The sequence below is a fragment of the Pseudomonas sp. GV105 genome (assembly GCF_003058185.1).
Taxonomy (GTDB): domain Bacteria; phylum Pseudomonadota; class Gammaproteobacteria; order Pseudomonadales; family Pseudomonadaceae; genus Aquipseudomonas; species Aquipseudomonas veronii.
The window spans coordinates 247,648-304,973 of the sequence record NZ_QBUF01000005.1; the positions used below are offsets into that span (position 1 = coordinate 247,648).

The 57,326-nt window shown below is 62.1% G+C and carries 49 protein-coding genes and 1 riboswitch (2 of these 50 only partly in view); of the genes, 18 read left to right on the forward strand and 31 right to left on the reverse strand.

Annotated elements, in window-relative coordinates; all coding sequences use genetic code 11:
• The 5 genes from C8K66_RS11810 to ahcY form a co-directional block, all read right to left on the reverse strand.
• Positions 1-1,895: the 5' portion of a DEAD/DEAH box helicase gene (locus C8K66_RS11810; protein ID WP_108524887.1), read on the reverse strand. 7 nt of this gene lie to the left of the window's left edge; only the first 1,895 of its 1,902 coding nucleotides appear in the window; it begins with the start codon at positions 1,893-1,895; its stop codon lies off the left edge, out of view.
• Positions 1,896-2,117: 222 nt separating this feature from the next.
• Positions 2,118-2,921 (reverse strand): ABC transporter substrate-binding protein, encoded by an 804-nt coding sequence (locus tag C8K66_RS11815; protein ID WP_017844970.1) that lies wholly within the window; start codon positions 2,919-2,921, stop codon positions 2,118-2,120.
• A 63-nt stretch (positions 2,922-2,984) separates the two neighbouring features.
• Positions 2,985-4,067, reverse strand: coding sequence for a hypothetical protein (locus C8K66_RS11820; RefSeq protein WP_108524889.1), 1,083 nt, complete (start codon positions 4,065-4,067; stop codon positions 2,985-2,987).
• Positions 4,068-4,145: 78 nt separating this feature from the next.
• Positions 4,146-4,991 (reverse strand): methylenetetrahydrofolate reductase [NAD(P)H], encoded by an 846-nt coding sequence (gene metF / locus C8K66_RS11825; RefSeq protein ID WP_017844969.1) that lies wholly within the window; start codon positions 4,989-4,991, stop codon positions 4,146-4,148.
• Positions 4,992-5,163: 172 nt separating this feature from the next.
• Positions 5,164-6,573: an adenosylhomocysteinase gene (ahcY, locus tag C8K66_RS11830; RefSeq protein WP_108524891.1), complete on the reverse strand. Its 1,410-nt coding sequence runs from the start codon at positions 6,571-6,573 to the stop codon at positions 5,164-5,166.
• Between the two features lie 21 nt (positions 6,574-6,594).
• Positions 6,595-6,701, reverse strand: a riboswitch (S-adenosyl-L-homocysteine riboswitch).
• Positions 6,702-6,899: 198 nt separating this feature from the next.
• Between ahcY and C8K66_RS11835 the strand changes: the two genes are divergently transcribed.
• From C8K66_RS11835 to C8K66_RS11850, 4 genes are all read left to right on the forward strand, one after another.
• Positions 6,900-7,304, forward strand: a complete 405-nt coding sequence (locus tag C8K66_RS11835; RefSeq protein WP_017844967.1) for an acyl-CoA thioesterase — start codon at positions 6,900-6,902, stop codon at positions 7,302-7,304.
• Positions 7,305-7,402: 98 nt separating this feature from the next.
• Positions 7,403-9,334, forward strand: coding sequence for a patatin-like phospholipase family protein (locus tag C8K66_RS11840; protein WP_108524893.1), 1,932 nt, complete (start codon positions 7,403-7,405; stop codon positions 9,332-9,334).
• Between the two features lie 71 nt (positions 9,335-9,405).
• A complete protein-coding gene (locus C8K66_RS11845) occupies positions 9,406-10,293 on the forward strand; it encodes a formate/nitrite transporter family protein (protein WP_017844965.1) in 888 nt (295 codons plus the stop codon).
• A gap of 180 nt (positions 10,294-10,473) precedes the next feature.
• Positions 10,474-10,860 (forward strand): MAPEG family protein, encoded by a 387-nt coding sequence (locus C8K66_RS11850; protein ID WP_046381781.1) that lies wholly within the window; start codon positions 10,474-10,476, stop codon positions 10,858-10,860.
• A gap of 52 nt (positions 10,861-10,912) precedes the next feature.
• Here C8K66_RS11850 and C8K66_RS11855 read toward each other — a convergent pair whose 3' ends face one another.
• Positions 10,913-12,097, reverse strand: a complete 1,185-nt coding sequence (locus C8K66_RS11855; RefSeq protein ID WP_046381782.1) for a murein transglycosylase A — start codon at positions 12,095-12,097, stop codon at positions 10,913-10,915.
• 129 nt (positions 12,098-12,226) lie between these two features.
• Here C8K66_RS11855 and C8K66_RS11860 point away from each other — a divergent pair, with 129 nt between their 5' ends.
• Positions 12,227-12,676: a cytochrome c gene (locus C8K66_RS11860; RefSeq protein WP_017844962.1), complete on the forward strand. Its 450-nt coding sequence runs from the start codon at positions 12,227-12,229 to the stop codon at positions 12,674-12,676.
• A gap of 5 nt (positions 12,677-12,681) precedes the next feature.
• Here C8K66_RS11860 and C8K66_RS11865 read toward each other — a convergent pair whose 3' ends face one another.
• The 5 genes from C8K66_RS11865 to C8K66_RS11885 all read right to left on the reverse strand — a co-directional run bounded on the left by C8K66_RS11865 (position 12,682) and on the right by C8K66_RS11885 (position 17,653).
• On the reverse strand, positions 12,682-13,077 hold the full coding sequence (locus C8K66_RS11865) for a DUF1090 domain-containing protein (RefSeq protein WP_046381783.1): 396 nt from the start codon (positions 13,075-13,077) through the stop codon (positions 12,682-12,684).
• Positions 13,078-13,116: 39 nt separating this feature from the next.
• Complete coding sequence (gene ligB / locus C8K66_RS11870; RefSeq protein WP_108524895.1) at positions 13,117-14,778, reverse strand: NAD-dependent DNA ligase LigB; 1,662 nt, start codon at positions 14,776-14,778, stop codon at positions 13,117-13,119.
• Positions 14,779-14,877: 99 nt separating this feature from the next.
• Positions 14,878-15,228, reverse strand: coding sequence for a DUF1090 family protein (locus C8K66_RS11875; protein ID WP_046487951.1), 351 nt, complete (start codon positions 15,226-15,228; stop codon positions 14,878-14,880).
• A gap of 219 nt (positions 15,229-15,447) precedes the next feature.
• Positions 15,448-16,638 carry a methionine adenosyltransferase gene (gene metK / locus C8K66_RS11880; RefSeq protein WP_017844958.1) on the reverse strand — a complete coding sequence of 397 codons (1,191 nt, stop codon included), beginning with the start codon at positions 16,636-16,638 and terminating at the stop codon, positions 15,448-15,450.
• A 19-nt stretch (positions 16,639-16,657) separates the two neighbouring features.
• Positions 16,658-17,653, reverse strand: a complete 996-nt coding sequence (locus C8K66_RS11885) for a metalloregulator ArsR/SmtB family transcription factor (protein WP_026139787.1) — start codon at positions 17,651-17,653, stop codon at positions 16,658-16,660.
• A 259-nt stretch (positions 17,654-17,912) separates the two neighbouring features.
• Between C8K66_RS11885 and tkt the strand changes: the two genes are divergently transcribed.
• From tkt to fba, 6 genes are all read left to right on the forward strand, one after another.
• The gene (tkt, locus tag C8K66_RS11890; protein WP_017844956.1) at positions 17,913-19,910 is read left to right on the forward strand and encodes a transketolase; all 1,998 of its coding nucleotides are present in this window, start codon (positions 17,913-17,915) and stop codon (positions 19,908-19,910) included.
• A gap of 209 nt (positions 19,911-20,119) precedes the next feature.
• Positions 20,120-21,169 carry an erythrose-4-phosphate dehydrogenase gene (gene epd / locus C8K66_RS11900; protein ID WP_017844955.1) on the forward strand — a complete coding sequence of 350 codons (1,050 nt, stop codon included), beginning with the start codon at positions 20,120-20,122 and terminating at the stop codon, positions 21,167-21,169.
• Positions 21,170-21,187: 18 nt separating this feature from the next.
• Positions 21,188-22,351 (forward strand): phosphoglycerate kinase, encoded by a 1,164-nt coding sequence (locus C8K66_RS11905; protein WP_017844954.1) that lies wholly within the window; start codon positions 21,188-21,190, stop codon positions 22,349-22,351.
• A gap of 26 nt (positions 22,352-22,377) precedes the next feature.
• A complete protein-coding gene (locus C8K66_RS11910) occupies positions 22,378-22,605 on the forward strand; it encodes a hypothetical protein (RefSeq protein WP_017844953.1) in 228 nt (75 codons plus the stop codon).
• Between the two features lie 60 nt (positions 22,606-22,665).
• Positions 22,666-22,998 carry an MliC family protein gene (locus C8K66_RS11915; RefSeq protein ID WP_046381786.1) on the forward strand — a complete coding sequence of 111 codons (333 nt, stop codon included), beginning with the start codon at positions 22,666-22,668 and terminating at the stop codon, positions 22,996-22,998.
• A 281-nt stretch (positions 22,999-23,279) separates the two neighbouring features.
• The gene (gene fba / locus C8K66_RS11920; protein ID WP_003177554.1) at positions 23,280-24,344 is read left to right on the forward strand and encodes a class II fructose-bisphosphate aldolase; all 1,065 of its coding nucleotides are present in this window, start codon (positions 23,280-23,282) and stop codon (positions 24,342-24,344) included.
• Positions 24,345-24,493: 149 nt separating this feature from the next.
• Here fba and C8K66_RS11925 read toward each other — a convergent pair whose 3' ends face one another.
• Positions 24,494-25,159 (reverse strand): polysaccharide lyase family 7 protein, encoded by a 666-nt coding sequence (locus C8K66_RS11925; RefSeq protein ID WP_046381787.1) that lies wholly within the window; start codon positions 25,157-25,159, stop codon positions 24,494-24,496.
• Positions 25,160-25,471: 312 nt separating this feature from the next.
• Between C8K66_RS11925 and C8K66_RS11930 the strand changes: the two genes are divergently transcribed.
• The 3 genes from C8K66_RS11930 to C8K66_RS11940 are packed head-to-tail and all read left to right on the forward strand — an operon-like array spanning position 25,472 to position 28,437.
• Complete coding sequence (locus C8K66_RS11930) at positions 25,472-27,577, forward strand: bifunctional diguanylate cyclase/phosphodiesterase (RefSeq protein WP_108524897.1); 2,106 nt, start codon at positions 25,472-25,474, stop codon at positions 27,575-27,577.
• Between the two features lie 43 nt (positions 27,578-27,620).
• Positions 27,621-28,121: a M48 family metallopeptidase gene (locus C8K66_RS11935; RefSeq protein WP_010207148.1), complete on the forward strand. Its 501-nt coding sequence runs from the start codon at positions 27,621-27,623 to the stop codon at positions 28,119-28,121.
• A gap of 19 nt (positions 28,122-28,140) precedes the next feature.
• Positions 28,141-28,437 (forward strand): helix-turn-helix domain-containing protein, encoded by a 297-nt coding sequence (locus C8K66_RS11940; RefSeq protein ID WP_017844949.1) that lies wholly within the window; start codon positions 28,141-28,143, stop codon positions 28,435-28,437.
• A 35-nt stretch (positions 28,438-28,472) separates the two neighbouring features.
• Here C8K66_RS11940 and C8K66_RS11945 read toward each other — a convergent pair whose 3' ends face one another.
• On the reverse strand, positions 28,473-28,925 hold the full coding sequence (locus tag C8K66_RS11945) for a GNAT family N-acetyltransferase (protein WP_017844948.1): 453 nt from the start codon (positions 28,923-28,925) through the stop codon (positions 28,473-28,475).
• A gap of 202 nt (positions 28,926-29,127) precedes the next feature.
• Here C8K66_RS11945 and C8K66_RS11950 point away from each other — a divergent pair, with 202 nt between their 5' ends.
• Entirely contained in the window at positions 29,128-29,865 is a 738-nt protein-coding gene (locus C8K66_RS11950; RefSeq protein WP_046381789.1) for an ABC transporter substrate-binding protein, read from the forward strand.
• Positions 29,866-29,869: 4 nt separating this feature from the next.
• Here C8K66_RS11950 and yccS read toward each other — a convergent pair whose 3' ends face one another.
• The 10 genes from yccS to betI all read right to left on the reverse strand — a co-directional run bounded on the left by yccS (position 29,870) and on the right by betI (position 44,587).
• Entirely contained in the window at positions 29,870-32,053 is a 2,184-nt protein-coding gene (yccS, locus tag C8K66_RS11955; RefSeq protein ID WP_108524899.1) for a YccS family putative transporter, read from the reverse strand.
• A gap of 161 nt (positions 32,054-32,214) precedes the next feature.
• Complete coding sequence (locus tag C8K66_RS11960; protein WP_108524901.1) at positions 32,215-33,393, reverse strand: NAD(P)/FAD-dependent oxidoreductase; 1,179 nt, start codon at positions 33,391-33,393, stop codon at positions 32,215-32,217.
• 150 nt (positions 33,394-33,543) lie between these two features.
• Complete coding sequence (gene dbpA / locus C8K66_RS11965) at positions 33,544-34,881, reverse strand: ATP-dependent RNA helicase DbpA (RefSeq protein WP_232566626.1); 1,338 nt, start codon at positions 34,879-34,881, stop codon at positions 33,544-33,546.
• Between the two features lie 131 nt (positions 34,882-35,012).
• The gene (mdtD, locus tag C8K66_RS11970; RefSeq protein ID WP_017844943.1) at positions 35,013-36,440 is read right to left on the reverse strand and encodes a multidrug transporter subunit MdtD; all 1,428 of its coding nucleotides are present in this window, start codon (positions 36,438-36,440) and stop codon (positions 35,013-35,015) included.
• Between the two features lie 35 nt (positions 36,441-36,475).
• Positions 36,476-37,366, reverse strand: a complete 891-nt coding sequence (locus C8K66_RS11975; RefSeq protein WP_017844942.1) for an alpha/beta fold hydrolase — start codon at positions 37,364-37,366, stop codon at positions 36,476-36,478.
• Between the two features lie 236 nt (positions 37,367-37,602).
• Positions 37,603-38,919, reverse strand: coding sequence for a TldD/PmbA family protein (locus C8K66_RS11980; RefSeq protein ID WP_108524903.1), 1,317 nt, complete (start codon positions 38,917-38,919; stop codon positions 37,603-37,605).
• Positions 38,919-40,361, reverse strand: coding sequence for a TldD/PmbA family protein (locus C8K66_RS11985; RefSeq protein ID WP_046381792.1), 1,443 nt, complete (start codon positions 40,359-40,361; stop codon positions 38,919-38,921). Before C8K66_RS11985 ends, C8K66_RS11980 begins: the two co-directional genes overlap by 1 nt.
• A 204-nt stretch (positions 40,362-40,565) precedes the next feature.
• Complete coding sequence (betA, locus tag C8K66_RS11990) at positions 40,566-42,269, reverse strand: choline dehydrogenase (RefSeq protein ID WP_057003932.1); 1,704 nt, start codon at positions 42,267-42,269, stop codon at positions 40,566-40,568.
• Positions 42,270-42,410: 141 nt separating this feature from the next.
• Positions 42,411-43,883, reverse strand: coding sequence for a betaine-aldehyde dehydrogenase (betB, locus tag C8K66_RS11995; protein ID WP_017844938.1), 1,473 nt, complete (start codon positions 43,881-43,883; stop codon positions 42,411-42,413).
• 110 nt (positions 43,884-43,993) lie between these two features.
• Positions 43,994-44,587: a transcriptional regulator BetI gene (betI, locus tag C8K66_RS12000; RefSeq protein ID WP_017844937.1), complete on the reverse strand. Its 594-nt coding sequence runs from the start codon at positions 44,585-44,587 to the stop codon at positions 43,994-43,996.
• 390 nt (positions 44,588-44,977) lie between these two features.
• Between betI and C8K66_RS12005 the strand changes: the two genes are divergently transcribed.
• The gene (locus C8K66_RS12005) at positions 44,978-46,912 is read left to right on the forward strand and encodes a BCCT family transporter (protein ID WP_256590918.1); all 1,935 of its coding nucleotides are present in this window, start codon (positions 44,978-44,980) and stop codon (positions 46,910-46,912) included.
• A 174-nt stretch (positions 46,913-47,086) separates the two neighbouring features.
• Here the strand turns inward: C8K66_RS12005 and choV are convergent, their stop codons facing one another.
• The 3 genes from choV to C8K66_RS12020 all read right to left on the reverse strand — a co-directional run bounded on the left by choV (position 47,087) and on the right by C8K66_RS12020 (position 50,124).
• On the reverse strand, positions 47,087-48,265 hold the full coding sequence (gene choV / locus C8K66_RS12010) for a choline ABC transporter ATP-binding protein (protein ID WP_046381796.1): 1,179 nt from the start codon (positions 48,263-48,265) through the stop codon (positions 47,087-47,089).
• Positions 48,262-49,107 (reverse strand): choline ABC transporter permease subunit, encoded by an 846-nt coding sequence (gene choW, locus C8K66_RS12015; RefSeq protein ID WP_015886271.1) that lies wholly within the window; start codon positions 49,105-49,107, stop codon positions 48,262-48,264. Before choW ends, choV begins: the two co-directional genes overlap by 4 nt.
• 69 nt (positions 49,108-49,176) lie before the next feature.
• Positions 49,177-50,124, reverse strand: a complete 948-nt coding sequence (locus C8K66_RS12020; RefSeq protein ID WP_017844933.1) for a choline ABC transporter substrate-binding protein — start codon at positions 50,122-50,124, stop codon at positions 49,177-49,179.
• 415 nt (positions 50,125-50,539) lie between these two features.
• Between C8K66_RS12020 and C8K66_RS12025 the strand changes: the two genes are divergently transcribed.
• Together C8K66_RS12025 and C8K66_RS12030 are read left to right on the forward strand one after the other, a co-directional pair.
• Entirely contained in the window at positions 50,540-51,916 is a 1,377-nt protein-coding gene (locus C8K66_RS12025) for an L-serine ammonia-lyase (protein WP_017844932.1), read from the forward strand.
• A gap of 516 nt (positions 51,917-52,432) precedes the next feature.
• Positions 52,433-53,536: a GlxA family transcriptional regulator gene (locus C8K66_RS12030; RefSeq protein WP_017844931.1), complete on the forward strand. Its 1,104-nt coding sequence runs from the start codon at positions 52,433-52,435 to the stop codon at positions 53,534-53,536.
• A gap of 94 nt (positions 53,537-53,630) precedes the next feature.
• Here the strand turns inward: C8K66_RS12030 and C8K66_RS12035 are convergent, their stop codons facing one another.
• The 5 genes from C8K66_RS12035 to C8K66_RS12055 form a co-directional block, all read right to left on the reverse strand.
• A complete protein-coding gene (locus C8K66_RS12035) occupies positions 53,631-53,894 on the reverse strand; it encodes a hypothetical protein (protein WP_108524907.1) in 264 nt (87 codons plus the stop codon).
• Positions 53,895-53,991: 97 nt separating this feature from the next.
• The gene (locus C8K66_RS12040; RefSeq protein ID WP_108524909.1) at positions 53,992-54,489 is read right to left on the reverse strand and encodes a thioesterase family protein; all 498 of its coding nucleotides are present in this window, start codon (positions 54,487-54,489) and stop codon (positions 53,992-53,994) included.
• A gap of 13 nt (positions 54,490-54,502) precedes the next feature.
• Positions 54,503-55,468, reverse strand: coding sequence for an L-carnitine dehydrogenase (locus C8K66_RS12045; RefSeq protein WP_108524911.1), 966 nt, complete (start codon positions 55,466-55,468; stop codon positions 54,503-54,505).
• A 147-nt stretch (positions 55,469-55,615) separates the two neighbouring features.
• Complete coding sequence (locus C8K66_RS12050) at positions 55,616-56,503, reverse strand: 3-keto-5-aminohexanoate cleavage protein (protein WP_108524913.1); 888 nt, start codon at positions 56,501-56,503, stop codon at positions 55,616-55,618.
• Between the two features lie 87 nt (positions 56,504-56,590).
• Positions 56,591-57,326, reverse strand: the 3' portion of a protein-coding gene (locus tag C8K66_RS12055; RefSeq protein WP_017844926.1) for a choline ABC transporter substrate-binding protein. It continues 209 nt past the right edge of the window; 736 of the gene's 945 nt are visible here — the last part of the coding sequence; its start codon lies beyond the right edge, outside the window — the gene reads right to left on this strand; its stop codon occupies positions 56,591-56,593.

Below are 57,326 nucleotides of genomic sequence, written 5' to 3' on the forward strand. Positions count from 1 at the left end.
TCGCGGTTGCGGGTCAGCAGCGCTGGTTTTTCACCACGAGGACGGCCTGGCAACTGATCCAGTTGCTCCGGTGTCGGGAAGCGGTCGGCTTTCGACTCCTTGTGGATGATCTTCGGCGCGGGGCCGCCGCGCGGGTTCTGCACCGCTGGCTCGGACAAGCGTGGCTGGTCGTCACGGGCCGGGCGGCGGTTGTTGCTGCGCGAGTCTTCGCGACGCGCCTGGCCATCACGCGGTGCGCCGTTACGCGGGCCGCTGCGCTTGGCCGGTGGCGTACCGGTGGTGCCGCCGCTGCTGTTGCGCGGGCCGTTCTGACGCGCGCCCTGTGGCTGGCCGCCACGCGGTGCGCCAGTGCCAGCGCCCGGAGCCGGAGCGCCTGGACGACGGCCACGGCCCTGGGCCGGTTTGGCCTGGGGCACGTAGTCGACGCGGTTACCGAAGTTATCCACATCGTCGTCGAGGAACTCGTCCGGCGCGCGGTCGGCGCTGGCGCGTGGCGGCTGGCTTGGCTGGCTCGGCTGACGCTGTTCGCGGGCCGGGGTGCCTTCGCGGGGCTTCTGCTCGCGGGCCGGGCGTTCGCCGCGGCCGTTGGTCGACGCTTTTTCCTTGCCGCCCTTGTCCTTGCCCTTGTCGCGACGACCGCCACCACCACCGCCGCCGTTCGGGCCATCGCCCTTCGGACCGCGTGGGTTGCGTGGGTTACGCACGTCCGGACGTTCGCGCACCTCAGGCTTCTCGGCCTCAACGGTGCTGGCATCGAAGCCCATCAGGTCGCCGTCGGCGATTTTCTGCTTGGTCATGCGCTCGATGCTTTTCAGCAGTTTTTCTTCGTCCGGCGCAACCAGGGAGATGGCTTCGCCCGAACGACCGGCACGGCCGGTACGGCCGATACGGTGTACGTAGTCTTCGTCGACGTTAGGCAGCTCGAAGTTGACCACGTGCGGCAGTTGGTCGATATCCAGGCCGCGTGCGGCGATATCGGTGGCCACCAGGATGCGTACTTCACCGGCCTTGAAGTCGGCCAGCGCTTTGGTGCGCGCGTTCTGGCTCTTGTTGCCGTGGATGGCGACGGCGGTGAGGCCGTGCTTGTCCAGGTACTCGGCCAGGCGGTTGGCGCCGTGCTTGGTGCGGGTGAACACCAGCACCTGTTCCCACGCGCCGTGGGTGATCAGGTGCGCCAGCAACGAACGCTTGTGGCTGGCGGCCAGGCGGAACACGCGTTGTTCGATACGCTCGACCGTGGTGTTCGGCGGCGTGACCTCGATGCGCTCCGGGTTGTGCAGCAACTTGCCGGCCAGGGCGGTGATGTCGTTGGAGAACGTTGCCGAGAACAGCAGGTTCTGACGTTTGGCCGGCAGGCGGGCGAGGACCTTTTTCACGTCATGGACAAAGCCCATGTCGAGCATGCGGTCGGCTTCGTCGAGCACGAGGATTTCCACGTGGGACAAATCGACGCTGCCTTGGCCGCACAGGTCGAGCAGGCGACCCGGGCAGGCGACGAGGACGTCAACGCCACGGGACATGGCCTGAACCTGTGGGTTCATGCCGACGCCGCCGAAGATGCAGGCGCTGACGAACTTCAGGTCGCGGGCATACAGCTTGAAGCTGTCGTGCACTTGGGCGGCGAGTTCGCGGGTAGGGGTCAGGACCAGTACGCGCGGTTGGCGCGGGCCATGACGCTGGGACTTGTCCGGGTGACCATTGGGGAACAACCGCTCCAGAATCGGGAGGGCGAAGCCGCCGGTTTTACCAGTACCTGTCTGAGCCGCAACCATCAGGTCGCGACCTTGCAACACGGCGGGAATAGCCCGCTGTTGCACCGGAGTAGGCTCGGTATAGCCCGCTGCCTCGATGGCGCGGACTAAAGCCTCGGAGAGACCGAGGGAAGCAAAGGACATGAGTAATCCTGTTTTAGTTAGGGCTTGGCCCAAAGGGATAATCTTGCCGGGCGTGAATGGCGCTTAGGGGAGCGCAACCCCGTCCGGTCCTGCTGCGTCTGGCGGACACTCCAATGGCTCGCGCGGGCCGCAAAGCTGCGCAGTAGCTGGGTTGGGTGTCTTTTTCAAGACCTCAGCGGCCGGGCGTAAGCCTGGCGGGAAGGCCCGAGTATAACAGAGCAATCACCGCGCGCTGCTTTCCTGCTGCTCAACGGTGTGTTCGTGCAGTGTAATCGGCGCCGCTGCGCTTTGAATACCACCATATTTGGCACTCAAGGCGGCGTAGGCCGGCTCTTGTTTGAAGCGCTTGAGTTCGGCGGCAAAGCGCTGCACCAGCAGGTCCATGCCCGCGCCACGGCGCACGGCGAGGAACTGCTGCTGGCGGCGGATCACGGCGGGCGCCTGGCTGACCTGGCCTTCCAGGCCCAAGGCCGCGATCACATGCTGGCCGACCCTGCGGTCAGTCACCAGCAGATCGATGCGGCCAAGCAGCAATTTGCCGAAGTTCGCTTCATGACTCGGCGCCGGCTCGCGTTGGAACACGCTGGACTCACTGAATTCGGCGCCGTACAGGTAACCCGGCGAGGTGCCCACGGTCAGCCCGCGCAACTCGTCGAGGGTCTGGACCGGGTGGGGCCGCTCATTGGCGTAGAACAGCACGAACTCCACTTCCGACAGCGGTTCGCTGGGGTACAGCAGCAGGGCATCGCGTTCATGGCTGTGGAAAATGTCCAGCGCGCCGTCGGCGTGGCCTTGTTCGAGCATCGCCAGGCAGCGTTTCCACGGCAGGAATTGCCACTGCACATCGACGCCCAGGCGCTGGAACACGATCACCGTGGTTTCATAGTCCAGCCCGCGCATCGTGCCGTTGTCGTCATACACGTAAGGCGCCCACGGTTCGGTGACGATGCGCAATTTCTCGCCGTGAGCGGCCAGGCTCAGGCAAGTAAAAAGAGTCGCAGTCAACAGCTTCAGAAGGGCGGACATGGCCTGAGGTTACGATGCTCCTGAATGAAAGAGAAGCTCTGGCGCGCGCATCTGCAAGGATCGTTATTTGGCGGGCGAGGTTATCAAGTGTTCGTAGATCGCGCTGCGCCGCTCGCCCAGAATCAGCCTGACCACCGGGTTGGCGAACCAGTGCTCCAGTTGGTGGGCGTCGAGCGGACGTTGCTGGCGCTCTTCCTGATTCTGCCGCGCCTTGTCCCACCACACCGGGCCGCACGCCTGGTCGAACTCGTTCTCGTGCTCGTAGCAACCGTAGAGAACTTCGCGGATGAACTGCTGCTGGTGCTTGGGCAAGAGCAGGGTGATCAGTTTGTACATCAGGCGCTGCAAGCGCGGCGGGCGCGGCAGGTGCGAGGAAACCTGACGCGTGTCGGCCAGGGCCTGCGCGCTGGTGGGGGCGGCCGCATGCTTGGCGATCCACGCTTTGACCTTGGCGCGGAACAGCTGCTTGCGGCTCCAGTAATGGTGGATCAGGTCCGGGCACTCGCGCACATTCACGGTGCGGTAGGCGGCGATCGACAGGCAGAACTCTTCCAGGGTGTAGGCGCCCTGGGCGTGGGGGAACAGTTCGTCCATCAACTCGATGGAGCGATCGAGGATGTGCGCGTCCTGTTGCGTCAGGCCGATGACGCCGGAGTTGAGGGTCATCATGTCATCGTCGGCCACGCCCATGTCCAGCAGGCGCTGGTGCAAGGCGCTATAGAGGATGCTTTCGTGATTGTCGCCGTACTTGGTGTAGAAGGCGTTGCACAGCAGAGTGCCGGGTTGCACGCGCTCGAACAGGGCTGTGGGCGAATGGTGGAAGAAGGTGTCGGTGTCGATCAGCAGGGCTGTCGACGACTCTTCCAGCACCTGGCGCAGCGCCACGTGTTTGGTGCGGAAGTGATAGCCATGGGGCTCGCTCCAGCGTTTGCGGGTGGCGTCGTCCAGCGGGCGCACGCGTACCGGCAGCAGGCGATAGGGTTCGGGGTTGTCGCTGAATACCTGGATGTCCACGACGGCGTCCGGGGTGTCCTGCAGAAAAGCCAAGGCGCTGGCGATACTGAAGACGGCTTCCTGATGGTAGGTCTGGGCACCGAAAACCAGATACACCAGTTGCGGGCGGGAAGTCGTGGGGACTGTATTCATGGACTGCTGGGTTCCGTGGGCATGTAAAACGACAAAGGCCCTCGTAGAAACGAGGGCCTTGGCACAGCCGGGCAAACTTCAGCGTGGCAGCTTGAGGTTGTTCCAGATGGCAAGGCTAGGTTCAGCCTGGTTCAGGGTATAGAAATGCAGCCCTGGCGCACCACCTTGCAACAATTGTTCACACATCTCACTGATTACCTGTTCGCCGAATGCCTGGATGCTTTTGACGTCGTCGCCATAGGCTTCCAGTTGCTTACGCACCCAGCGTGGGATCTCAGCACCGCAGGCGTCGGAGAAGCGCGCCAGCTTGCTGTAGTTGGTGATCGGCATGATGCCCGGCACGATCGGGATGTTCACACCCATGGCCCGTACACGCTCGACGAAGTAGAAGTAGCTGTCGGCGTTGAAGAAGTACTGGGTGATCGCACTGTCGGCGCCGGCGTTGGCCTTGCGCACGAAATTCTGCAGATCGTCTTCGAAGTTGCGCGCCTGTGGATGCATCTCCGGGTAAGCGGCCACTTCGATGTGGAAGTGATCGCCGCTTTCTTCGCGGATGAAGCTCACCAGGTCGTTGGCGTAGCGCAGCTCACCGCTGGCCATGCCCATGCCGGATGGCAGGTCACCGCGCAGGGCGACGATGCGCTTGATGCCGGCGCCTTTGTATTGGGTCAGCAGGGCGCGCAGGTCGGCCTTGCTGTCGCCCACGCACGACAAGTGCGGCGCGGCGGGAATTTTGACTTCGCTTTCCAGCTGCAACACGGTGTTGATCGTGCGGTCACGGGTCGAGCCGCCAGCGCCGTAGGTGCAGGAGAAGAAGTCGGGGTGGTAGCTGGCCAACTGCTTGGCAGTCGCCATCAGTTTTTCATGCCCAGCATCGGTCTTGGTCGGAAAGAACTCGAAGCTGTAGCGACGGTCTTGGGACATGGTAATACCCTTGGAAACTCAGAAGCCGACTGTGCAACCCACCTGCACTGTAGGAGCGAGCTTGCTCGCGAAGAACGTCAACGATAACGCGTCAAACAGGCTGTACGCGGTGCCGTTGGGTTTTTCGCGAGCAAGCTCGCTCCTACAGGTTAGAGCAGGTGGAGCTGGTTACTTAGTAGCGGTAAGCGTGCGGCTTGAACGGACCTTCGACGGTCACGCCGATGTAGTCGGCCTGGGTCTTGGTCAGTTGAGTCACCACGCCGCCGAAGCCGCGGACCATTTCCAGGGCCACTTCTTCGTCGAGTTTCTTCGGCAGCACTTCCACGGTCAGACGCTCGGCTTTCTGGGCCGGCGACAGGTCGGCGTACTTCTGGCCGAACAGGAAGATCTGCGCCAGTACCTGGTTGGCGAACGAACCGTCCATGATGCGGCTTGGGTGGCCAGTGGCGTTACCCAGGTTTACCAGGCGGCCTTCGGCCAGCAGGATCAGGTAGTCGTCGTTCTGCGGGTCGAAATCGCCCGAGCCGGTACGGTGAACCTTGTGTACCTGTGGCTTCACTTCTTCCCATGCCCAGTTCTTGCGCATGAAAGCGGTGTCGATTTCATTGTCGAAGTGACCGATGTTGCACACCACGGCGCGCTTCTTCAGGGCCTTGAGCATGTTGGCATCGCAGACATTCACGTTACCGGTGGTGGTGACGATCAGGTCGATCTTGCCCAGCAGGGCCTTGTCGATGCTCGCTTCGCTGCCATCGTTGATGCCATCGATGAACGGCGAAACCACTTCGAAACCGTCCATGCAGGCTTGCATGGCGCAGATCGGGTCGACTTCGGAGACCTTGACGATCATGCCTTCCTGGCGCAGGGACTGGGACGAACCCTTGCCCACGTCACCGTAGCCGATCACCAGGGCTTGCTTGCCCGACAGCAGGTGGTCGGTGCCGCGCTTGATCGCATCGTTCAGGCTGTGACGGCAGCCGTACTTGTTGTCATTCTTGCTCTTGGTCACCGAGTCGTTGACGTTGATGGCCGGGATTTTCAGCTCGCCCTTGGCCAGCATGTCCAGCAGGCGGTGTACGCCGGTGGTGGTTTCTTCGGTCACGCCGTGGACGCGGTCGAGGATCTGCGGGTACTTCTTGTGCAGCAGCTCGGTCAGGTCGCCGCCGTCGTCGAGGACCATGTTGGCATCCCAAGGCGCGCCATCTTTCAGGATGGTTTGCTCCAGGCACCATTCGTACTCTGTTTCGGTCTCGCCTTTCCAGGCGAATACCGGGATACCGGCAGCAGCGATGGCGGCGGCGGCCTGGTCTTGTGTCGAGAAGATGTTGCAGGACGACCAACGCACTTCGGCACCCAGGGCAACCAGGGTTTCGATCAGCACGGCAGTCTGGATGGTCATGTGGATGCAGCCGAGAATCTTCGCGCCCTTGAGCGGTTGCTCAGCGGCGTACTTGCGACGCAGGCCCATCAGGGCAGGCATTTCGGATTCGGCGATAAAGGTTTCGCGACGGCCCCAGGCAGCGAGGGACATGTCGGCGACTTTGTAGTCGTTGAAATCTGCAGGCGTAATTACAGCGCTCATGAAGAGCCTCCATTCGTAGTGTGCGAATGGGCGCCGTTGTGCGTTTAGTATCAGGCCAGGACAACCAGGCCGGACAACGCCCCATCCGAGCCTGACAGGTCTAACCTGCTGCAGCGCCCCTCGGACAGGTGGCGGGAGAACGGTATCAACTGAAGATGACCGTTTTGAAGCGGGTGCGATTATAGCTGTGTACGCGGCACTTCCCAAGCCTTTCTGTCGGCGATATGAAGATCCCGCATGGGGGCGATAGGCAATGGCGCATAGAGCTTGCGCCCAGGCTCTGCCATGATATTGCCCATCATTCGGCAAGACGCTTTGGAGTGACCATGAACTTCCACACCCGCAAATGGGTAAAACCTGAAGACCTCAACCCCAACGGCACCCTGTTCGGTGGCAGCCTGCTGCGTTGGATCGACGAGGAAGCAGCCATCTACGCGATTGTCCAATTGGGCAACCAGCGCGTGGTGACCAAGTACATTTCCGAAATCAACTTCGTCAGCGCCTCGCGCCAGGGCGACATCATCGAGCTGGGCATCACCGCCACCGATTTCGGCCGCACCTCCATCACCCTGACCTGTGAAGTGCGCAACAAGATCACCCGCAAAAGCATCCTCACCGTGGAAAAAATGGTCTTCGTCAACCTCGGCGAAGACGGTTTGCCCGCGCCTCACGGCCGGACCGAGATCAAATACGTGAAAGACCAGTTCAAGGAAGACAGCCCTCCTGCGTAACCGCACAGCGGTTTGATTGCTTTACCAAATCATTCCGCGTGGATCTTTCCCAGGCTTTCTCACGACTCAGGACTACGTTCTGTATCGAGAGCCTATGTATGAAAGTGTCGTCCAATCCGGCTGAGCAGATGCAGCCGCTTTCGCTCCAGTCATCGCAAGCCCCCCTCAGCCAAGACGTGAAAACCACGTTGGTTGAGGCCGCGGGACCGCGCAAACTGAGTCTTTCCCGCAATATTGACGGCCAGGTGGAGGTGGTGTTGTCGCCGCCACCGCCCAGCCATCTGGTGCTCAGCGGCGGAGGTGCCAAAGGCATTGCCTATCCGGGAATGGTGCAGGCGCTGGAGGACAGTGGGAAGCTGCAAGGTATCCAGGTTATTTCCGGCTCATCCGCCGGCGCGATTTCTGCCTCGTTGCTCGCCAGCGGCATGAACGCCGAGGTCTTCGGCAAGCTATCGAACCGCATCGACCTGCCGAGCCTGTTGAACAGCGACGACCCGTTGACGGCCTGGCTACAAGAGGCCAGTGCTCGCCTGGGCAAACTCACCAAGCGCTTGCCAGGCCCGGCGGGCAATATCTCTCAATTGTTGCTGACCATGATGCCGCGCCTGCAAACCGAGGCGCGTCCCTTGGAGCAATTGCTGCGCAATGAGTCGCGCCAATCGGTCCTTGCCCATATCGCCGCTACGCCAAGGGCCACCCGGCCTGGTGAAGTCATGAAAATCGCCGACCGGCTCAGCGCCGGCGAGGCTCCGACGTTTCGCGATCTTGAGGTGTTGAACCGACATATCCCGGCGATCAAACCGCTCAATATCACCGGCACAGGGATGTTCGACGGCCGCCCGCAACTGGTGACGTTCAACGCCAGCCTGACCCCGGACATGGACATCGCCCGCGCCGCACACATTTCGGCGTCGTTGCCGGTGCTTTTCAAGCGCCCTGCCGAGCAGGGGCATGCCTTCCAGGAAACCGCCGAAGCCACTGCCTTCCAGGACGGCGGCCTGCTGCTCAACACGCCGGCCCCCGGGGTGATCGAGCCCTCGTTTGCAGAAAGCCCGTTGAGCCAGCACGAGTCTCTGATCGTCAAGTTTGAAGCCGAAGACGCAGCGACGCCGAAAAAAAGCGGCGGTTTCTTCAGCAGCCTCGTCGACAAGCTGACCGGAACGCCCCATGCGTCCGCCGAAGCCTATCAAAATGAGCGGCTCAAGGCGTTTGCCGAGCAGACCGTGGTCCTGCCGCTGAAGACGGATAAGGGGGACTTTCGCGGCACGCTCAACGGCACCGTGAATTTCACCATGAGCGCGCAAGACAAGCAGCATCTGCAGGCACAGGCGCGCAAAACCGTGGCGGCGCACTTGGAACAACGCGACACGGTGCGCGAGCATCACACGTTCGCCTCGTTGGATGACGCGGTGCTGGCAATGGACGATGCGATGCTGGCCAGTGCGCAGGCAACCTTGCAGAAAGACCCGGCCGCCGCCGCGGTGTTGATGTTCAGACAGAACGCACAACAAGCGCTGCAAACCCTGGACAGTGCCATTGCCAAGGTGAACCAGGCCCACGACACCCTGATCTTCACACCTGAGCTGTCTGCCGCGCTGCGTAACCTGGATGCGCTCGCCAGTCGGCCTGAGCACGTCGAGTGGCTGGGGCGTCGATTGAATGCCGCGGGGCAGCGCAATTTTCAGCAGTTGTTGCAGGTGGCGGCCAAGCAGACTTCGGGCGCCTCGCCGATGTCCAGCGTCATGGCCAGTGCGGTCGCCGAAATGAAACGGCGCGACATCGCGGTAAAGGCCGAAAACTTCACCCGCGAGGTCATCTACCCATCGCTGTACCGGCCAGGCCAGACCGACGCCAATGTCGACCTGCTGCAACGCGCTGCGGCGGATTTGGCCAAGGCGACCACCCCCGCGGCGTTCAACCGGGTGCTCGACGAGATCATTCGGCACTACGGCGCGCGCAACAAGCCCTGGTCAAAACCGTTCAGCTCGACCACGGTGGAGATGGCCAAGGCCTGGCGCATTCCGGTTTAGTTGCCAGGCCACTGAACAGCCATCGCTCCAGCCTGTCGTAGCTACAGGTACCCCTTGGACTCTGGAGCATCATGGCCACGCACGACGACGGCAAGACCCCCAACCTGTCGAAGGAAGAGCAGCACGACGTCGACAAGAACCAGCCACCCCGCGCGGCGGTGCTGCATGAAATCATCCGCACCCAGGGCGACCAGGAACTGGAGCGCACGGTGGCGGCATTGTGGTGGTCGGCGCTGGCGGCCGGCCTGACCATGGGCCTGTCACTGATGGGCATGGGCCTGCTCAACTCGCGCCTGCCGGACGGTGAAGGGTTCAAAGTCATTGCCAGTTTCGGTTACTGCGCGGGCTTTTTGGCGGTGATTCTCGCGCGTCAGCAGTTGTTCACCGAAAACACCCTGACCGCAGTGCTGCCGGTGATGAGCAAACCGACCCTGGCCAATGCCGGGCGCTTGCTGCGGCTGTGGACGGTGGTGCTGGTGGGTAACCTGTGCGGCACCTTGCTGGTGGCTTATGTGATGCTGCACCTGCCGATCTTCGATACCAAGACCGACCAGGCCTTCCTTGAGATCGGACGCAAAGTCATGGAAAACGCCCCCGGCCAGATGTTTGCCAAGGGCATCGTTTCCGGCTGGATGATCGCCACCATGGTGTGGATGATTCCGTCGATGGAAAGCGCCAAGCTCTGGATCATCATTCTGATCACCTACTTGATGGCGCTGGGGGATTTCACCCACATCGTGGTCGGCTCGGCGGAAGTGTCTTACCTGGTATTTGCCGGTGAACTGCCGTGGAAGGATTTCTGGCTGATATTCGCCGGGCCGACCCTGGCCGGCAATATCATTGGCGGCAGCTGTATCTTTGCGCTGATCAGTCATGCGCAGATCCGTAGCGAAAGCAGCTTGCCGGGTAAGGTTGCAGCGGACCCGAGGCATCCGCAGCGGATCAATAAGGATCAGTGAGCGGCAGAATCAACGCGCTGCCGACACGGAACCCATGGCGGTTGGGGGTGTGCGTTTTGATGAGCTACGCTTGGGTGCTTTGGGCCATGCGGTTGGACGCAGAGCCTGTGGCTGGATGCGGGTCGGCATGTTCGTGATAAAGCGTTGATCGCCTTGATAAAACCAAAAAAGGAATGAGTGATGACTGTCGCTTTCTGGTGTGTATTGATTGCAATCTTTCTGCCGTACCTGTGTACCGGCGTGGCCAAATTCAGTGGCGGCAAGTTCGGGCCACGGCAGAACCATGACCCGCGTGCCTTCCTCGATACCCTGGAAGGCTTCGCCAAACGCGCCCATAACGCGCAACTCAACAGCTTTGAAGTGACCCCGGCGTTTGCTGCCGCAGTGATCATCGCGCACCTGGCCGGCACCGCCGAACTGGTCACGATCAATGTCCTCGCGGTGCTGTTTATCACCAGCCGCCTGCTGTACATCATCTGCTACCTGGCGGACTGGGCCATCCTGCGCTCGTTGGTGTGGGCGGTGGGCATGGCGCTGATTGCGAGTTTCTTCTTCGTCTCGATCTAACGCTTGCCGCAGTGTGGGGGCTGGCTCGCCCCACACTGTCGATCAGCGTCTGTCAGGTGCCGGCCGGGGCATCCGGTACCTGGGGTAATGCGGCGCCCTTCGGCCACAACATCCAGATCTGCCCCTGCTGCTTCATATTCCCTGCCAGTTCGCCTGCGGCCGCCCCTGTGCCCCAGAACAAGTCTGCGCGCACTTCGCCGGTGATTGCGCCGCCGGTATCCTGCGCGGCGACGGGGCGCACGATCGGCGCACCGTCCGGGCGTGTGGTCGACAGCCACAGCAGGCTGCCCAGCGGAATCACCTTGCGATCCACCGCCACGCTGTAGCCGGCGGTCAGCGGCACGTTCAGCGAGCCGCGAGGGCCTTCGTTGCTGTCGGGGCGGGCGCTGAAGAATACGTAGCTGGGGTTGCTCGCCAGCAGTTCCGGAATGCGCTGCGGATGCGCCTTGGCCCAGGCGCCGATGGCCCCCATGGTCACGTCTTCTTTCTTCAGCTCGCCTTGCTCCACCAGCCAGCGGCCGATGGGGCGGTAGGGGTAGCCGTTCTGGTCGCCATAGCCGATGCGCAATTGGCGCCCGCCTGCCAGTTGAATCCGCCCCGAACCCTGGATCTGCAGGAACTGCAGGTCCATCGGGTCAGTCAGCCATGCGATCGGCTTGGCGGTGGAGCCTTGGCCGTTGATCGTGCTGGCGTCGTCATACGGCTTGAGTACACGACCTTCCAGGCGGCCGCGCAGGCGCTTGCCCTTGAGTTCCGGGTAGATGCTTTCGAGGTTGACGATGATCAGGTCGTCCGGCACGCCGTACACCGGCACATGGGCGGTGGGGGTTTCGGTCAGGCTGCCGGGGTAGACGGGTTCGTAGTAGCCGGTGATCAGGCCGTTCGGTGTGTTGTCGGCCGAGCGCAGGCCGAATACGTCCAGGCGTTCCTTGAGAAAACCGCGAACCGCCGCGGCATCGCCTGGCACCGCCGTTGCCGCCGCGCAGGTCGCGCCCCACACCGGGTCAGCCTTGAGGCGTTGGCAGGCGCTGCGCCAGGACTCAAACCCGGCCAGCAGTTCGCTGTCGGACACCGCCGGCAGGGCTTCCCACGGTGCGTTCACATAGGTGGCCACCGCATGGGGTTTGATTGTTTCATCTTTGTGCGTGTCCTTGCCCGCATCGCAGCCGGCCAGCACCGCGATCATCGGTAGAGCCCACGCCAGACGGCGGCTCCAGGGTTTCAAAGCGATATTCATACAAGCAATTCCTGAAGCGATTGCCCGTGCGTCGACGCGTTTGGGCAACCCTTATCGTTAATAGGGCTATTGGTCTTTGCGGGTGGGGCGAGGATACTGGCCGCCGTTTCCCGTGACCTCGAAGCCACCATGACTTTTAAAAAACTGACTGTTGTACTGCTGGCCTGCCTGGCGCTGTCCGCCTGTGGCGGCGTTGATCCGAATTCGCCCCTGGGCCAGCGCAAAGCGATCTTCAAGCAAATGCTCAAGACCGGCGAAGACCTGGGTGGCATGTTGCGTGGGCGCATCCCGTTCGACGGCGCGAAGTTCGCCGAAGGCGCGGTCAAGCTCGATGCGTTGTCCCATGAGCCATGGAAGCATTTTCCGAGCGTGCGTGAGGAAGACCACACCAGCGCCAAGGACGACGTCTGGCAAAAACAGGCGCAATTCCAGCAAATGGCCCGCGACCTCGAAGCGGCCACCGGTGAATTGGTGATTGCAAGCCAGGTGCAGCCTTACAAGGCCAGTAACCTTTCGCCTGCAGTGCAGAAAGTCGAAGATGCCTGCAGCGCCTGTCATAAGCAGTTCCGGGACCACTGACCGGTTTACTGGTCGAGTTCTTCCACCGCATCCTGCAGTGCTTTGCGCGACTCGGCCAGTTTGTCCTTGCGTTTGTTGATCTTGTCCGCGTCGCCTTTTTTCATCGCCTTGTCGAGGTCGGCCTGACGGCGGCTGACGTCATGCTTGGCGTCGAGCACCTTGTTTTCGCGTTCCTTTTTCAACGCCGCGTCGTTGCAGTTGGCCGTGACTTCACTCAGGGCTTTCTCCAGGCCGGCTTGTTGTGCGCTGTCGCCATGGGCCTTGGCCTGTTCGATCTGGGTGCTGATGGCCTGGCGCTTGGCGGCGCAGCCGGTCAGCGGGGTTGCTTCTTCGGCTGCCAGCAGCGGCGTCGCCATGAAGCATGCGACGGTCAGCAGGGCAAAAGGGGCTAAAAATTTCATATGGAGCTCCAAAGTCGCAATCTGATGGCCGGGTCGGGTTCAAAACCCGTCTATTCCGGCCACGCGTAGTGTCTCAGCCAAAGCCTGTATCTGCGGGTCGCGAAAAAAAGCGCTGAGTTGCGCCGCGCGGCCCGGGCCGATGCCATCCAGGGCCAGCCAGGCTTGGGTGTCCTTGGCAACCAGCGCCCGCCAGCCGCCTTCCAGGTTATTGCGTGCCGCAGGCGGTACACCCAGGGCTTTGAGCCATTGAGCGAAAGGCCGTTGCCGCGCGCTTTGGATACTGTCGAGCACCCGCGCACGGCTGCGATCGCCGAAGCCCTCAATGTTAGCAAGCTCTGCCGCATCGAGGGTCAACCAATCGAGGAAGCCTGCGATTAGACCGGCCTGGATCAATACGTTCCACGTCTCCCGGCCCATATGCGGCAGGCCCAGGCCCTGGTTGCCGCTCAACCAGGTCAGGCGCGACAGCAACTGTTCTTCGCAGCCAGGGTCCAGTTGCCAGCAACTCAGGGCGTGAAAGTCCCGGGCGTTGGGGACTTGGATGTCCACTCGGGTCTCGTTGCGCAGGACCACCTCGTCCAGTCGCGGGATGACCTGGCCGGCGAGGCTGATGGCGACCTGGTCGCCGGGGCGGATATCCAGGGTTTTCCAGCGTTGCAGGGAGCCGGTGCTGACGCGGCTGATCTGCCGGTCGTCCAGACGCACCGGTTCGAGTTCCAGGATAGGGGTGATGCGCCCGGTGCGGCCGATGTTGAACTGCACCTTGCGTACCAGTGCGAGAGCCTTGGCGGCGGGGTATTTCCAGGCGACTGCCCAGTAAGGCGCACTGACCTGCCAGCGCTTGGCGGGTGCGCGCGTGGCCTGGTGCAGCACGACGCCATCACTGGCAAATGGCAGTGGATGGTTGTACCAGTAGGTGCGCCAGCGGGCGGCGCCGACGATGTCCTGGATGGGCCGGCTGTAGCGTTGGCTGTCGATGAAGCCCCAACCTGCCAGGGTGGCCAGGCGCTCGGTGAAGTCCGCCGGGCCATCGGGCCAGGCCCAGACAAACAGACCGATCCCGGCGGCCTCGGCGTCGCTCAACTGTCGACGGTTCATCAAACCGGCCACCTTGCTGCGCGCATTGAGCCCGCCCAGGCTTGATTGCACATGGTCGTCCAGACGCCAATAGAGCTCACCTTGCAGCACCAGGTCGATGGGCTCCGGCAGTTGCTGGACGATACCGGGGATTTTTTTTGCGCAGGCCGACCAGTCCTGGCCGAGCAAGCCGTCGCCCCGGCTGATCACTTGGTGCAGGCGCCCCTGGCGGTACACCAGGCTCACGGCGACACCGTCGACCTTGGGCTGGACCCACACATCTTGGCGAACCTGGAGCCATTCGCCGACGGCGTGTTCGTCGAGCAATTTGTCCAGGCCCGTATGGGCCACCGGGTGCGGCGAGGTGCCCCGTGAGCTGGCCAGAGGCTTGTCGGCCACCGCCGCCGGTTGCGGGAAACACCGTTGCCAGTGAGCCAGGCGCTGGCGGGCCTGGTCGTAGAGTTCGTCGCTGATGGGCGAATGGCCGAGCCGGTGGTAACTGTCGTCCCAGAGGCTGATTTGCCGAGCCAGCGGGCCGATTTGTGCCCGTGCGTCATCGGGGCACTCTTCAGCCCTGGCCAACCCGGTTAGAACACTGAGTAAAAGAACGATCAGCAAGCGCATCGGGAGCATCCTTGCTCGGTAAGGGGCGTTCAGCCTAAGGGATCTTCGCGCCCACAAAAAAGCCCCGACAGAGCGGGGCTTTTTACCGGGTGTTTCTGCTTACTTGAACAGACCACCCAGGGCTTTCACGGCATCGTTGTTTTCTGCCTTGGCCTGCTGCTTTTGCTGCTTGGCATCGACGTTGGCCTGGGACTCGGCGAGTTTGTTACAGCCTTTGTTGACCTGCTCCAGCGCGGCTTCGAAGGCCTTCACTTTCAACGCGTCGTTCTTGGCATTGGCCGCGTCGATCTTGGTTTGCAGGTCTTTGGCATGCTGCTGGCAGTCGCCGGAGTTGCCGCCACCGAGCTGGGAGCTCAGTGCGCCACTCAGTGCGCTCAGGTCGGCGGCGTTCACCGGCAGGGCAAACAGGCTGAGCAGCAGGGCGGCAGGGGCGAGCTTGGAAATATGCATGAAAACCTCAATGTCCGATTGCCTGCGCGCTGATGAGTCCCGGGCCGGCGCAGTGCAATATCCAGAATAAGGTGGAGGGCCCGAGAGGGCGCGGATTCTAGTGGGCCATTATTTAGCCTGCAAGGTTTGGATCCAAAAAATGTGAACACCGACGCGAATCGCCCGACAATAAAAAGCCCCGCCGGGCGAACCCGGCAGGGCTTTGGGTAGCGCAAGCGATTACAGGCCGGCAGCGATACGCAGGTCGTTGGCGCGGTCGGTTTTTTCCCAGGTGAAGGTGGTGAAGGTGTCGTCGCCGACCGTCTTCTGCGCCGGGGTACGGCCGAAGTGGCCGTAGGCCGCGGTTTCCTGGTACATCGGGTGCAGCAGGTCGAGCATGGTGGTGATCGCGTAAGGGCGCAGGTCGAAGATCTCGCGCACCAGTTTGACGATCTTGTCATCGCTGATCTTGCCGGTGCCGAAGGTGTTCAGCGAGATCGACGTAGGCTGGGCCACGCCGATGGCGTAGGACACCTGAATCTCGCAACGCTCGGCCAGGCCAGCGGCGACGATGTTCTTGGCCACGTAGCGGCCGGCGTAGGCCGCCGAACGGTCAACCTTGGATGGGTCTTTGCCGGAGAACGCGCCACCGCCGTGACGGGCCATGCCGCCATAGCTGTCGACGATGATCTTGCGCCCGGTCAGGCCGCAGTCGCCCACCGGGCCACCGATGATGAACTTGCCGGTCGGGTTGATGTGGAACTGGGTGTCCTTGTTCAGCAGTTCAGCCGGCAGCACGTGCTTGACGATCAGCTCCATCACGCCTTCGCGCAAGTCGGCGTAGGAAACGTCCGGGTTGTGCTGGGTCGACAGCACGACAGCATCGATACCGACCACTTTGCCGCCTTCATAACGGCACGTCACTTGGGACTTGGCGTCCGGACGCAGCCACGGCAGCAGGCCGGATTTACGGGCTTCGGCCTGGCGCTGCACCAGTTGGTGCGAGAAGGTGATCGGCGCTGGCATCAGCACGTCGGTTTCGTTGCTGGCGTAGCCGAACATCAGGCCCTGGTCGCCGGCGCCCTGGTCTTCTGGCTTGGCGCGGTCGACACCCTGGTTGATGTCCGGGGACTGCTTGCCGATGATGTTCATCACGCCGCAGGTCGCGCCGTCGAAGCCGACGTTGGAGCTGTTATAGCCGATGTTGGTGATCACCTCGCGGACGATATGCTCCAGGTCGACCCAGGCCGTGGTGGTGACTTCGCCGGCGATGATCGCCACGCCCGTTTTCACCAGAGTCTCGCACGCCACACGGGCGAACTTGTCTTCAGCAATGATGGCGTCCAGCACCGCATCAGAAATCTGGTCGGCGATTTTGTCCGGATGCCCTTCAGACACGGACTCGGAGGTGAAAAGGGAGTATTCGCTCATCTCGATGTTTTCCTGATATTTACCGATGGTGAGTGTCGCCAGCCGGTCGCTGAAAATGGCGGACCTGGATCTGGAAACCATTACGTAAACCTACATAGAGGCTTTCCCCGGGAACGAGTCCCGCAGCGGTGGCCCAACGGGCCAGATCGTCCTGTTCAAAACCCAACCAGAGATCACCGCAGGCCTCCCTGGCCCAATTCTGGTTGTGGCTGCATAAATCTGTAACCAGCAGGCTACCGCCGGGTTGCAGCAAATTCGCCATCTGCTTGAGGGCGTCGGCGGGGGCGGCGAAATGGTGCAGGACCATGTTCAGCACCACGCAATCGGCCCGCAGGCTGGTGTCATTCAGGGCATCGGCCAACTGCAGGCTGACGTTGCCCAAGGCCTCGCGCTCGCACAGTTGGCGTGCCAGTTCGAGCATCGCCGGGCTGTTGTCCAGCGCCGTGACCTGTTGAAAGCGGCGCGCCAGTTCCGGCAAAAAGCCGCCATCGCCAGGCCCGACTTCCAGGGCCGTCGCTTTATGACTGAAGCTCAGCTTGTCCAACAACGCCAGTACACTTTCGCGATATTGCGGCAAGCCGGCGATCAGGTCTTGCTGGGCGCGAAACTTCTCGGCGACCCGTGAGAAAAAGTCCTGGCTGGCCGCCGCGCGCTGCCCGTGAACCTGGCCGATGCGTGATTGCACGTCGCCGGGCAGGCTCAAGTTGTCCACTTCTTCCAGCAGCGCGCTGTGCAGCTTGCCGCCGAGCAACTCGGTGTGGGGCAGGGCGCGGCGGTAAAAAATCGCATTGCCTTCGCGGCGGGTGGCCACCAGGTCGGCCTGGGCCAGGACCTTCAAGTGATGGCTCATGCCCGATTGGCCGATGGCGAAAATCTGCGCCAGTTCCAGCACGCCGAAGGAATCGTTGGCCAGCACCCGCAAGACGTTCAGGCGCAACGGATCGCCAGCGGCCTTGCATAAGGCAGCCAGTTCATCACCATCGTCGGGACGCAGGGAGGGCACGGGTAAGTTCATAAGGCCAGCAGTCTAGTGACGGGTGGAAATCATCGCAAGGTCAATATCAAAAAGTTTTGATATTGGTCGATAAGTGGCGGTTATAAGCGAGCGCTATTCCCGTTAGACGAAGCGGCGGCAGGGTTCTGCAGGCGATTGCCGCGCAAACCACAGGAAAAACGCCCTCAAGTGACTATCTGTCATTGCCCGCAGGCGGTGGCTGAGGGAAAATGCCGGTCCTTTTTTCCGTTTCTTTTATTCAACCCTCAGGAGAACAGCGATGCCCAGCCGTCGTGAGCGTGCCAACGCCATTCGTGCCCTCAGCATGGATGCCGTGCAAAAAGCCAACAGCGGCCATCCCGGTGCCCCGATGGGCATGGCGGATATCGCCGAGGTACTCTGGCGTGACTACCTGAAACACAACCCGACCAACCCGTCTTTCGCCGACCGTGACCGCTTCGTGCTGTCCAACGGCCACGGCTCGATGCTGATCTACTCGCTGCTGCACCTGACCGGCTACGATCTGACCATCGACGATCTGAAAAACTTCCGCCAGTTGCACAGCCGTACCCCGGGTCACCCGGAATTCGGCTACACCCCAGGCGTCGAGACCACCACCGGTCCCCTGGGCCAAGGCCTGGCCAACGCCGTCGGTTTCGCCCTGGCTGAAAAAGTCCTGGGCGCGCAGTTCAACCGCCCCGGCCACCACATCGTCGACCACCACACCTACGTATTCCTGGGTGATGGCTGCATGATGGAAGGCATTTCCCACGAAGTCGCTTCTCTGGCCGGTACCTTGGGCCTGGGCAAGCTGATTGCCTTCTACGACGACAACGGCATCTCCATCGACGGCGAAGTCGAAGGCTGGTTCACCGACGACACCCCTAAGCGTTTCGAGGCCTATAACTGGCAGGTGATCCGCAACGTCGACGGCCACGACCCGGAAGAAATCAAGACCGCTATCGACACCGCCCGCAAGAGCGAGCAGCCGACCCTGATCTGCTGCAAGACCACCATCGGTTTCGGCTCGCCGAACAAGCAAGGCAAAGAAGACTGCCACGGCGCCCCGCTGGGTGACGCGGAAATCGCCCTGACCCGTGAAGCGCTGAAGTGGAACTACGGCCCGTTCGAAATCCCGGCCGACATCTACGCCGAATGGGACGCCAAGGAACAAGGCCTGGCCACCGAAGCCGAGTGGGACCAGCGTTTCGCCGCCTACTCCGCCGAATTCCCGGAGCTTGCCAATGAGCTGGTACGCCGCCTCGCCGGTGACCTGCCTGCCGACTTCGCGGAAAAAGCCTCGGCCTACATCGCCGAAGTCGCGGCCAAGGGCGAGACCATCGCCAGCCGTAAAGCCAGCCAGAACACCTTGAACGCCTTTGGCCCGCTGCTGCCTGAGTTCCTCGGCGGTTCGGCCGACCTGGCCGGTTCCAACCTGACCCTGTGGAAAGGTTGCAAAGGTGTCTCCGCCGAAGACGCCAGCGGTAACTACATGTACTACGGCGTGCGCGAATTCGGCATGAGCGCGATCATGAACGGCGTGTCCCTGCACGGCGGTCTGGTGCCTTACGGCGCGACCTTCCTGATGTTCATGGAATACGCGCGCAACGCAGTGCGTATGGCCGCGCTGATGAAGAAACGCGTGATCCACGTGTACACCCACGACTCCATCGGCCTGGGCGAAGACGGCCCGACCCACCAGCCGGTCGAGCAATTGACCAGCCTGCGCACCACGCCGAACCTGGATTGCTGGCGCCCAGCCGACGCGGTCGAATCCGCCGTGGCCTGGAAACACGCGATCGAGCGCAAGGACGGCCCTTCGGCGCTGATCTTCTCCCGTCAGAACCTGCAACATCAGGTTCGCACTGACGCGCAGATCGCTGACATCAGCCGTGGTGGCTACGTGCTCAAGGACTGCATCGGCGAGCCGGAGCTGATCCTGATCTCTACCGGTTCCGAAGTCGGCCTGACCGTTCAGGCCTACGACAAGCTGACTGCCCAGGGCCGCAACGTGCGCGTGGTGTCCATGCCTTGCACCAGCGTGTTCGAAGCCCAGGACGCCGACTACAAGCAATCGGTATTGCCGCTGCAGGTCAGCGCGCGTATCGCCATCGAAGCGGCTCACGCCGACTACTGGTACAAGTACGTGGGCCTGGAAGGCCGCGTGATCGGCATGACCACCTACGGTGAGTCGGCGCCGGCGCCAGCCTTGTTCGAAGAGTTCGGTTTCACCCTGGAAAACATCCTGGGTCAGGCTGAAGAGCTGCTGGAAGACTAAAAGCGCGAACGCGGTGGCCAACTGGCTGCTGCACACAGATGTGCGGTGGCGACTGCCCATCGCACCCACTGTAGGAGCGAGCTTGCTCGCGAAGAACGAGAGAGCGCCGCGTCAAACCAGAGACGCTGCGTTATCGTTGACGATCTTCGCGAGCAAGCTCGCTCCTACATTGGTTAGATGGTTTGTGTCGCCCACACTGCGAGAACCCCATGCCCCAACCGCGTCCTTACAAAGTTGCACTCAACGGCTACGGCCGTATTGGTCGTTGCGTCTTGCGTGCTCTGTTCGAGCGAGGGGCGGCGGCCGGGTTTGAGATTGTCGCGATCAACGATTTGGCCGACATGGCCAGCATCGAATACCTGACACGCTTTGACTCCACCCACGGCCGGTTCCCCGGCGAAGTGCGGGTGGAAGGCGATTGTCTGCATATCAAGGGCGACTGCGTGAAAGTGCTGCGCAGTGCCACCCCCGAGGGCATCGACTGGGCGGCGCTGGGCGTCGACCTGGTGTTGGAATGCTCCGGTGCCTATAACACCCGTGCCGACGGCCAGCGTTTTCTCGATGCCGGCGCGCCGCGTGTGCTGTTTTCCCAGCCGATGGCCAGCGAGGCGGATGTCGACGCCACCATCGTCTACGGCATCAACCAGGATTGCCTGACCGGCGCTGAACGGTTGGTGTCCAACGCTTCCTGCACCACCAATTGCAGCGTGCCGTTGTTGCGCCTGCTGGACCAGGCGATCGGCGTGGACTACGTGTCGATCACCACCATCCACTCGGCGATGAACGACCAGCCGGTGATCGACGCGTATCACCATGAAGACCTGCGCCGCACGCGTTCGGCGTTTCAGTCGGTGATTCCGGTGTCCACCGGTCTGGCGCGTGGCATCGAACGGCTGTTGCCGGAACTTGCCGGGCGAATTCAGGCCAAAGCCGTGCGGGTGCCGACGGTGAACGTTTCATGCCTGGACATCACCATGCAAACCGTCAGCGACACCGATGCGGTGGAGGTCAACCGGATTCTGCGCGACGCCGCCACCAGCGGCCCGCTCAAAGGTTTGCTGGCCTACACTGAGTTGCCCCACGCTAGTTGTGATTTCAACCATGACCCGCATTCGGCGATTGTCGATGCCAGCCAGACCCGCGTTTCCGGCCCGAGGCTGGTGAATATCCTGGCCTGGTTCGACAACGAATGGGGGTTTGCCAACCGAATGCTGGACGTCGCAGAACACTATCTGCAAACAGCCTCTCCAAAACTTTAGCCTCAGGAATTGCCACCCATGACCGTGTTGAAGATGACCGACCTCGATCTGCAAGGTAAACGCGTACTGATTCGCGAAGACCTCAACGTCCCAGTCAAGGACGGTGTTGTCACCAGCGATGCGCGAATCCTGGCCTCGCTGCCGACCATCAAGCTGGCCCTGGAAAAAGGTGCGGCCGTGATGGTCTGCTCCCACCTGGGTCGTCCGACCGAAGGTGAGTTCTCGGCCGAAAACAGCCTCAAGCCTGTGGCCGATTACCTGAGCAAGGCCCTGGGCCGCGACGTGCCGCTGGTGGCTGACTACCTCGGCGGCGTCGACGTGAAAGCCGGCGACGTCGTGCTGTTCGAAAACGTGCGCTTCAACAAGGGCGAGAAAAAGAACAGTGACGAACTGGCCCAGCAATACGCCGCCCTGTGCGACGTGTTCGTGATGGACGCCTTCGGCACCGCCCACCGCGCCGAAGGTTCGACCCACGGCGTGGCCAAGTTCGCCAAGGTCGCTGCCGCCGGCCCGTTGCTGGCTGCCGAGCTGGACGCGCTGGGCAAGGCCCTGAAGGCGCCGGCCCAACCAATGGCGGCCATCGTGGCCGGTTCCAAAGTCTCCACCAAGCTGGACGTACTCAACAGCCTGAGCCAGGTCTGCAACCAGTTGATCGTCGGCGGCGGCATTGCCAACACCTTCCTGGCCGCAGCCGGCCACCCGGTGGGCAAGTCGCTGTACGAGCCGGACCTGCTGGACACCGCTCGCGCCATCGCGGCCAAGGTCAGCGTGCCGCTGCCGGTGGACGTGGTCGTGGCCAAGGAATTTGCCGAAAGCGCTGAAGCCACCGTCAAACTCATCGATGACGTGGCCGCTGACGACATGATCCTGGACATCGGCCCGCAAACCGCAGCCAACTTCGCGCAATTGCTGAAAGCCTCCCGGACCATCCTGTGGAACGGCCCGGTCGGTGTGTTCGAGTTCGACCAGTTCGGCAACGGCACCAAAGTGCTGGCCAAGGCCATTGCCGAAAGCTCGGCATTCTCCATCGCCGGCGGCGGCGACACCCTGGCGGCCATCGATAAATATGGCGTTGCCGACCAGATCTCCTACATTTCCACCGGTGGCGGCGCGTTCCTCGAATTCGTCGAAGGCAAAGTCCTGCCGGCGGTTGAAGTCCTGGAAAGCCGAGCCAAAGGCTGAGGCAGATCAGGAAAAGGAGCATTCCCATGATCAAGTCGTTGGCACTGGTGATCGCAGCGGGCCTGTTGGCCGGCTGCGGCAGCACGCCGAGCGCGGCGCCGGCACCTGGAAAGGCGCTGCCGGCGCAGAAAAAAAGCTGCTACCAAGCCGATTGGCAAGCCGAGACCATGCCGGTGATCAACAAGCGCATGGGCAACGAACGGCTGGAGAAATACGACTCTGCGCCCAACGGTCAGGAACAGGGTTGCCCTTGAAGGGTCTGATCAACTAACCGACTGCAACGCAAGCCCAAGGCCTGCGTGCGAGGATTGGCAATGAAAGGCGTTTTCGCCCTGGTAGCACTGGCGTTATTGGCCGGTTGCAGCAGCATGAACATGTTCAACAAGGCAGAGCCTGCCGACAAATGGACGACCTGGACCTGCGACAGCAAGGCCGAGGTCAACTGGCGCTTTGCCAACCCGGCCCGCACCGAAGTGGATGTCCGCCTCGGCGGCTCGACCCAGGTTTACCGCCTCAAGCAGGACGTGGCGGCATCGGGTGTGCTCTACAGCAACGATCAGTTGGCGTTTCACACAAAAGGTGAGGAAGGCCTGGTTTACTGGGTGGCCACCGACGATTTGATCGGACGTGGCTGCAAGGCCCAGTAAAAGAACACGGTCTCAACATTAATGAGATCCCAATGTGGGAGGGGGCTTGCCCCCGATAGCGTTGGGTCAGCCACCCGCGATGTCGACAGGTAAATCGCCATCGCGGGCAAGCCCCCTCCCACATTGATCCGGTTCCAAAGTGATACAGGCAGTGAACCGGATAGTGAAAAAACGATTCAGCAGGCCAGGTATGCAAAGCCTGACCGGCAATAACTTGAATAGCAGCCGCCGCTACGGCAGGCTTGCACGATTAACGACCCTCGACCGGGAGAGACAACACAATGGCACTTATCAGCATGCGTCAAATGCTGGACCACGCAGCCGAGTTCGGCTACGGCGTCCCAGCCTTTAACGTCAACAACCTTGAGCAGATGCGCGCCATCATGGAAGCCGCTGACAAGACTGACTCCCCAGTGATCGTCCAGGCCTCGGCCGGTGCGCGTAAATACGCCGGTGCCCCGTTCCTGCGTCACCTGATCCTCGCCGCGATCGAAGAATTCCCGCACATCCCGGTGTGCATGCACCAGGATCACGGCACCAGCCCGGACGTGTGCCAGCGTTCCATCCAACTGGGCTTCAGCTCGGTGATGATGGACGGCTCCCTCGGCGAAGACGGCAAGACCCCGACCGACTACGAGTACAACGTGCGCGTCACCCAACAAACCGTGGCCATGGCTCACGCCTGCGGCGTATCGGTTGAAGGCGAGCTGGGCTGCCTGGGTTCCCTGGAAACCGGCATGGCTGGCGAAGAAGACGGCATCGGCGCCGAAGGCGTGCTGGATCACAGCCAGATGCTGACCGACCCGGAAGAAGCCGCCGACTTCGTCAAGAAGACCCAGGTCGACGCCCTGGCCATCGCCATCGGCACCAGCCACGGCGCCTACAAGTTCACCAAGCCGCCTACCGGCGACGTGCTGGCCATCGACCGCATCAAGGAAATCCACAAGCGCATCCCCAACACCCACCTGGTGATGCACGGTTCTTCCTCGGTGCCGCAAGAGTGGCTGGCGATCATCAACCAGTACGGCGGCGACATCAAAGAAACCTACGGCGTACCGGTTGAAGAAATCGTTGAAGGCATCAAGTACGGCGTGCGCAAGGTCAACATCGACACCGACCTGCGCCTGGCATCCACCGGCGCGATGCGTCGCCTGATGGCCACCAACCCGAGCGAATTCGACCCACGTAAATTCTTCGGCGCCACCGTGACTGCGATGCGCGATGTGTGTATCGCACGTTATGAAGCGTTTGGTACTGCGGGCAATGCTTCGAAGATCAAGCCGATCTCCCTGGAAGCGATGTACCAGCGTTACCTGAAAGGTGAGTTGAACGCTAAGGTGAACTGAGCCTCAAGCGTTTAAAAAGAAGCCCGCAGCGATGCGGGCTTTTTTGCGGCTGGAATTTGATCAGCTTGCAGGCGCGTAGGACCAGCACCGAGTCCTAAGGCTACACAGGGGAACGGCGTTTACCAGTGCTCGTAATGAGGCCAATCCGTTCACTCGTGATCAATATCCAACTTCGCAAACGTCACCTTCGCCCCTTCCTTGCTATCCCCGCTGTTGTCCTGCACATACGCCCCCGCCTTGAAATACAGCGGCTTGCTGCCCCAGGCCGCGCCAATGCGCTCGTTCCACTGCCCGTCGGCGGCTTCCACACTCAGCAACCCGGCTTTGTTGAGGTTGATCACGTAGGTAAAACTCTTCTCCAGCGGCACATTGGAGGCGACGATGATCACCCGGCTTTCATCGTCGTCCGGGCGCATGCGGACCTTGGCGACGATGTTGCCGGTCTGGGTTTTTTCCTTGAACTGGTATTCCACCTTGATCAAGGGTTTCTGGCTGTCGTAGGCGTGGATCTGGCCGATGACGATTTTCCCGGAGGAGGGCACCTGGTTGACGGCCAGCGTGGCGCGCAGATAATTGTCGGCTTCGGGGTAGGTCCAGTTGCGCAGGCGCCCGTCGGCGTAGGTTTCGCGCAGTTCGCTGCGGGGGTAAATGGCGTTCTCGGTACGTGTGCCGGTGACGGGTGTCCAGAATTGCACGTTGCTGCCTTCGGCCTGGAAATATTGGTCATTGAAGCCGCTCATCAGCTTCGGGGTGTCGATGGTCGCGGGAGGCGAGCCGACCGGAATGCTCAGGTTCCAGGTGGAAAGATCAATCATGGCGTAGGCCTTTTTACAGATAGGTATAGGCTTTGGCCCTTGGGCCAGACAGCATCTTTATAGGCGGTAGTCCGCCGCTTGTTAATGAATGCCTGGCAAGTTATTGGCGCCAAGGGAATGTCAAAAAGCCATGTTCCCCATGAACCGCGGGCTGCAGGGGTTGACCGTTAGTCGGCTTAGCAGTCTTTGGTGCGATGATGGCACCCGCTTCACTTCTGATTTTTGGGAACCAAGGCTAGAGTGAGACCTCAGTGCTTGCCCGGGTTTTCTGTCAGAACTGACCGGTGCGGCACCTTAAGGAAGAGACGTAGCATGGAATGCGCTCCACACCAAGGCGATGGCGGTTCGGTTCTTCTGGTGGTCGATGACTACCCGGAAAATCTGATTAGCATGCGCGCCCTTTTGCAACGTGATGACTGGCAGGTGGTGACCGCCGGTTCCGGCCTGGAGGCTCTGGAACTGTTGCTCCAGCACGAGGTAGACCTGGTGCTGCTCGACGTGATGATGCCCGGCATGGACGGTTTTGAAGTCGCCCGCCTGATGCGCGGCAGCCAGCGCACGCGCATGACGCCGATCATCTTTCTCAGCGCGAATGCGCAATCGCCGGCCGCCGTGCTGGAAGGTTATGCCAGCGGCGCCATCGATTACCTGTTTAAACCCTTCGACCCGCATATCCTCAAACCCAAGGTCCAGGCGTTGCTGGAGCAGCAGCGCACCCGTCGGGCGTTGCAGCGCCTGAGCCATGACCTGGAGTCCGCCCGCGCCTTCAATGCCTCGGTGCTGGACAACGCCGCCGAAGGCATCCTCGTGGTGAGTGATGCGGGCGTGATCGAGTACGCCAACCCGGCGATTTCGCGCCTGCTCAATGCCACGCACGATGAGCTCAAGGGCAAGGATTTTTTGAGTTTCCTGCAAAAACCCCATGTGCCTGCCTGGCTGGAATCGCAGATGTACGCCGGTTTCCGTCAAGGCCAAACCTGGCGTTTGCATGATGCGATCTTGCGTACCGGCCGCGGTCAGCAGGTGCCGGTGGCGCTCTCTTGTGCGCCGTTGCCCGCCGAGCAGAAGGCCATGGTGGTGACCGTGCTGGACATGTCCGAGGTCTGCCACCTGCATCAGCAACTGGAGTTCCAGGCGGTGACCGACCCGCTGACCGGGTTGTTGAACCGCCGTGGCTTTTACCAGGCCGTGGAAAACTCCCTGCTGCGCAGCGATCGCACCGAGCAGTCGCTGGTCTTGTTGTACCTGGACCTCGACGGCTTCAAACGGGTCAACGACTCGCTGGGGCATGACGCGGGTGATCGGGTGCTGCGCTGGGTTTCGGAACAGTTGCAGAGCTGCCTGCGTTCCTACGACATTCTCGGACGCATGGGCGGGGATGAATTCACGGCGTTGTTGGAGCTGGAGTTCCCCGAACAGGCGGCGAAGATTGCGGAAAAACTGATCGAGCGGGTGTCTGTTTGCCAACAGGTTGATGGCTTGGAGGTGATGCTCGGGGTCAGCATCGGCATCGCGACTTTTCCGGATTGCGGCTCGGACTTGGGCGGCCTGTTGCGTGCGGCTGACATCGCCATGTATGAGGCCAAGCGTGCGGGGCGTCAGCAATATCGCTATTACGATCAGGAAATGAACGGTCGCGCCCGCTCGCGGCTGATGCTCGAGGACAGCGTGCGCAACGCCATCCAGAACAAGGATTTCACCCTGGTGTACCAACCCCAGGTGTCTCTGGAGGACGGCCATCTGCGCGGCGTCGAGGCGTTGTTGCGCTGGCAGCACCCGAGTGTCGGCGATGTACCGCCGGGGCTGTTTTTGCCGCTGCTGGAAGAGGCGCGGCTGATCAGCCAGTTGAGTGCCTGGATCTACCACCAGGTCGCCGCCCAGCGTCAGGTGTGGCAAGCCATGTTCGAGGATGAACTGGTGTTGAGCGTGAGCCTGAGCAGCAGCCAGTTCAACATGCCCAACCTGGCGAGCCAACTGCAGCAGGTACTCGACCGACATGGGTTGCAGGGGCGCCAGTTGGAGGTGGAAATCGGCGAGGACAGCCTGATGCATAACCTCGAAGCGTCCGCCAAGCAGTTCAAGTTACTGCGCGCGGTCGGGGTACGCATCGCCCTGGATGATTTTGGTTCCGGCCACTGTTCCCTGGCCCATCTGCGCGACCTGCCATTCGACACGCTCAAGCTGGACCGCCAATTGGTCGCGGGCCTGCCGGGCTCGGCGCGGGATGCGGCGATGGCCCGCAGCATTATCGAGTTGTGCGGGCATTTCGGCGTGCTGGTAGTCGCCGAGGGCGTAGAGACGCTGGAGCAAGCCCAGTGGCTCAAGGCCAATGGTTGCCCGTTTGTCCAGGGGCCATGGGCGGCCCCACCGTTGATGGCCGGGGCGGTGGTCGACTGGTTGCGCGCCCGTTCCTGCTGAATTCGCTACACTGGCGCCCATTCGAACCCTGTTGCAGACCTCAATGACCGCGCTGAAATACCTCCAGGCCTATCCCGCTGCCCTTCAGGAGCAAGTGCGCCAACTGATCGCCAAGGACCAGTTGGGCGCCTACCTGGAGCAGCGTTACCCCGAACGTCACGCCGTGCAGAGCGACAAGGCCCTGTATGCCTACGCGCTGGCCTTGAAACAGGAGCACCTGCGCAACGCGCCGGCTATCGACAAAGTGCTGTTCGATAACCGCCTCGACCTGACCCACCGTGCCCTCGGCCTGCACACCACGATTTCGCGGGTGCAGGGCGGCAATCTGAAGTCCAAGAAAGAAATCCGGATCGCCGCGCTGTTCAAGGAGGCCGCCCCGGAATTTCTGCGCATGATCGTGGTACACGAACTGGCGCACTTCAAGGAATCGGACCACAACAAAGCGTTCTACAAACTCTGTGAGTACATGATGCCGGGCTACCATCAGGTGGAATTCGACCTGCGCGTGTACCTCACGTATCGCGACCTGCAGGGCAAACCCTGACTTTCCAAGGCGGTTGACCATGGATGTGAGCAAGACCAAGAGCAGCTTCTACCGTCGCCTGTACGTGGCGTATCTGATCGACAGCCAGCAGGCCAGCAGCGTGCCGGCGCTGACCGAGGTGACGGGCATGCCCCGGCGCACCGCGCAGGACACGATTGCGGCATTGGCGGATCTGGATATCGTCTGCGAGTTCGAGCAGGAAGACGGCGCGCGCAATCATGCGGGGTGCTATCGGATTCGCGACTGGGGCGCGATCGATCGGCGGTGGATCGAGGCGAATCTGGCGTCGATCAAACAGGTCTTGGGTTATCCCTGAGGCTTGGCGGTCGCTGGGCTGACGCGATGGGGCCATCAGGCGCGCCGCATGCCGATGTGCGGAATGTCGTCCTCAAGGTATTCCTCACCCGCCACCAAAAAACCATACCGCGCGTAATACCCCTGCAAATGCGCCTGGGCTGAGAGAAAGATCGGCGTCTCTGGCCAGATATCGTCAATCTGCTTGAGCGTTTCTTCCATCAGCAGATGCCCCAGCCCGGTGCCGCGTGCCATCGGTGCCACGATCACCCGGCCGATCACCACATCCCCGGCCTGGGTCTCCGGGTCCAGCAGACGCAGGTAGGCCACCAGGTCGTCGCCTTTCCAGGCCATCAGATGGTGGGTATCGCCTTGCAGGTCCTGCCCGTCGATGTCCTGGTAGACGCACTTTTGCTCGACAACGAAGACCTCGCTGCGCAGGCGCAGAATGGCGTACAGCTGCTCCTTGCCCAGGTCGTTGTGATGTTTGCAGACCCATTCGACTGTCATGGTGTGATTCTCTTGGAAGTGTCTGTCCCGGATAGTAAGCGCGGCGGGCACTTCTGTCTAAATCGGTTGTTTGGAACAGTGACGTCAATCTGCCATCATTGTATGCATTCAGCGGCGGGTTCTTTGTGTAATCTGAGCTACTGTTACATCCTCAGGTACCGCCTGAGCCAGGGCCACCGCCTGCCTGCCAAGGACTTTAAGCATGCCGCGATTTTCTCGTGCCGTTGCTTTGATTGGAATGTTGTTGCTGGCCCAGCCGGCGTTCGCACAGCGTCTGCGCCTGGTGGCGGATGCCTGGCCACCCTTTACCGATGCCACCTTGATCAATGGCGGGCTGGCTACCGATATTGTCAGCACAGCCTTGGCCCGCGCCGGTTATGCCAGTGATTTCGAGCAGGTGCCCTGGGCTCGCGCGTTGATGGGCGTCGGCGATGGGCGCTACGACGTGGTGGTCAACGCCTGGTATGACGAGGCCCGCACGCGCCTGGGGCAGTTTTCTGCTGAATACCTGATCAACCGCCTGGTTTTTATCAAGCGTCGCGACGATCCCATCGAGTTCCAGAACCTTGAGCAACTGCACGACTATCCCATCGCCGTGGTGCGGGGCTATGCGTATTCCGCGGCGTTCGACCAGGACACGCAGTTACAGAAAGTCCCGGTACACAACTTCGCCATGGCGGTGCGGATGCTCGTTGCGCGCCGGGTACGCCTGACGGTGGAGGACGAATTCGTTGCCCGTTATTACCTGGCGCAGGAGTCGGCGCGGGTGCGCAATGCGGTGGAGTTTTTGCCGCAGCCGTTGAGTGAAAACAGCCTGCATATTCTGGTCAGCCTGAAGAACCCCGAGCATGAGCAGATCGTTGCCGGTTTTGACCGCGAGATTGCCAAGATGAAGGCCGACGGCAGTTATGCGCGGTTGATGAAGCAGCACGGTATGTAGTGGCCTACGCCGCGCTGGTGTCTTTGATCAGGTGGGCCGCCAGGGTGCGCAACGGCCCCAACTGCCGGCAAATCAACGCCAGTTGCGTCTGCACCAGACGTTGCCCCTCATCGATCTCATCCGGCATCTGTTCCAGCTCCGCAGCCAAGGCTTCCTCGGCATCGCTCTGAATCGAGATCGGCTGTTTATTGGCCAGCCCCGTGGCGATTTCGTCGATGCTCGCCGCCAGGGTTTTCCCCGCGCCGTCGATCAAGTGCTCGCGCACGTCGGCCGGCAGTTGGGTTTCGCGGTGCGCGCCGAGCCCCGACAGGTAGCTGAGCAAGGTGTGGGACAGCACCAGGAAGCGGAAGCCCACGTCGGCCTCCTTACGGAACTGCCCCGGCTCCATCAGCATATTCGCCAGGGTGGTGGACAGCGCCGCGTCGGCGTTGTGCGCGTTGCGTCGGGCCAGGCGGTAAGCCAGGTCGTCGCTTTTGCCGGCGGCGTATTGCTGCATGATTTGGCGCAGGTAGATGCTGTTGCAGGTCAGGGTATTGGCCAGCACTTTGTTCAGGCGCCGGCCTTGCCAGTCCGGCAGGAACAGGAACACGGTCAGGCCGGCAATCACGCTGCCGATCAAGGTGTCGAACAGGCGTGGCAGGAACAGCCCGTAGCCATCGCCCACCTGGTTGAAGCAGAACAGCACCATCAGGGTGATCGCCGCGGTGGCCAGGGTGTAGCGGGTGGTGCGGTTGATAAAGAACACCAGGCCCGCCGCGATGGCGAACATCGACTGCACCAGGGCGCTGGGGAACAGGTCGAACAGCGCCCAGGCCACGGTGAGCCCGATGGCCGTGCCGATGATCCGCTGGCCGAGCTTGCGCCGGGTGGCGCCGTAGTTGGGCTGGCAGACGAACAGGGTGGTGAGGATGATCCAGTAGCCCTGGGAAGCGTGGATCGCATGCAGGGTGCCATAGCCGATGGTCAACGCCAGGGCCAGGCGCAAGGCGTGGCGGAACAGCAGCGAAGTCGGCGTGAGCTGGGTGCGCAGGCGCGTCCACATTTCCTTGAGGTTGCGTGGGGCGCGGTCAAGCAGGTTGCTGTCGCTGGCGTCGGCCAGGGCGTCCGGGTTGCTCGCGTCGCCCAGCAGGCGGTCGAGGGTCGACAGGTTGGCCGCCAGCGCACGCAAGGAACGCAGCAGGCCGCGCCAGGCCGGGTTGCTCTGGATGCGCAGGTGTTCCATGGAGGCGTTCAGGTCGCCCAAGGCTTCGGCGAAGCTGGCGTCATAGATGAACGGCTGGCGCAGTTGGATCGATTCGGCCAGGGCCTCGCAGGCCTTGCCTTGCTGGCGCAGCAGGCGCTGGCAGCGGAACAGCACATCGCTGTGGAAGAAGGCCTCGGCCAGGGCGTTGTAGGGATAGTGCGACGAGCTGGCGCGTTCGTGGATGTCCTGGGCCAGGAAATACAGCTTGAGGTAACGACTGACCTTGGAGCCCGGCCGGCCATTGCCGACGCGGTGCAGGATGATTTCCTTCGCCGCATTCAGCGCGGCCACCACCCGGCCGTTTTGCTGAGCCAGCTCCAAGCGGCGCGCTTCCACGTCCAACTGGCGGATCGGCTCGAACAGCGACGATTTGAGCTTGAGGTAATGCCCCAACTCGCGAAACAACCGCGCCAGGCTCTGCTGCACCGGCTGGTTGGAAAACAGCACCTGCCACAGCACCGACAGCGCACCGTACCAGGCGGCGCCGGCCACCAGCAGCAGCGGTTCGTGCCAGAAATCCGTGACGGCACCGCCGCGCTGGTCCACGCCGATCATGGTGTAGACCGACAGGATCAAGGTGGCCGACGCAATCGCGCCATAACGCTCACCGAGGGCGCCGAGCATGGTCAGGCCGAAACTCGCCAGGGCCAGGGCGACCGCGAAGGCCCAGGGGTAGGGGAACAACAGCTCCACCGACAGCGCGGCAATGCTGAAACACACCAGCGTCACCGCCAGGGCGTTGAGGCGGCCTTGCCAACTGTCGTCGGTCTCGGCCAGGGCACTGGCGATAATCCCCAGGAACAGCGGGATCAGCAGTGTCATTTCATCCTGATACCAGCACAGCGTCATGCTGCCGGTGAGGGCGATGAATACCCGAACGCTGTAACTGAATTTATCCAGTGCCCATAGGCGCCGCATGGACTGCTTGAACGAGGTCGATGACATGAAGGCTGGAGTCTTCCGGGACGATGCCGCTAAATTGAGCTATCAAGGACGCTGCGGCAAGGGTGGTGATCACATCACTGCACAAAATTTCTCCCGGGCACACTGAAAATCAAAATGTGGGAGGGGGCTTGCCCCACCTCCCACATTTTTACCGCGTTGTGTCAGACGTATTGCGCGGCGGCGTAGCCCGACGCCCAGGCCCACTGGAAGTTGAAGCCGCCGAGGTGGCCGGTCACATCCAGCACTTCGCCGATGAAGTACAAGCCCGGGCTTTTCAGCGATTCCATGGTCTTGGACGACACCTCCCGCGTATCCACGCCGCCCAGCGTCACTTCGGCGGTGCGATAACCTTCGGTGCCTGCCGGTACCAATTGCCAGCTCGCCAGTTTTTGCGCGATGTCGGCCAGTTCGGCGTGGGTGTACTGCTTCATCGGCTTGGACACGAACCAGGTTTCTGCCAGCAGGTTGGCCATCTTCTTGGTGAAGATTTCACCCAGCAGGGTTTTCAGCTCGCTGTTGGGGCGCTCGGCTTGTTGCTGTTGCAGCCAGGCGTGGGCGTCGTGGTCGGGCAGCAGGTTGATCTCGACCGTGTCGCCGGACTCCCAATAGGAGGAAATCTGCAGAATCGCCGGCCCGCTCAGGCCGCGATGGGTAAACAGGAGGTTCTCGCGAAAGCTCTGGCCGTTGCAGCTGACCAGGCAATCGACCGACGTGCCGGATAACTCGCCGCACAGCTCCTTGAGCTGGTCGGTGATGGTGAACGGCACCAGCCCGGCGCGGGTCGGCAGCAGTTCGTGGCCGAATTGCCTGGCCACCTGGTAACCGAAGCCGGTCGCGCCGAGGGTCGGGATCGACAGGCCGCCGGTGGCGATCACCAGGGATTCGCAGCGCAGCTCGCCCAGGGTGGTCTGCAACTGGTAGCCGCTTTCGAGCTTGGCGATGGTTTCGATCGAGGTGTCCAGGTGCAGGCTCACGCCGGTCTGGATGCACTCGTCGAGCAGCATGCCGAGGATGTCGCTGGATTTGTTATCGCAGAACAACTGGCCGAGCTTCTTCTCGTGGTACGGCACGCCGTGCTTGGCCACCAGGCCGATGAAGTCCCATTGGGTGTAGCGGGCCAGGGCGGACTTGCAGAAGTGCGCGTTGTGCGAGAGGAAGTTCGCCGGTTCGGTGTACATATTGGTGAAGTTGCAGCGACCGCCGCCGGACATCAGGATCTTCTTGCCGGCCTTGTTCGCGTGGTCGATCAGCATCACCTTGCGCCCACGTCCGGCGGCGGTCAGAGCACACATCAAGCCTGCGGCGCCGGCGCCAATGATCACAACTTCGGTCGAGCGCACAACGGTGTCCTCATCTATGAATCAGTACGATCCCTGTAGGAGCGAGCTTGCTCGCGAAAACCCCATAGACGACACGGGCTACCTGATAGCGCTGTGTGATCGTTGAGGTTTTTCGCGAGCAAGCTCGCTCCTACAAGGGTGGTGGGTTTTTTACAGGATCCGCACGCGCAGCGAGCGGCCTTTGATCTTGCCGTCGTTCAGGCGCTGCAACGCCTGCTTGGCGACGCTGCGTTCCACGGCCACAAACGCCTGGAAATCGAAGATCGCGATCTTGCCGACCTGGGCCCCCGGAATGCCGGCTTCACCGGTCAGTGCGCCGAGGATATCGCCCGGACGGACCTTGTCTTTACGGCCGGCGGCGATGCACAGGGTGCTCATCTGCGGCAGCAGCGGGCCACCGCTCTGTGGCTTGAGGTTGTCCAGTTGGTCCCAGTTCAGCGGCGACTTCTGCAGTTGCTCGATGGCCTGGGCGCGGTGCGCTTCGGACGGCGCCACCAGGCTGATGGCGATCCCGGTCTCACCGGCACGGCCGGTGCGGCCGACGCGGTGGATGTGGATTTCCGAGTCGCGGGCCAGTTCGACGTTGATCACCATGTCCAGCGAATCGATGTCCAGGCCGCGGGCGGCGACGTCGGTGGCGACCAGTACCGAGGTGCTGCGGTTGGCGAACATCGCCAGCACCTGGTCGCGGTCACGCTGTTCCAGGTCGCCATGCAGGCCGACGGCGGAGATGCCTTTGGAGGTCAGGTGGTCGACGGTTTCCTGCACTTGCTGCTTGGTGAAGCAGAACGCCACGCACGAGGCCGGGCGGAAATGCGCGAGGACTTTGGTGACGGCCTCCATGCGTTCTTCCGGCGAGATCTCGTAGAAACGCTGCTCGATCTGCTCATCGGAGTGAAACGCTTCGGCCTTCACTTGCTGCGGCGCGCGCATGAATTTCGAGGCCAACTGCTTGATGCTCACCGGGTAGGTGGCCGAGAACAGCAGGGTCTGGCGGCGGGCCGGGGTCTTGCTGATGATGTCTTCGATGGCGTCGTAGAAACCCATGTCGAGCATGCGGTCGGCTTCGTCGAGGATCAGCGTGTTCAAGCCGTCGAGCACCAGCGAACCCTTGCGCAGGTGTTGCTGGATGCGGCCCGGGGTGCCGACGATGACGTGGGCGCCATGTTCCAGGGAGGCGATCTGCGGGCCGAGGGACACGCCGCCGCACAGGGTCAGCACCTTGATGTTGTCTTCGGCGCGGGCCAGGCGACGGATTTCCTTGGCCACCTGGTCGGCCAGCTCGCGGGTCGGGCACATCACCAGGGCCTGGCAGCCGAAGTAGCGCGGGTTGATCGGGTTCAGCAGGCCGATGCCGAACGCAGCCGTCTTGCCGCTGCCGGTCTTGGCCTGGGCAATCAGGTCCAGCCCCTTGAGGATCACCGGCAAGCTCTGCGCCTGGATCTGCGTCATCTCGGCATAACCCAGCGAGTCGAGGTTAGCCAGCATGGCGGCGGAGAGCGGCAACGTATTAAAAGCGGTGGCGATGGTGGTCACGGGACTGGCTCTGCAAAAACAAAATGTCGCGCAGTGTAGCAGTCCCGTGGGATTTTCCCTGCAAGTTCTCGACGAGACGCCTGCTAGTGTTCGATGTCGTGTTCGCGGCTGCCGATGCGTTTGCCGTCTTTTGGCGACAGTTGCAGGAAGATCGCCGCCGCCAGCATTGCCATGATGCCCACGGTGAGGAAGGTCAGTTGGAAGGCGCCGAGTACCGTGCTCACACCGTCGTTGCCCGATTCGGCGGTAAACCCGCCGAGCAGCGCACCGGCGCAGGCTACGCCGAGGCTCAGGGACAGTTGTGCCACCACCGACAGCAAGCTGTTGCCGCTGCTGGCCTGGGCATCGTCGAGGTCGATCAGGGTAACGGTGTTCATCGCGGTGAACTGCAAGGAGTTGATCGCCCCGAGTATCGCCAGCATGCCCAGCAGCAGCGGGTAGGGCGTCTGTTCGCTGACCAGGCCCATGCTCGCCAGCATCAGGCCCAAGGCCAGGGTGTTACCGGTCAGCACCACGCGGTAGCCCAGGCGTTCGATCAACGGCCGTGCAACCGACTTGGCCAGCATCGCCGCCGCCGCCAGGGGCAGCATGCTCATCCCGGCCTGGGACGGTGAATAGCCCAAGGCCACCTGCAACAGCAACGGCACCAGAAACGGCAAGGCGCCGCTGCCCAGGCGTGCGAACAGGTTGCCCAGGATGCCCACCGCAAAGGTACGGGTCTTGAACAGCGCCGGCGCAAACAGCGGGTTATCGATATGCCCGGCGCGCAGCCAATAGGCCGCCAGGCAGGCCAGCCCGCCGAACAGCAGCAACATCACCCGCAGGTGCGGCAGGTGCAATTCGCCCAGGCCTTCCATGGCGATGGTGATCAACACCATCGCCGCGCCGAACAGCAGGAAGCCGATGCCGTCGAACCGCGTGCGCTCGCTGCCGCGCAGGTCGGGGATCAGTTTCCACACGGCGTAGCAGCCGATCATGCCCACCGGCAGGTTGATCAGGAAGATCCAGTGCCAGGTCAGGTATTGCACCATCCAGCCGCCCATGGTCGGGCCGAGCAACGGACCGAGCAGGCCTGGGATGGTGATGAAGCCCATGATCCGCACCAGCTCGGAGCGCGGATAAGCGCGCAGCACCACCAGCCGGCCGACCGGCAGCATCAGCGCACCGCCCAGGCCCTGGACCACCCGCGCGCCGACGAGCATGGTCAAGCTGCTGGACAGCGCGCACAGCAGCGAGCCGATGCTGAACAGCATGATCGCGCCAAAGAAGATTTTCTTGGTGCCGAAGCGGTCGGCGATCCAGCCCGACGCTGGGATCAGCAAGGCGACGGTGAGCATGTAGGCGATCACCACCCCTTGCATGCGCAGCGGGTTTTCCGCGAGGTCCCGGGCCATCGCCGGCAGTGCCGTGTTGAGAATCGTCCCATCCAGCGATTGCATGAAGAAGGCAATCGCGACCACCCAGGGGAGCCAGCGGGCGGTCTTGGCATCGAGAGGGGCGCGATTTGGCATGGGATCCCTTTTGTTAGGAGGCTATGTGTCGGCGATTATGCGCCATTCGTCGCTCCTTTTCCCACTGAAGGTTCGTCTACATCCGACAACATCGCGTGCTCGCCCACCAGGAAGTCCAGCAGCGCGCGATGTACCGCCCGCGCCGCTTCGCGGGACTCCAGGTCGAGCAGATGCCCGGTATGTTCGGCGACGGCAAAGCTGCTGCGGCCTACGTAGTGCTGGAACAGTCGGGCCTCGGCGGCCGGGGTGTATTCGTCCAGCGTGCCGTTGAGGAAATGCACCGGTGTTTCGATCCGGCTGAGCTGTGGCAGGTAGTTGCCATCGCCCAGCGCCAGCACCTGGTGGATATGAAAGCGCGCCTGGCGGTATTCGGTGGTGGCCATGTTCGACAGGTGCCGATGGTTATTGCGCTTGAGTCGCGGCGACAGGTATTTGCCCACGGTGTCGTTGAGCAAGTGGCCGACGGCGGATTTGTCGTCGGCTTCGATCAGCACGCGCACCCGCTCCACATAGTCGAGCATCGCCTGGTTGAGGTTCGGCGCCAGCGCCATCACCACCGAGCTTTCGATGGAGGGCGGGTTGTGTGCCAGGGTCAGCAGCGTGGAGATGCCGCCCCACGAGGCCGACACCAGGTGGTTGACCTGGAAGCGCTCCACCAGCGCCCGCAGGATTTGCACTTCGTCGTCCTTGGTCACCAGGTCCAGGTCGGTGTTGTGCTCGCGTGAATAGCCGGAGAACGGTAAATCGAACAGCAGCACATTGAAATGCTCGGCCAGGCATTTACTGGTGCGGGCGAAGGAGCGCGTGGTGGATAGCGCGCCATTGACCATCAGCACGGTTTTCTTTTGCGGATGGTGACCTAGTTGCTCAACATGAACGTTGTAGTGCTTGAACAGCTTTTCTATGACAAAACTTCCATGGTTCATGTCAATGCTCCAGCTTGCCTTTTCCCGGGCGAGGTCATGCATCACGTGCGGGCACGTGGGTTAGGTGGCGGGGTGCCACTAACCGTTATAACGGGGTTTTTTACAGGCGACAACCGGCCTTGGGCGGGCGGTGAGAGAGGTCTGATTTAGCTGTAGGACATGTCGAAACAAGGCGTCTGAAATCAACACAAAACAATGTGGGAGGGAGCCCCCTCCCACAAGCAGACTACTGTCGGTCAGAGGGTCAGGGTCAGGCGCTTGACCAATGCCCCCGGCAACAGATTGGACGCGGTGTTGCGCTGGCTGTAGGTACTGGCCGACAGCAACAGTTCGCGCTCTGCGGTCAGCGCTTCGAGTTGTGAGCCGAGCAGGCTGTAGACGCTGTCATCGAAGCGCATGGTGCTGACCGGCGCCTTGATCTCGCCGTCTTCCACCCAGAACGTGGCGAACCGCGTCATGCCGGTCAGGCGCGCTGCCGGCAGGTCGGAGTAGTTCAGGTACCACAGGTTGCTGATGTACAGCCCGGTGCCCAATTGCTTGAGGATATCGGCCTGGGCCAGGCTGCCCGCCGCCATCTGCAACGCGCTGGGGGACTCGTCGCTGCTGGCGCCGTTGGTGCTGAGGCCGTATTCGGCGGCGCTGCGCGAATTGACCAGTTGGCCGGCGCCCTGGCCGGCGTTGATCAGCGTGACGTCACTGCACGGGTAGCCTTCGCTGGAGAACGCCGGGCTCAGCGAGCCGCTGATGTGCTCATCCACCGTCACCAGCGTGCTCAACGCCTGCTCGCCGGCATACAGCCGCTGTAGCGAGCTGCTTTTGCTGGCGATGGCCTGGGCGGAAAAACCGCCCCAGGTGATGATGCTGATGATTTCTTCCAGGGCTGCCGGCGCCAGGTAGGCGCGGTACTCGCCGGGCGCCAGCTTGTGCAGTGGCCGTCCGAGGAATTTCAGCTGTTCGCGAGCCTGCTGGAAGCGGCGGGCGAACTCGGCGCTGTTCCATTCATTGCCGGCGTAACTGGCTTTGACCGCTTCGCCGTTGGCGTGGAACAGGCTGAAGTCGAAGTTGAAACTATTGGCCTGATGCCAGCCGAACGCGCCGTCCGAACTGGCGAAGCCACGGCTGATCGGGCCAGCGGCGTAGAAACCGACCAGATCGACGCCGTGTGCCGCCTGGCTGATGTCTCCCAGCACCTGGCCCAGCTCGGGCAGCGGCCGGGCCTGTTCGTTTTGGCTCTGCCACGCGTTGTGGTTCAGCAACAGGTACGGATCGTGCGGCAGCAATGGCAAGGTTTCGCGCAGCTGTTGCAGGCCAGCGGCGAGGCGCTGGCGGTCCAGCGCCGGCTCGCCGCCGAGGGTGATGCCGAGGTCGGCGTGGCGGCCATCGTTGATCAGTTTGAGGGTCAGGCTGGCCTGTTGCACCTGCCCGGCCTGACGCACCTTGGCGTGGTTGAAACGCACGAATTCGGAAGATTCCGCGGCGTAGCCCAGGTGAAATTGTTCTTTGTCGGTGAGGGCCTGCTTGAGCCACTCCACCAATGCCTTGAAGTTGTTCATCAGGCGTCTCCCCCAAATACGTCGACATGGCTGAATACACAGGCGGGCGAGGCATGGCCGACGCGGATCACCTGGTTGGGCTCGCCTTTGCCGCAGTTCGGCGTGCCCAACACCTGGAAGGTGCTGGCGTCGCCCACGGCGCTGAGCTTGCGCCAGAACTGCGCGGAAATGGCGCGGTAGTTGGGGTTTTTCACCACGCCTTTGAGTTCGCCGTTTTCGATCAACTGGCCCCATTCGCAACCGAATTGGAATTTATTGCGCGCGTCGTCAATGGACCACGAACGGTTGGTCGACATCAGGATGCCGTGTTCGATGCCGCCGATCAGTTGCGCCAGGTTCTGGTCGCCGGCCTCGATGTTCAGGTTGGCCATGCGGTCGATCGGCGGGCGGTTCCAGCTGCTGGCGCGGCTGTTGGCGACGCCGCTCATGCCCGCGCGAAATTGCGACAACGCCCCGCCCAGCGGTTTGAGCAGCAGCCCCTCGCGGATCAGGAATTGTTTGCTGGCCGGGGTGCCGTCGTCGTCGTGGCCGTAGCTGGCCAGTTGTTCGGGGATGTCCGGGTCGAAGGTCACGTTGAGCAGCTTGGAGCCGTATTGCAGGTGGCCGAAGTCGCTGGCCTTCACAAAACTGGTGCCGGCGTAATTGCGCTCGTCACCGAGGATGCGGTCGAGTTCCAGGGGATGGCCGATTGATTCGTGGATCTGCAGGATCATCTGGTCGGGCATCAACAGCAGGTCGCGCGGGCCCTGCGGCGTGTTTGGCGCCAGCAGCAGTTGCAGGGCTTCGTCGGCGATGCGCGGCGCGGCGCCGACCAGGCCGAAGCGCTCGATCACATCAAACCCGCCTTGCTGGCCGAAGTTACTGCCGCCGAGGGTGCGCGACTGGCTGTCGTTGCCGTCGTAGGCCGTGACGTTGACGCCAGGGAACACAAAACGCTGGGCCTGGCGCAGTTCCGCGCCGGCGCTGTTGAGGTAGATCTGTTCGACGTGGCTCAGGCCGAGGCTGACTTCCCAGTTCACCAGGCGCTCGTCCCGGGGCACGGCTGCGGATTCAGCGCCGAGCAATTGGTAGCAGTCGCTCAAGGAGGGGAAGGCTTGCTCAAGGTGGGGCGACAGGTAATCGGCGACGTCGCTGGACACGTGTTGCTCGCGCAGGTCGAGCAGGGCGTGGGGTTTTATCAGGCGTGCTTGCTGTTCGGCACGCTCGAGCGCGGCTTGCAGGCCGGGCAGGGAAATATCGTGGGTCGCGGCGTAGGTTTCGACACCGTTGACGCGCACGGTGAGCATGGCGCCTTCGTCGTGGTTCAGGTGCGGCGGTGCGGCGACGTTCTTGCGCACCGACAGGTAGTGGCCGGATTCGCGCACATAACGCAGGGAGAAAAACTCGGCGGTGGTGCGCAGGGCACTGAAATGCTTTTTGAGTGTGGCGTGGTGTTCGAACATGGGGCCTTCCTTGTGGGCGGCTCAGCGCGGGCAGACGAACAGAGTAGGCCTGGGCTGGGGAGCGGATCAAGGAGAGTGTAGGCGTAAGGTTTGCGGTGTTGGGTCGGGCCCTATCGGGGGCAAGCCCCTCCCACACTTCGATTTGTGAATACATTCAAAATGTGGGAGGGGGCTTGCCCCCGATAGGGCGATACGGTCTTCCAGTTACTGCGCAGTCGGCCCCACTTCACGCATCGGCTTGCCCCGCACCGGCGCATCGCCTGCCACGTAGTAGTCTGCGGTGCTGCGCGGTAGTGGCTTGCGGCCACGGATCTTGTCGGCGATTTTCTCGGCGATCATGATCGTCGGCGCGTTCAGGTTGCCGGTGGTGATGATCGGCATGATCGACGCATCGACCACCCGCAGGCCCTGCATGCCATGCACGCGGCCTTCGCCATCCACCACGGCCATCTCGTCGTTGCCCATCTTGCACGAGCAGGATGGGTGGAACGCGGTCTCGGCGTGTTCGCGGATGAACTGGTCGAGTTGCTCGTCGGTTTGCACCTCGATGCCCGGGCTGATTTCGCGGCCACGGAACGGGTCGAGCGCCGGCTGCTGCATGATTTCGCGGGTCAGGCGGATGCCATCGCGAAATTCCTGCCAGTCCTGCTCGGTGGCCATGTAGTTGAAGAGAATGCTCGGGTAGTCCCGTGGGTTCTTCGACTTCAATTGCACGCGGCCACGGCTCGGCGAACGCATGGAGCCCATGTGCGCCTGGAAACCATGCTCTTTCACGCCGTTGCTGCCGTTGTAGTTAATCGCCACCGGCAGGAAGTGATACTGGATGTTCGGCCAATCGAAGTCTTCCCGGGTACGGATAAAACCGCCCGCTTCGAACTGGTTGCTGGCGCCGATGCCGGTGCCGTTGAACAGCCACTCGGCACCGATGGCCGGTTGGTTGTACCAGAGCAGCGACGGGTACAGCGACACCGGTTGGGTGCAGGCATATTGCAGGTACAGCTCAAGGTGGTCCTGCAGGTTTTCGCCGACGCCGGGCAGGTCGTGGACCACCGGGATGTCGAGGCTTTCGAGCAGTTTGGCCGGGCCGACGCCGGAGCGTTGCAGCAGTTGCGGCGAGGCGATGGCGCCGCTGCACACCAGCACTTCTTTACGCGCACGGGCTTCGACGCGTTCTTCGGCGGCGCCGATCAGGTAACGCACGCCGACCGCACGCTTGCCTTCGAACAAGACTTTGTCGGTCAAGGCATGGGTGACGATGGTCAGGGTGGAACGCTTTTTAGCCGTGTCCAGATAACCGCGCGCAGTGCTGGCGCGCCGTCCGTTTGGCGTGACGGTACGGTCCATCGGGCCGAAGCCTTCCTGCTGGTAGCCGTTCAAGTCTTCGGTGCGCGGGTAACCGGCCTGTACGCCGGCTTCGACCATGGCGTGGAACAGCGGGTTGTTGCCGGCCTTGGGCGTGGTCACGCTGACCGGGCCGTCGCCGCCGTGGTAGTCGTTGGGGCCGATGTCGCGGGTTTCGGCTTTACGGAAATACGGCAGGCAGTCGAGGTAGGTCCAGTCTTCCAGGCCGGGCAGTTTCGACCAGTTGTCGTAGTCCATGGCGTTGCCACGGATGTAGCACATGCCGTTGATCAGCGAGGAACCGCCCAGGCCCTTGCCGCGCCCGCATTCCATGCGACGGCCATCCATGTGCGGCTCTGGATCGGTCTCGTAGGCCCAGTTGTAGCGACGACCCTGCAGCGGGAACGCCAGGGCGGCGGGCATCTGGGTGCGGAAGTCGAGACGGTAATCCGGGCCGCCGGCTTCCAGCAGCAGGACGGTGACGCCTTCGTCTTCGGTCAGACGGGTCGCCAGGGTGTTACCGGCGGAGCCGGCACCCACAATGATGTAGTCGTATTCTTGGGACATTGAATGCACCCTCTTTGAAGTGTGGTCAGGTCGGGCCTCATCGGGGGCAAGCCCCCTCCCACCTTTGAAGGTATTCACAATTCAAATGTGGGAGGGGGCTTGCCCCCGATAGCGGCCTCACAGGCAACGCAAGGCCCAGGCTTAGAACACCGAGGCGTAATCGCCCAACTCGACCTGTACCGATTTGATGCGGGTGAAGTTGTTCAGCGAGCTGATCCCGTTCTCACGGCCCACGCCCGACTGTTTGTAGCCACCGACCGGCATTTTCGCGTCGGACTCGCCCCAGGCATTGATCCAGCAGATGCCCGCTTCCAGTTGATGAATCACGCGGTGGGCGCGGTTCAGGTCCTTGGTCACCAGGCCGGCGGCGAGGCCGAAGTCGGTGTCGTTGGCGCGGCGGATCACTTCTTCTTCAGTCTCGTAGGTGAGGATGCTCATCACCGGGCCGAAGATTTCTTCACGGACGATGGTCATTTCGTCGGTGCAGTCGGTGAACACGGTCGGGGCAACAAAGGCGCCTTTGGCGAAGTCGCCGTCGGTCAGGCGGTCGCCGCCGCACAGCACGCGAGCACCTTCGGCCTTGCCCTTGGCGATGTAGCCGAGCACGCTTTCCATGTGGGCGAAGCTGACCAGCGGGCCGAAGTTGGTGTTGTCGTCCTGCGGGTCGCCGATGCGGATGCGCGCAACACGTTCGGCGATCTTGGCTTCGAACGCGGCTTGCAGGTGCTTGGGCACGAACACGCGAGTACCGTTGGTGCAGACCTGACCGGAGCTGTAGAAGTTGGCCATCATCGCGATGTCGGCGGCGCGGTCCAGGTCGGCGTCTTCGAACACGATCAGCGGCGATTTGCCGCCCAGTTCCATGGTCACTTCCTTGAGCGAAGAGCTGGAGGCGCTGGCCATGACTTTCTTGCCGGTGTCGGTGCCGCCGGTGAACGAGACTTTCTCGATGCGCGGGTGCTCGGTCAGCCAGGTGCCGACTTCGCGGCCGCTGCCGGTCAACACGTTGAACACACCGGCCGGAACGCCGGCTTCGGTGTAGATCTCCGCCAGTTTCAGGGTGGTCAGCGAGGTGACTTCGCTGGGTTTGAAGATCATCGCGTTACCGGCGGCCAGGGCCGGTGCGGATTTCCACAGGGCGATCTGGATCGGGTAGTTCCACGCGCCGATACCGGCGACCACACCCAGCGGCTCGCGGCGGGTGTAGACGAACGAGGTGTCGCGCAGCGGGATCTGCTCGCCTTCGATGGCTGGCACCAGGCCCGCGTAATATTCCAGCACGTCGGCGCCGGTGACGATGTCGACGTACTTGGTTTCGGAGAAGGATTTACCGGTGTCCAGGGTTTCCAGGGCGGCCAGTTCGTCATTGCGCTCGCGCAGGATGTCGACGGCACGACGCAGGATGCGCGAACGCTCCATGGCGGTCATGGCGGCCCAGATTTTCTGGCCTTTTTCAGCGCTGACCACGGCACGTTCAACGTCATCGAACGTTGCGCGTTGCACTTGGGCGAGAACTTCACCGTTAGCCGGGTTGATGGCTTCGAAGGTGGCATCGCTGCCAGCGTCGCTGTAGCCGCCGTCAATGTAGAGTTTTTGCAGGTCGAAACGGGCCATAAAGTCCTCGCAAGTGCATAAGTGGTTGGCGTTAACCACTGAGGGGTGGCCAATAAGAGTCTGGCAACACCGATCAGTGGAGGTTCAGGGGTTGAGCGGTTATGTGTGCTCTAACTCACCTGCTTGGCCAATTGGAAATCCATGTATTCGTAAGCGATCCGTTGCGCCTGCGCCGTGTCGAACTCATCTCCCGACAGGGCGCCGCGCAACCACAAACCGTCGATCAAGGCCGCCAGGCCTCGGGCTGCGCTGCGTGCATCCGGCAGCGGCAACACGCGGCGGAACTGGCAGCACAGGTTGGAATACAGGCGGTGATCGTTGATCCGCTGCAACCTGTGCAAAGACGGGTGGTGCATGCTGGTCGCCCAGAAGGCCAACCAGGTTTTCATTGCCGGGCCGTTGACCTGGCTGGCGTCGAAGTTGCCGCCGATGATCACTTGGAGGTGCGCCCGTGGCGTGTCCTCCGTCAACGCTTGTCGCCGTTCGTGGACGTTCTCGATCAGCACATTCATCAAGTACCGCATCGTGGCCGCGATCAGGCCGTTCTTGTCCTTGAAGTAGTGACTGATGATGCCGTTCGAAACGCCGGCCAAACGGGCGATCAGCGCAATGCTGGCATCTCCCATTCCGACTTGATCGATGGCCGTCAGCGTGGCTTCGATCAGTTGTTGGCGGCGTATGGGTTGCATACCGACCTTGGGCATGGAGTACCTCTCCTCAGGCCTGCCGGCGGGCGATGACGTCCGTCGACTCGATGGCCAGTCTATTTTGTTTTGATTGAACGTTCAATCAACAAAGAATAAGCTCTGCGACAAATGGTCGCTGCCTGCCGGTATTTCCTACAGGTAGGTGGCGACATCTGACACCTGTGAAAACCCTTGAAACAGGCCATTTCAGAGCCTGAACACCGCTTCGGCGGGCTCAAGAATTTTCGGGGTGTCTTTATAACACCCGTCCGTCGACTGCCGAAAAATCGATGAGCACGGGATCACCGCTGCCTTGTGTTTCTCTCTCGCACTGCCTGGAGCATCTGCGCCATGAGTTCTGCCTCTCTAATAAAAACCCCACCGGAAAAGGTGCGGGTCAACGGTTGGGTGTTCTACACCTCCACCGCACTGATTCTGTTGCTGACCGCCATTTTGATCGTCGCCCCGCAAGAGGCCGGCCGGATGCTCGGCGTGGCGCAGGCGTGGTTATCGAAAAGCTTCGGCTGGTACTACATGCTGGTGATCGCCGCCTACCTGGTGTTCGTGGTCGGCCTGGCGTTTTCGTCCTACGGCAAGCTGAAGCTGGGCAGCAAGGACGACACCCCGGACTTCAGCTACGGCGCCTGGGCCGGCATGCTGTTTTCGTCGGGTATCGGCATCTCGTTGCTGTATTTCGGCGCATCGGAGCCGTTGGACCATTACTTCAACCCGCCCGAAGGCGCGGCCGCCAGCAACGGCGCGGCGCGCCAGGCGCTGCAATTGACCTTCCTGCACTGGGGCCTGCACGGCTGGGCGATCTATGCGCTGGTCGGCCTGGCCGTGGCGTACTTCGCGTACCGCCATAACCAGCCACTGGCCCTGCGCTCGGCGTTGTACCCGCTGGTGGGCGAGCGTTGGGTCAAAGGCGCGGCCGGCCATGCGGTGGACGGGTTCGGCATGTTCGTGACCCTGCTGGGCCTGGTGACCAACCTCGGTATCGGCGCGATGCAGGTGTCGTCCGGCCTGGAAAACCTGTTTGGCATGCAGCACAGCAACACCAACCTGCTGATCGTGATCATCGTGATGAGCACTGTGGCGACCATTGCCGCCGTGTCGGGGGTGGAGAACGGCATTCGTCGCCTGTCCAACCTCAACATCGTGTTGTTCAGCGGTTTGCTGATCTTCGTGCTGTTGTTCGGCCCGACCCTGCACCTGCTCAACGGCCTGGTGCAGAACACCGGTGACTACCTCAACGGCATCCTCCTGAAAACCTTCGACCTGTATGTGTACGAAGGCGACGCCGACAAGACCGAACGCTGGATGGGCCTGTGGACCCTGTTCTACTGGGCCTGGTGGATTTCCTGGGCGCCGTTCGTGGGCATGTTCGTCGCACGGATTTCCCGGGGTCGCACGGTGCGTGAACTGGTGGCCGGCGTGCTGCTGATCCCGCTGGGCTTCACCCTGGCGTGGTTGTCGATCTTCGGTAACTCGGCGCTGGACCTGGTGTTGAACCAGGGCGCGGTGGCGTTGGGCAAGACGGCGCTGGAACAACCGTCGATGGCCATCTACCAATTGCTGGAGCATTACCCGGCGTCGAAAATCGTCATCGGCGTGTCGATCTTTGTCGGCTTCGTGCTGTTCCTGACCCCGGCGGACTCCGGCGCGGTGATGATGGCCAACCTGTCCTGCAAAGGCGGCAACGTGGACGAAGACGCGCCGCACTGGCTGCGGATCTTCTGGTCGGCGGTGATCACCCTGGTGACTATCGGCTTGCTGTTTGCGGGTAACTTCGAAGCCATGCAAACCATGGTGGTGCTGGCGGGGCTGCCGTTCTCGGTGGTGCTGATTGTCTTTATGTTCGGTTTGCACAAGGCGATGCGCCAGGACATGGCGACGGAACTGGAGCAGGCGCAATTGGCCGAGCGTGGCCGTCGTGGTTTCAGCGAGCGCTTGACCGCCCTGGACCTGCAACCGAGCCAGGCCACGGTGCAGCGCTTTATGGACAAGCACGTCACGCCGGCGCTGGAAGACGCGACGAAGGCGTTGCGCGACCAGGGGCTGGATGTGCAGACCCTGTTGGGCAAATCCAAGCGTTGCATCGGCGTGCGTATCGAGATGGAAGAGGGCAACCCGTTTGTCTACGAAGTGAGCCTGGACGGCTACGCGGTGGCGTCGGACGAACTGCCCGAGGCGGAGCGCGCCCGTTACTACCGGGCCGAGGTGTACCTGCACAACGGGCCTCAGGAGTACGACCTGATGGGCTTCGCCCAGGAACAGATCACCCGGGACGTGCTCGATCAGTTTGAAAGCCATCGGCAGCTCCTTGGCCGTGTCTATAGCTGATGGTTGAAGCCTGGTGGTGTCCCCACTGACACCACTGGGGCAAAAAATGTGGGAGGGGGCTTGCCCCCGATTGCAGTGTGTCAGTCAGCTCATCTGTTACTGATACACCGCTATCGGGGGCAAGCCCCCTCCCACATTTTGACCCTGTTTCTCCAATGGGTTTTGCGGTGTTTGTTAGCCCAGGTTCTTGCCCAGCAGGGCATGGTAGAGCTCGCTGTCCCCCAGGATCCCCACCACCTGGTTGTTGTCGTGCAATACCAACTTGTTGCCCGTCTGGTAGCGGATCTGCAGCGCATCGCGCATGCCGATATTCGAGTCCACCAGTGTCGGCAGGCGGCCCAGGCCTTCCACGGGTTGCCCCGGTGCCCAGTTCTGCAGGTTCATCACCGCGCCATTCTGGCGTGCGCCCCGGATGGTGTTGCCTTCGGCCAGGTCGAGCCACGAGTCGCCGCCCGGATCGAGGCACACCGAGCCGTTGATGCGTTTGCAGTTGTCCAGCGTCCGCATCAGGCTGCGCCCGCACAGCACGTTCAGCGGGTTGGTATGTGCGACGAAGGTACGCACATAATCGTCCGCCGGGTTCAGCACGATTTCTTCCGGCACGCTGTACTGGATGATCTTGCCGTCTTTCATGATCGCGATGCGGCTGCCGAGCTTGAGGGCTTCGTCGAGGTCGTGGCTGACGAACACGATGGTCTTGCTCAGCTTGCTTTGCAGCTCCAGCAACTCGTCCTGCAGGCCTTGGCGGATCAGCGGGTCGAGGGCGGAGAAGGGTTCGTCCATCAGCAGGATGTCGGCGTCCATCGCCAGCGCCCGCGCCAGGCCGACGCGCTGCTGCATGCCGCCGGAGAGTTCGTCCGGCTTCTTGTTACGCCATTGGCTCAGGCCCACCAGTTCGAGCTTTTCGTCCACCAGCTTGCGCCGGTCTTTCTCCGGGCGGCCCTGCATTTCGAGGCCGAAGCTGATGTTCTCGCGCACGGTCAGCCAGGGCATCAGGGCGAACTTCTGGAACACCATGGCGATGCGTTTGGTACGCATCATTTTCAGCTCGGCCGGGGTGCAGGAGGCGATGTCGATCTGGCGCCCTTCATGCTCGACGAACAACTGGCCACGGCTGACGGTGTTGAGGCCGTTGATGCAGCGCAGCAGGCTCGACTTGCCGGAGCCCGACAGGCCCATCAGCACACAGATCTCGCCTTTTTCCACATCCAGGCTGGCTTTTTCAACGCCGACGATCTGGCCGGTCTTTTTCAGGATCTCGTTACGGCTCATGCCCTGGTCCAGCAGCTTGAGCGCTTCGCGTGGGTCTTTGGAGAAGATCACGTCGACATTGTCGAATCGGATAATGCTCATGCATCACCCCCTACTTTGGCGTCGGGTTGTTTGCAGATGCGGTCGAGCATGATGGCCAGCAGCACGATCGCCAGGCCGGCTTCAAAGCCCAGGGCGATGTCGGCGGTGTTCAGTGCGTTGACCACCGGCTTGCCGAGGCCGTCGGCACCCACCAGGGCGGCGATCACCACCATCGACAGCGACAGCATGATGCATTGGGTAATGCCGGCAGCAATGCTCGGCATGGCGTGGGGCAGTTCAATGCGCGAGAGCAATTGACGGCGCGAGCAGCCGAAGGCCTTGCCGGCGTCCATCAACTCTTGCGGTACATCACGGATACCCAGGTAGGTCAGGCGGATCGGCGCGGCAATCGCGAACACCACCGTGGAAATCAACCCGGGCACCACACCCAGCCCGAAGAGGGTCAGGGTAGGGATGAGGTAGACGAAGGTCGGTACGGTCTGCATCAGATCGAGCACCGGCCGCATCAGGGTGTAGAACATCGGTTTGTGCGCGGCAACAATGCCCAGCGGCACGCCGATGACCACGCAGACCAGGGTGGCGAACAGCACCTGCGCGAGGGTCTCCATGGTTTCCTGCCAGTACCCCAGGTTGAGGATCAGCAGGAAGGAGGCGATGACAAAAACAGTCAGGCCCCATTTACGTTGAATGAAGTGAGCCAGCAGCGCAATCAGACCGATCAATGCCAGCGGATTGAACCAGGTCAGCGCGAACGTCACGCCGTGGATCATCGTTTCCAGGGTCGATGCGATTGCGTCGAAGTAGTTGGCACCGTGTTGGGTCAACCATTCGACGAAGGCAGCGATGTACTGGCCTAGTGGGATTTTCTGTTCAGTCAGCATGGTAGTGAATGTCCACATGCGAAGGGGAAAACATCCCGGGCCAGCGCACCAGCCCGGGGTCAGCAGGGATTACTTGGCGAGGTAAGCTTTGACGGCCTCCAGACCTGGTTTGCCATCGACGGTGGTGACACCGGCAAGCCAGGTATCGAGCACTTGCGGGTTCTTCTTCAGCCAGGCCTTGGCCGCGGCGTCGGGTTTCATCTTATCGTCCAGGACGTTACCCATCAGGGTGCTTTCCATGTTCAGGGTGAACGACAGGTTTTTCAGCAACTGACCGACGTTGCTGCATTCCTGGGTGTAGCCCTTGCGCACGTTGGTGTAGATGGTGGCCTGGCCGTAGTTGGGGCCGAACGAGTCGTCACCCCCGGTCAGGTATTTCATCTTGAAGCGGGTGTTCATCGGGTGCGGTTCCCAGCCGAGGAACACGATGGCCTTGCCGCGCTTGGTGGCGCGTTCGACCTGCGACAGCATCCCGGCTTCGCTGGACTCGACGACTTTGAAACCGGCCGACTTCAAGCCGAACGCGTCCTTGTCGATCAGGGTTTGAATGGTGCGGTTGCCGTCGTTGCCGGGTTCGATGCCGTAGATTTTGCCTTCCAGCTCATCCTTGAATTTGGCGATATCGGCGAAGTCTTTCAGGCCTTTGTCATACAGCGCCTCGGGAACGGCCAGGGTGTACTTGGCGTTTTCCAGGTTGGCGCGCACGGTTTCCACGGTGCCGGCATCACGGTATGCCTTGATGTCGTTTTCCATGGTCGGCATCCAGTTGCCGAGGAAGATGTCCATGTTCTTGCCGTCGGCCAGGGACTTGTAGGTCACCGGCACCGAAATCATCGTGGTGCGCGGTTTGTAGCCGAGGCCCTTGAGGATTTCGCTGGTGGTCGCGGTCGTGACGGTGATGTCGGTCCAGCCGACATCGGAGAAGTTGACGGTCTGACATTGTGCCGGTTCTGCAGCGTGCGCCAGGACTGGCAGACTCAGCATGGCGGCCAACAACAACGAGGGTGAACCTTTCATGGGGCTAGACTCCTGTGTGCTTTCTGGCGGCATTCGCCGCGCTTTATAAGTGTTGCGGTTGGAACGTGCTTTGAGGCGGCGGCACGGTGCCTTGCCAACGAGTCGAGACTGATCATGTACCAGTGAAAATCTGACGCCTACAGGGGGCGTCGTATCCAGTACAGGCAGGGTCGCATCCAGTGTCGGTGACGTCGTTTACAGATTTTTCCTAAGGTAAAACCGCTGTTTTTACCCATCTGCACCGCTAAAAACGCCCAAAACAGGCCCTTGCTCGTGAGCGACGCTGATGAGCATGGTTGCGTCGGTGTGAGACGCCGTGATGGCGGATAAAAGCCTGATGATGCCGCCATCTGGGCGATCTGAGCGTAGCACCTCGTTCAAGCCTGGCCTGTGCTTATCGAGGAGTTCCACGGCAATGGCTATCAGTGTTTTCGACCTGTTCAAGATCGGCATCGGGCCTTCGAGTTCTCACACCGTCGGCCCCATGCGCGCCGCAGCGTTGTTCGTTCAACGGTTGCGTGAACGTGAATGGTTGGAACAGGTACGACGCGTCGAAGTTCAGCTCTACGGCTCATTGTCGGCCACCGGCATCGGCCACGGCAGCGACACCGCAACCATCATGGGCCTGATGGGCGAGTGGCCGGACGCAATCGATCCGGCGCAGATCGGCCTGCGTATCCATACCCTGCGCGAGACCGACACGCTGCTGCTGGACGGGCGTTTACCGGTGCCTTTCGTGTGGGCGCGGGACATGCGCCTGCTCGACGAAAACCTACCGTTCCACCCCAATGCCATGACCCTGGTGGTGTTCGGTGCTGACGGCGAGTTGCACCGCGACACCTACTACTCCGTCGGCGGCGGCTTTGTGGTGGATGAAGCCCAGGCGCAAAGCGGCGTGGCGGATATGGACCGCAGTGCATTGCCCTATGAATTCTCCAGCGCGGTGGAGCTGCTGCAACTGTGCAAGAGCCACAACCTGCGCGTCGCCGAGCTGATGCTGGCCAACGAAAAAGTCTGGCGCTCCGAGGATGAAATCCGCAGCGGCCTGATGACGCTCTGGCGCGCCATGCAAGCGTGCGTCGAGCAGGGCCTCAAGCACGAAGGCATCCTGCCCGGCGGCCTGAATGTGCGCCGTCGTGCCGCCAAGTTGCACCGCAGTTTACTGGAGTTGAGCAAGCCCAACGTGATCGGCTCGACCTTGAGCGCGATGGAGTGGGTCAACCTGTTCGCCCTCGCGGTCAACGAAGAAAACGCCGCCGGCGGGCGCATGGTCACCGCGCCGACCAATGGCGCGGCGGGGATCATCCCGGCGGTGCTGCACTACTTTATGAAGTTCAGCGACGACGTCACCGAAGCCAACGTGGTCGACTACCTGCTCAGCGCGGCGGCGGTGGGCATTCTGTGCAAGAAGAACGCCTCGATCTCCGGCGCCGAAGTCGGCTGCCAGGGCGAGGTCGGCTCAGCCTGCGCCATGGCGGCGGCGGGGTTGGCGGAGATCCTCGGCGCCACCCCGGAGCAACTGTGCAACGCTGCCGAAATCGGCCTGGAACACAACCTCGGCCTGACCTGCGACCCGGTGGGCGGCCTGGTACAAGTGCCGTGTATCGAGCGCAACGCGATTGCCGCGGTGAAGGCGATCAACGCCGCGCAGATGGCCCTGCGCGGCGACGGCCAGCACTTTATCTCCCTCGACCGGGTGATCCGCACCATGCGCGATACCGGGGCGGACATGCATGACAAGTACAAAGAGACGTCGCGGGGTGGGTTGGCGGTCAGTGCGGTTGAGTGTTGAGACCGCGTCGCCGCTATCGGGGGCAAGCCCCCTCCCACAGGGGAACGCATTTCAGATGTGGGAGGGGCGGTGCGACGATTCGACTTGCCCCCGATAGCGCCAGTCCAAACAACCCTGCTCATAAAGTGAACACCAAAACCAAAAGCGCCACCTTTTAGCGCGTCGCAAACAGATAAGTAGCCCCCAAACGATTTCCCCTCAGACCACCCGTCACCCGTGCCTGCGGTGACAGACGCTTGCTTCGCCCTCAAAGCGCCTACCCACAAGTGCTACCGATCTGCTCACAGCCCTTGAACGGGGCCGCTTGCGCCGCCGATTCGGGGCATATTCCGCACTTCGTACAGGGGCTTGTCTAGACACATCAAGAGGTCGTTTTCAGGAGTTATTGAATGGCCATTCAAATTTAGGCATGGCAATTGCTCTATCAACTCAACGCCTCTCTCTGCATCAGAGACGAGCGCAATAACAAGAGCCTCGCCTGAGGCCATCACCCGCTTTGTGTGAGGAGATACCGCGATGACGTCGTTCAACTCCGGGGCCCAACCCCAGAACCGTGCGCCTCAATCCATCGGCTTTCTGCTGCTGGACAATTTCACGCTGATTTCCCTGGCTTCGGCAGTGGAACCGCTGCGCATGGCCAACCAGTTGTCCGGGCGCGAGTTGTATCGCTGGACAACCCTGAGTGTCGACGGCAACCAGGTGTGGGCCAGCGACGGTCTGCAAATCACCCCCGATGCCGCCATGCACAAAGCCCCGGCCCTGGACACCGTCATCGTGTGCGGCGGCGTGGGTATCCAGCGCACCGTCACCCGTGAACATGTGTCGTGGCTGCAAAGCCAGGCGCGCCAGTCCCGTCGCCTCGGCGCGGTGTGTACCGGCAGTTGGGCCCTGGCCTGCGCCGGGCTGCTCGATGGCTTCGATTGCAGCGTGCACTGGGAATGCCTGGCGTCTATGCAGGAAGCCTTCCCGCGCGTGTCGATGAGCACCCGCCTGTTCACCCTCGACCGCAACCGCTTCACCAGCTCCGGCGGCACCGCGCCGCTGGACATGATGCTGCACCTGATCAGCCGCGACCACGGCCGTGAACTGTCGGCGGCGATCTCCGAGATGTTCGTGTACGAGCGCATCCGCAACGAACAGGATCACCAGCGTGTGCCGCTCAAGCACATGCTCGGCACCAACCAGCCGAAGTTGCAGGAAATCGTTGCGCTGATGGAAGCCAACCTCGAAGAACCGATCGACCTGGATGAGCTGGCGGTGTACGTCGCCGTGTCGCGGCGCCAGCTGGAGCGGCTGTTCCAGAAATACCTGCACTGCTCGCCGTCGCGCTACTACCTCAAGCTGCGCCTGATTCGCGCACGGCAGTTGCTCAAGCAAACGCCGATGTCGATCATCGAAGTGGCGTCGGTGTGCGGGTTCGTGTCCACGCCGCACTTCTCCAAGTGCTACCGCGAATACTTCGGTATTCCGCCACGGGATGAGCGCGTCGGTTCCAACACCACCCAGCAGGTGGCGATGATGCCGATTCCGCCGGCGTTGGTGTTGTCCCCGTTGTCGGGGCCGATGTCGGCGTTGAGCCAGGCGCGCAATGAGTCGACGTTTGCCAGTGTGAGGCTCTAGACCGAGTCGCCTGCATCGGGGGCAAGCCCCCTCCCACACTCGAATTGTGAATACAGTCAAATGTGGGAGGGGGCTTGCCCCCGATAGCGGTCTGTCAGACGCCGGAGTTCTGTTTGAACTGCATCAGCGCCGGCAATAACTGCTTATCGATCGCCTGCCGCACCGCCGGCAGAATCGTCGCACTGCCGCTGTACATCTGCTCGACCATGCCCTTGAGCGCCTTGGCCCGCGCTTCGCTCAAACCGCGTACCGCACATTCACAGGCCTGCTCGGCGCTGGCGCCGCTGGATACCTCGAAACCGAGCGAGCGCAGTTTGCTCAGCAGGTCATCCTGGTCAATCAAATCCGCATGCATCATGACGTTTATCCTGGTGAAGGGAGCGGGGGGATCGATTTGGATTCTGGTAGCCGACCAGGCGGTCGGCAAGGGCAGAATGCATGAATGGCTCGGATGGCTATGAACAGGTCGTTTTCGGGCCATTTGGCGCGGGCAGGCCAATGACGCGGCCGAGGAGGGCGGGAGTGGGCAGGTCGACTTGCGTGGCGCGGATGGCCGCGAGGCGTTCCAGTGTCGCCTCGGTGAACGGCGTCGAGCGCGGCCCGGCGAGGTCGACGTGCAGCAGCATCTGTTCGTTGCCCGCCAGTTCCTTGTCGTCGCTCACCAGGTGCAGGCTGTGATAGAGGTGCAGGCGCTTGGCATCGTGGGCGATCAGTTGGGTACGCACCTCCACGTCGGCGCCGAGTTTCACTTCGTGCAGGTAGTTCAGGTGCAGCTCCAGGGTGAACAGCGAATGGCCGCTGGCGGCGCGGTTTTCGCTGTCCAGGCCGAGGGTGTCCATCAACGCGTCGGTGGCGTAGCTGAAGATCAGCAGGTAGAACGCGTCGCGCAGGTGGCCGTTGTAGTCGACCCAGTCGGGGTGGACCTGGGTGGTGTAGGTGGTCAGTGCCGGCATGCTGGGGGGTTCCTTATTCGGCGAAGGTCATGCCGTGCTTGGCTTTAGTGGTCTTCACCGCTTCCAGCACCGCCAACAGACAATCATCACGGTAGCGCTCCAGCGCCGAAATGCTGTGGTTACCCAACTGCTCGCGGGTGCCGTCGACCACATCGTCGATCAACTTGTCGGTCAGCTCCGGCGCCGGCAGGTGGGTCCACGGCAACTGCAACGCCGGGCCGAACTGTGCCATGAAGTGCCGCATCCCGGCATCGCCGCCGGCCAGGGTGTAGGTCAGGAACGTGCCCATGAACGACCAGCGCAAGCCGGCGCCAAAACGGATTGCGTCGTCGATCTCGCCGGTAGTGGCAACGCCATCGTTGACCAGGTGCAGCGCCTCACGCCACAGGGCTTCGAGCAGGCGGTCGGCGATAAAACCGGGGACTTCCTTGCGCACATGCAACGGGCGCATGCCGAGGGATTCATACACCTGGATCGCCGCCTGGATCGCCTCGGGCGCGGTGTGTTTGCCGCCCACCACTTCCACCAGCGGCAGCAGGTACACCGGGTTGAACGGGTGACCGACGACGCAGCGTTCAGGGTGGGTCGAGCCTTCATAGAATTCGCTGGGCAACAGGCCCGAGGTACTGGAGCCGACCAACGCATTCGGCTTGGCGGCCGCGCTGATCTTGCTGTGCAGCTCCAGTTTCAGCTCCAGGCGTTCCGGGGCGCTTTCCTGGATGAAGTCGGCGTCTTTCACGCACGCCTCGATCGTGGCGACAAAACGCAGGCGGTCCTGCGATGCGCCGGGAGCCAGGCCTTGTTTCTCCAGGGCGCCCCAGGCATTGGCGACGCGTTGGCGCAGCGCGGCTTCGGCACCGGGCGCCGGGTCCCAGGCCACCACATCGAGGCCGTGGGCCAGGGCGCGGGACACCCAACCGCTGCCGATCACACCGCTGCCGAGGGCGGCGAAGGTTTTGATATCTGTAATAAAACGCATGGCGACATTCCTGAATAAGGTGATGTTCCCCTGTGGGAGGGGGCTTGCCCCCGATAGCGGTGTACCAGTCGATGCATTCGCTGCTGATACACCGCTATCGGGGGCAAGCCCCCTCCCACAGGTTTTGATCCGGTTTGGGCAGGGGGGTTAGCTGCGTTTTTTGAGTCCCATTTTCAGGCGCCCTTCGGCCGGGGTCATGACCCGCGCGCCCAGGCGGCTGAGGATTTCACTGGCGCGTTCCACCAGTTGACCGTTGGTGGCCAGCACGCCTTTGTCCAGCCACAGGTTGTCTTCCAGCCCGACCCGCACGTTGCCGCCGAGCAGCACCGCCTGCGCCGCCATCGGCATTTGCATGCGGCCGATGCCGAAGCCGGCCCACACCGCGTCGGCGGGCAGGTTGTCGACCATGGCTTTCATGGTGGTGGTGTCGGCCGGCGCGCCCCACGGGATGCCCAGGCACAGTTGGAACAGCGGGTCGTCGAGCAGGCCTTCCTTGATCATCTGCTTGGCGAACCACAGGTGGCCGGTGTCGAAGATTTCCAGCTCGGCTTTTACGCCCAGTGCCTGGATACGTTTGGCGCCGGCCCGCAGTTGCGCCGGGGTGGACACGTAAATGGTGTCGCCATCGCCGAAGTTCAGCGTGCCGCAGTCGAGCGTGCAGATTTCCGGCAACAGCGCTTCCACATGGGCCAGGCGGGTCAGCGGGCCGACCAGGTCGGTGTTGGGGCCGAATGCCATGGGCGTCTCGCCGCCGCCGATCTCCAGGTCGCCGCCCATGCCGGCGGTGAGGTTGACGATGATGTCGATGTCGGCCTCACGGATACGCTCCATCACTTCGCGGTACAAGGCGACGTCGCGGCTGAACTTGCCGGTCTCGGGGTTGCGCACATGGCAGTGAACGACAGTGGCGCCGGCCTTGGCGGCTTCCACGGCGGCGGCAGCGATTTGTTTGGGGGTGACCGGTACATGGGGGCTTCTGGCGCTCGTGTCGCCAGCACCGGTGAGTGCGCAGGTGATGATGACGTCGTGGTTCATGGGGCAGGTTCCTTACAGGCGTGATTTCAAGGCGTAGCGAGGCCGTTCGCGGTCAGGCACGACCGCGAAACGGTGCGTCGAATACCGTTATTTGCTGGTCAGTTGCAGGTTGGCGGCGGCGGGTTTGCCGTCGAAGGTGGTCACGCCTTCGAGCCAGCGCGCCTGGTCTTGCGGGTGATCCTTGAGCCACTGCTTGGCGGACTCGAAGGCGTCCTTGTGTTCCAGCAACGGCTGCATCATTCGGCTCTCGTCGGCGGCGGTGAAGGTCAGGTTGGTCAGCAGCTTGTGGACGTTGGGGCACTGCTCGGCGTAGGTCGGCGAGGTGACGCTCCACACGGTGGCCATGCCTTCGTTCGGGCCCAGGGCGTCTTCGCTGCCGGTGAGGTAGGTCATCGCGATGTTGACGTTCATCGGGTGCGGCGCCCAGCCGAAGAACACCACGGCTTCCTTGCGACGCACCGCGCGGTCGACGGCGGCGAGCATGCCCGCTTCGCTGGACTCCACCAGCTGGAATTTGCCCAGGCCGAACTGGTTCTTGGCGATCATCGCCTTGATCTGGGTGTTGGCGCCCGAGCCCGGCTCGATGCCGTAGAGCTTGCCGCCCAGTTCTTTCTCGAACCTGGCGATGTCGGCGAAGGTTTTCAGGCCTTTGTCGGCCAGATAAGTCGGCACCGCCAGGGTCGCGCGCGCGTCTTCCAGGCTCGGTTTATCGAGGACCTTGACCTGCTTGGCGTCGACGAACGGGGCGATGGTCTGGGTCATCAGCGGGTTCCAGTAGCCGAGGAACAAGTCCAGGCGCTGGTCGCGGATGCCGGCGAAGATG

Bases quoted from the DNA above. Each gene is read 5' to 3' on its own strand.
- C8K66_RS11820 (WP_108524889.1), bottom strand. From the start codon at position 4,067: ATGAATACAGTCCCCACGACTTCCCGCCCGCAACTGGTGTATCTGGTT.
- C8K66_RS11945 (WP_017844948.1), bottom strand. From the start codon at position 28,925: ATGACAGTCGAATGGGTCTGCAAACATCACAACGACCTGGGCAAGGAG.
- tkt (WP_017844956.1), top strand. From the start codon at position 17,913: ATGCCCAGCCGTCGTGAGCGTGCCAACGCCATTCGTGCCCTCAGCATG.
- metK (WP_017844958.1), bottom strand. From the start codon at position 16,638: ATGAGCGAATACTCCCTTTTCACCTCCGAGTCCGTGTCTGAAGGGCAT.
- C8K66_RS11885 (WP_026139787.1), bottom strand. From the start codon at position 17,653: ATGAACTTACCCGTGCCCTCCCTGCGTCCCGACGATGGTGATGAACTG.
- C8K66_RS11925 (WP_046381787.1), bottom strand. From the start codon at position 25,159: ATGATTGATCTTTCCACCTGGAACCTGAGCATTCCGGTCGGCTCGCCT.
- C8K66_RS12030 (WP_017844931.1), top strand. From the start codon at position 52,433: ATGACGTCGTTCAACTCCGGGGCCCAACCCCAGAACCGTGCGCCTCAA.
- C8K66_RS11950 (WP_046381789.1), top strand. From the start codon at position 29,128: ATGCCGCGATTTTCTCGTGCCGTTGCTTTGATTGGAATGTTGTTGCTG.
- C8K66_RS12045 (WP_108524911.1), bottom strand. From the start codon at position 55,468: ATGCGTTTTATTACAGATATCAAAACCTTCGCCGCCCTCGGCAGCGGT.
- C8K66_RS11815 (WP_017844970.1), bottom strand. From the start codon at position 2,921: ATGTCCGCCCTTCTGAAGCTGTTGACTGCGACTCTTTTTACTTGCCTG.
- ahcY (WP_108524891.1), bottom strand. From the start codon at position 6,573: ATGAGCGCTGTAATTACGCCTGCAGATTTCAACGACTACAAAGTCGCC.
- betA (WP_057003932.1), bottom strand. From the start codon at position 42,269: ATGTCCCAAGAATACGACTACATCATTGTGGGTGCCGGCTCCGCCGGT.
- C8K66_RS11985 (WP_046381792.1), bottom strand. From the start codon at position 40,361: ATGTTCGAACACCACGCCACACTCAAAAAGCATTTCAGTGCCCTGCGC.
- ligB (WP_108524895.1), bottom strand. From the start codon at position 14,778: ATGCGCTTGCTGATCGTTCTTTTACTCAGTGTTCTAACCGGGTTGGCC.
- C8K66_RS12050 (WP_108524913.1), bottom strand. From the start codon at position 56,503: ATGAACCACGACGTCATCATCACCTGCGCACTCACCGGTGCTGGCGAC.
- choW (WP_015886271.1), bottom strand. From the start codon at position 49,107: ATGCTGACTGAACAGAAAATCCCACTAGGCCAGTACATCGCTGCCTTC.
- C8K66_RS11835 (WP_017844967.1), top strand. From the start codon at position 6,900: ATGAACTTCCACACCCGCAAATGGGTAAAACCTGAAGACCTCAACCCC.
- C8K66_RS11930 (WP_108524897.1), top strand. From the start codon at position 25,472: ATGGAATGCGCTCCACACCAAGGCGATGGCGGTTCGGTTCTTCTGGTG.
- C8K66_RS12035 (WP_108524907.1), bottom strand. From the start codon at position 53,894: ATGATGCATGCGGATTTGATTGACCAGGATGACCTGCTGAGCAAACTG.
- C8K66_RS11980 (WP_108524903.1), bottom strand. From the start codon at position 38,919: ATGAACAACTTCAAGGCATTGGTGGAGTGGCTCAAGCAGGCCCTCACC.
- betI (WP_017844937.1), bottom strand. From the start codon at position 44,587: ATGCCCAAGGTCGGTATGCAACCCATACGCCGCCAACAACTGATCGAA.
- C8K66_RS11905 (WP_017844954.1), top strand. From the start codon at position 21,188: ATGACCGTGTTGAAGATGACCGACCTCGATCTGCAAGGTAAACGCGTA.
- C8K66_RS11865 (WP_046381783.1), bottom strand. From the start codon at position 13,077: ATGAAATTTTTAGCCCCTTTTGCCCTGCTGACCGTCGCATGCTTCATG.
- C8K66_RS11860 (WP_017844962.1), top strand. From the start codon at position 12,227: ATGACTTTTAAAAAACTGACTGTTGTACTGCTGGCCTGCCTGGCGCTG.
- yccS (WP_108524899.1), bottom strand. From the start codon at position 32,053: ATGTCATCGACCTCGTTCAAGCAGTCCATGCGGCGCCTATGGGCACTG.
- betB (WP_017844938.1), bottom strand. From the start codon at position 43,883: ATGGCCCGTTTCGACCTGCAAAAACTCTACATTGACGGCGGCTACAGC.
- C8K66_RS11840 (WP_108524893.1), top strand. From the start codon at position 7,403: ATGAAAGTGTCGTCCAATCCGGCTGAGCAGATGCAGCCGCTTTCGCTC.
- fba (WP_003177554.1), top strand. From the start codon at position 23,280: ATGGCACTTATCAGCATGCGTCAAATGCTGGACCACGCAGCCGAGTTC.
- C8K66_RS11975 (WP_017844942.1), bottom strand. From the start codon at position 37,366: ATGAACCATGGAAGTTTTGTCATAGAAAAGCTGTTCAAGCACTACAAC.
- C8K66_RS11850 (WP_046381781.1), top strand. From the start codon at position 10,474: ATGACTGTCGCTTTCTGGTGTGTATTGATTGCAATCTTTCTGCCGTAC.
- dbpA (WP_232566626.1), bottom strand. From the start codon at position 34,881: ATGCTGGCTAACCTCGACTCGCTGGGTTATGCCGAGATGACGCAGATC.
- C8K66_RS12025 (WP_017844932.1), top strand. From the start codon at position 50,540: ATGGCTATCAGTGTTTTCGACCTGTTCAAGATCGGCATCGGGCCTTCG.
- C8K66_RS11910 (WP_017844953.1), top strand. From the start codon at position 22,378: ATGATCAAGTCGTTGGCACTGGTGATCGCAGCGGGCCTGTTGGCCGGC.
- C8K66_RS12020 (WP_017844933.1), bottom strand. From the start codon at position 50,124: ATGAAAGGTTCACCCTCGTTGTTGTTGGCCGCCATGCTGAGTCTGCCA.
- metF (WP_017844969.1), bottom strand. From the start codon at position 4,991: ATGTCCCAAGACCGTCGCTACAGCTTCGAGTTCTTTCCGACCAAGACC.
- choV (WP_046381796.1), bottom strand. From the start codon at position 48,265: ATGAGCATTATCCGATTCGACAATGTCGACGTGATCTTCTCCAAAGAC.
- C8K66_RS11940 (WP_017844949.1), top strand. From the start codon at position 28,141: ATGGATGTGAGCAAGACCAAGAGCAGCTTCTACCGTCGCCTGTACGTG.
- C8K66_RS11875 (WP_046487951.1), bottom strand. From the start codon at position 15,228: ATGCATATTTCCAAGCTCGCCCCTGCCGCCCTGCTGCTCAGCCTGTTT.
- C8K66_RS11915 (WP_046381786.1), top strand. From the start codon at position 22,666: ATGAAAGGCGTTTTCGCCCTGGTAGCACTGGCGTTATTGGCCGGTTGC.
- epd (WP_017844955.1), top strand. From the start codon at position 20,120: ATGCCCCAACCGCGTCCTTACAAAGTTGCACTCAACGGCTACGGCCGT.
- mdtD (WP_017844943.1), bottom strand. From the start codon at position 36,440: ATGCCAAATCGCGCCCCTCTCGATGCCAAGACCGCCCGCTGGCTCCCC.
- C8K66_RS12040 (WP_108524909.1), bottom strand. From the start codon at position 54,489: ATGCCGGCACTGACCACCTACACCACCCAGGTCCACCCCGACTGGGTC.
- C8K66_RS11845 (WP_017844965.1), top strand. From the start codon at position 9,406: ATGGCCACGCACGACGACGGCAAGACCCCCAACCTGTCGAAGGAAGAG.
- C8K66_RS11855 (WP_046381782.1), bottom strand. From the start codon at position 12,097: ATGAATATCGCTTTGAAACCCTGGAGCCGCCGTCTGGCGTGGGCTCTA.
- C8K66_RS11935 (WP_010207148.1), top strand. From the start codon at position 27,621: ATGACCGCGCTGAAATACCTCCAGGCCTATCCCGCTGCCCTTCAGGAG.